The sequence below is a fragment of the Neorhizobium phenanthreniclasticum genome (assembly GCF_040066075.1).
Taxonomy (GTDB): domain Bacteria; phylum Pseudomonadota; class Alphaproteobacteria; order Rhizobiales; family Rhizobiaceae; genus Neorhizobium; species Neorhizobium petrolearium.
Map to the genome: position 1 here is coordinate 111,580 of NZ_JBEAAL010000014.1, position 45,805 is coordinate 157,384.

Genomic DNA, 45,805 nt, shown 5'->3' on the forward strand with positions numbered 1-45,805 from the left:
GCCATCGCCCGAACGGCGGATATCGAAGAAGTTCATTGCCGGCGAACCAATGAAGCCGGCGACGAACTGGTTGGCCGGCGTCTCGTAGACCTCTTCGGGACGGCCATATTGCTGGATCTCGCCGCCCTTCAGGACGACGATGCGGTCTGCCATCGTCATCGCCTCGACCTGGTCGTGGGTAACGAAAATCATCGTTGTCCTGAGTTCCTGCGACAGTGCCTTAATCTCGGCGCGCACCTGGTTTCGCAGTTTCGCGTCAAGGTTCGACAGCGGTTCGTCGAACAGAAAGACTTTCGGATCGCGGACGATGGCGCGGCCCATGGCGACGCGCTGGCGCTGGCCGCCCGAAAGTGCCTTCGGTTTGCGATCGAGGAAGGGCTCGATATGCAGCAGGGCGGCGGCGCGGCGGACACGCAGGTCGATCTCCGACTTGGTCATGCCGCGCAGTTCGAGCGCGAATGCCATGTTGTCATAGACCGTCATGTGCGGATAGAGCGCATAATCCTGGAACACCATGGCGATATCGCGCTTCGAGGCCGGCACGCCATTGACCTTGGTGTCACCGATGAAAATCTCTCCATCGCTCAGGGGCTCAAGGCCCGCAATGATGCGCAGGAGTGTGGACTTGCCGCACCCGGACGGGCCGACGAAAACGACGAATTCCTCATCCGCTATCTCCAGGTCGAGGCCCGGAATGATGGTGAGTTCACCGAATTTCTTGACGAGATTGTTGATGCTGATGGAGGCCATGGATCACCCGAATGACAGGACAGGTTTGATCAGCTTGCCTTCGGCAAAGCGGGCGAAATTTTCCGGCAGCGTGTCGAGTCCGAAAGCGGCATCGACGAAACGGCGGTATTTTTCCATGTTCTTCCTGAGCAGATCGATATTCGGCTCGAAATCCCGGATCGGGAAATAGAAGGTCCGGATCATGTAAAAATCCTTTCGACGGAAGATCTTGCCCTCCTCGATCGTCCAGGGCGCGGCGTTCTCGCCGACCAGCATCAAAGCGCCGCGCGGCAGGACGAGTTCGATGCCGAGATTGCGGGCCGCATGCGCGCCGGAGCATTCGAAGATCAGCTTGAACCGTTTTTCCCGCGAGCCGACCGGGCGGGCCTTGGCGCCGAAGGAGAGCGCGATCTGCAACCGTTCCTCGTTCGGATCGGCGACGTGGATGTCGGTGTAGCCGAGGCTCTGCAAGGCCAGAACGACGCCCAGGCCCACCGGACCAGCGCCCATGACAAGCACAGGCGCGTTTTCCTCCGGCGGCACCAGCGGCATCGCAAAGCGGACCGCATGCGCCGAGGTTCCAATAGTATCTAGCAGAAGCGGCGCCAGATCGTCCTCTATATCGTCGGGGACCGGCAGGAGGCAATTTTCCGGCACCGGCAGATATTCCGCATAACCGCCCGGCCGGTTCCAGCCGATCAGGCTCGACACTTCCAGGCACATCTGCGTGTCGCCGGCCCTGCAGGTTTCGCAGTGATCGCAATGCAGAGGGATATAAACGACATTGCGCTCACCATGGCGCGGATGGCCCGGCTGCTCCACGGTTCCGAAGATCTCATGGCCGGCGGTGAACTCCGCTCCCTTGTACCAGAGCTTGAGATCCGAGCCGCACAGCGCGGTGCGGCTGACCTTTATGAGAACCTCGCCCTCGCTGACGGGGGGAATGTCCTGGCTTTCGATGGTGATGCGCCGGTCTCCATGAAAGACCGAGGCCCGCATGCGTGAATTTAATATTTCCCTCATGATGGTCATCCTTTGACGGCGCCGAGAGTGAGACCGGCGACCAGCCAGCGTTGCACCAGAATGGCGAGCGCCAGGGGCGGCAGCGCGATCAGCGTTGCCGCAGCCATCAGCGATCCCCATTGCGTGGACCCCTCTCCGACGAAATTGAATGCGGCTGCGATCAGTGTCTTCGTGTCGGAATTCGACAGGATCAGCGAGAAGAGGAAGAAGTTCCAGGAGAAGACGAAGGCGAGGATGGAGGAGACAGCAACGCCGGAGCCGACGAGCGGCAGGGCGATCTTCCAGAGCACCCGCGCCACCGAGCAGCCGTCGATCTGCGCCGCCTCGAAGACACTGCGCGGAATATTGTCGAAGAAGGGCAGGAGAACCCAGATGACGATCGGCATGGTGATCACCGCGTGGCTGAGGATCAGCGCCGTATAGGAGCCGATCAGTCCCATCTCGCGGAACATGATGTACCAGGGCAGGAGGAACAGCGTGCCCGGCGCCATACGGGCGGCCAGCGTCAGGATTGCCGGCCAGGTGACGCGCGACCAGGAGACCGCGAAGGCAGCCGGAATACCGAAGATCAGACCGAGCAGGGTCGAGCCGAGGGTGACGACGAAGCTGTTGACCGCATAGGAGAGAAACGGTGTCGTTTGCCAAAGCGTGACGTAATTCTCGAAGGTCGGCTGGAAAATCAGCGTCGGCGGATAGGACGTGACCTCGAAGGACGGCTTAAAGGAGGACAGCACCATCCAGACGGTCGGCGCGAGGATCAGGATGCCGGCAATGGTGAGCTGGATCGTATGCAGCCAGCGGAGCCAGCGATCGGAATTCTGGGATCCGTTCATCGTCTTCTCCTTACCAGGCCACAGCTGAACGCAGGCGACTGAGCATCAACACAGCGACAAGCACGATGGCCGACAGCGTGATCATCAGCGCGCTAGCGTAACCGATGTTGAAGAATTCGAAGCCGACACGGAAACCGTAGATGTTGAGCGTATTCGACGCATTACCCGGCCCGCCCTGGGTGGTGATATAGATGATGTCGAAGAAGCGCAGCAGATCGACGCTGCGCAGCACCGCGGCAGTGACGATTGTCGGCAGCAGCAGCGGCAAGGTGATGCGGCGGAAGATGCGGGCCGGCGACGCGCCGTCGATCTGGGCGGCTTCATAGACGCTTGGTGGCAGCGATTGCAGGCCGCCCAGCACGATCAGAGCCACATAGGGTGCCCATTGCCAGGTATCGATCAGCGCCACGGTAGGGATAACCCAAGTCGGCGAGGCTAGCCATTCGGAAGGCGGCAGGCCGATCGACTGGAGGATATAGTTGGCGGCGCCGAGCGACGGATCGAGGATAACGAGCCACATCATGCCGGCAACGACCGGCGGCATCATGAAGGGCGAGATCAGCAGCGAGCGCAGGAACCCGGACAGCCGCTTGGAATGGAACAGCAGCATGGCGAGATAGATGCCGAAAACGAGCTGCAGGACCATCGACAGAATATAGAGCGCGAAGGTGACGTAGAGCCCGTTCCAGAACTCGCCGTCCTTGATCAGTGCCGCGTAGTTGGCAAGCCCCGCGAAGCTGGACGCGCCGGTGCTGGAAAAGGACTGGAAACCGAGCCAGATCGTGTAGACGACCGGAAAGGCGATCATCGCGACGGTGAAGATCACCGCCGGTGCGGACAAGGCGGCAAGCTGCCGTCCCTGGCTGTCGTTCAAGCCTGGTTTCATGGAGCGATCTCCAATCAGGATCGGGGAACTGGCGACCCCGACTGTCGGGGTCGCGACTGAGCTTGGTTCCGGTCGGATTGCCGACCGCATTATTTGCGGGCGATCAATCCATCGAGCGCGCTGTCGGCTGCGGCACAGGCCTCGGTGACCGGCTTCTGACCGAGAAGAATATCCTGCACGGCCTGGCCGATGTAATCACGCGATTCCGGATTGGCAACGATCGGGTAACCGACCTCAGATGAGCCTTTGGTGGCCAGTTCGCCGAGAGCCAACTGCCAGCTGCCACGCACCGGCGCCTCGGAGATCCACTTCTTGTATTCCGGATCGTCGGCAACCGAGGAACGCGGCGCCGCGACGCCCTGGATGGCCAAACGTTTCTGCATTTCGGGGCTGGACGCCCATTGAACGAAATACCAGGCGGCATCCTTCTTCTTGCTGTGGTTGGACACTGCCAGGCCCCAGCCGATTGCCGTCGGCACGCTGCCCGCGTCACCCGCCGGAAGCGGGATTACGTCGGTGTCCTTAAGGCGCTCGCCGCCTTCCATGATGGTGCGCAGCTCGTTGGAGGATTCGAACGCCATTGCCGCGCGGCCAGCGCGGTAGAGCGCCGAGATCTGGTAGAAGCTGTAGTTCGACGAGCCGGGAGGACCGTAATCCTTCAGCAGCTCGCCATAATAACCGATCGCCTTCTGACCGGCCGGAGCGCAGAGCGCCGACTTGCCATCGACGATATATTTGCCGCCCATATTGTGCAGGACGTTGCTGAACGTATACGCGAGCGCCGCCTTAAGGCCGCGCGAGGTAAACGGCGTGATGCTGCTGTCGCATTCCTTCAGCTTCTTCGCCGCCGCCTGGACGTCGCTCAGCGAAACCGGCTTGGCGATCTTGCATTTCTCGAAGATGTCAGTGCGATAATAGAGGAGCGGGCCTTCGAGATTGAGCGGAATGCTTGTCAGCTTTCCGCCGAACGTCGCAGCCTTGACCAGCGCCGGGCTGATACCGGCGAAATCATAGTCGGGCGCCACGTCCTTCTGCGTATAGGCAGAAAGATCCGCGTACCATCCGGCGGCCGCGAACTGCTCGCCTTCGCGCGACGCAAGCGTCATAAAGACGTCGACCTCGTCGCTCTTGGAATTCATCACGGTCACCAGACGCTGACGCATCTGCTGTTCCTGATAGGAGTCTACCTTCAAGTTGATGCCGGTCAGCTTGGTGAACTCGTCCTTGTGGGAGAGGACCGTTTGGGACCAGGGATTGTTGTTGGCGAGAAACGAAACCGTCTCGCCGTCATGGGCCTTCCAGTCGAACGCGAATGCGGGGCTCGCGGCGCCGGCAAGGACGCAGGATGCGATAAGAATACGGGCTGCGGAGATTCTTGGCATGCTTTCCTCCACTTGGCCGCCTTGAGGCGGTGTTCCAGCGCTCGCTCCTCGAGCGACACGACCTCGCTTCTCCCGAGCCCAGGTCATGTAACCGGTTACATAGACCCGCCCTTCCAGCCCTGTCAACCATGCAGGGCGTTTTTAAATTCTAGTTGCAATGCAGCGCATTATTCGTTTGACAGCAGCTTCAAAAGCGTTGCTAAGGTATGTAACGTTACATATGAGTGCACGAATGAGCGCCGAAAAAGAGAAGACCGGAATAAGAGCCATCGCGCGGTTGGCAGGGGTTTCCACCGCAACGGTGTCACGCGCGCTCAACAGGCCCCAAAGCGTCAGCGAGGAACTTCGACAGCGCATCCAGTCGATTGTCGAAGAGGCGGGTTACGTGCCGCACGGTATGGCACGCGCGCTCTCCAGCAATCGCACCCGAACGATCGGCGCGATCATCCCGACCATCGACAACGCCATGTTTGCGCGGGGCATTGAGTCCCTGCAGAAATTTCTTTCGTCGCGTGGTTACATGCTCATCCTCGCGACCAACGAATACGACATAGACGTGGAACTCGAACAGGCGCGCAATCTGATCGGCCGTGGTATCGACGGGCTTATCCTGCGCGGCGACTGCCATCATCAGGCCCTCCGGGAGTTGCTCGTCGCTCGAGACATGCCCTCAATCAATGTCGGTGTTTACAATCCGAACGGAACCGCAGCCAGCATCGGCGTAGACAACGAGGCAGCCGCTCACCGGGCAATGATGCACCTGATCTCCCTTGGACATAAAAAGATCGGGGTTGTAAGCGCGCTCCAGCGAAACAACGATCGCGCCAGCGCCCGTATTCGAGGCTTCCGGCGCGCCTTGGCCGAAAACGGTCTCGACCTACCGGCCGAACGGCATGTCGAAGTCCGCTATACGCTGGATGATGCACGCGACGCCGCCCGGCAACTCCTGACGGGCAAGACTGCACCGACCGCGATCGCCTGCGGCAACGACGTGCTTGCCTATGGTGTCATGCTGGAAGCCGAGCGACGCGGCCTGCAGCTACCGAAAGACCTTTCCGTCGTCGGCTTCGACGACCTCGATTGGAGTCGCCACTTGAGGCCAGCCCTCACGACCCTGCACGTACCGACCGACGTGACATGGCGCGGCGCGGGAGAATACCTGCTTGCCCGGCTGGATGGACACAGGGTGCCTAATCACTATCAGATTGATTATTCGCTCATTATCCGTGAATCCACATCGGCGCCGTAGTGAGGAGCATGATTTGATCTTGCGCCCTGAAGGGAACCGAACTGCCGGCCCCCAATTTTGGAGAGCGGATGATACCTATGGAATTGGCGCGGGAAGGTTTGTTACTTTTGAAGGCGCTACTCACCGGCGCATTGAAAGTTCGTGTATCACTCGAACGGCGACGCCCCGATCCGTCCAGACTTTCGAGACCAGTGATGTTGAAAGACTTCAGCCCGTCGGCGCCGAGACACGATCCGCCGATGACCCGTGGATTGGGCGATATTGCTATCAAGGAAAAGCATGATTATAAAACTCATGATATTGTGATGTGGGCAGCAGGATTGCGTGAGGCCTTATTGGAAGTATTCGTTGCTCGCTGGCTGCTTCTCGCGATGATTGCCCAATCCAGAATATCATTGCCATAACGAGAGACGGATTTTTGCATTGAATTTTTGGCATTCAATGATCTGGCGGACCGAAGGGATTCGCGTCGTTTCCCCGGTCCGGTGGCGCCAGCTCGATGGTCTCGTCAGCGTGCTCTGGGAAGCAGAGAGCCAGGCCGGGGCGAACGGCTATTATCTCGCGGAGGATCCGCGGATAATGATTTTCTTCAACGACGTGTCTTCGCAGGTCCGCATCTCGAACCGGGGAGACAATTTTTTAGGGGATTCCCGCCCGATGCCCCGCGCTGTCTATATTCCTGCGGGCGTCCCGATGTGGACGAGCAGCAGGTCTATGCATCGGTTCTCGCATCTCAATCTACACATCCATAAGAACAGGCTCTTGAGGTTCCTGGCCCCATCTGTTGGAGCTTCGGCGGCCCAGGCCGCGTTACGACGGCCGGTCGAAATACAGGATATAGCCGCGGTTCAGGCCCTGGCTGACCTGCTGGTTGGCGAAATATCCAGTCCTTCAAAACACCCCCTCTACGCGGAAAACCTGGCGGGCAGCATCATCGCCGGCCTTCTCGATATTTCCGGGGAAGACGAAAAAGCCAGCGGCCGCCTGACCACGGCCCAGATGAACAAGCTCACATCGCGCGTCGAAGCACTGGGCGATTATCGCATGTCGGTCGCCGATATGGCCGCGATCGTCGGCCTCTCGGAAAGCTGGTTCGGCAATGTCTTCAAACAGACCACCGGTCAGACGCCCCTGCAATGGCAGCATGCAAAGCGTGTCGACTTTGCGAAGAGGCTATTGTTGGAAAGCGACGTAACCATTGCCGGGATTGCAGCCCAGCTTGGTTTTTCCGACCAGGCCCATTTCACCAAGGTTTTCCGGCAGATCGTCGGCGAGACGCCAGCCGCCTGGCGGCGGCTGCAGCAGGGCCGCTGATCCCAATGATGTCCCGCCCGGCAGGGCGCGGGCAGGACATGTTTCGTCACCAGGTCTGACGTAGCGTCGCCATGATCGCCCGGCCGGGATTGTAGTAATAGGCGCCGCCATCATCGTTGGCGATATGCTTCTCGTCGAACAAGTTGGTGGCGTTAACCTGGAATGTGGTGTTTTCCTGGATCTTGTAGGTGAAGGCAGCATCGAAGACGATGGCTCCATCCGACTTCCGGCTATTGGCGTTGTCGAAGTAGTAGGAACCGATATAGCGAGCGCCAAGCCCGAAGGTCATGTCACCGCGGTTACCGTCACCTTCCAGGGTATAGCTGCCCCACACAGAGGCCATGTGTTCCGGAACCTGCGCGAAAGCTTTTCCGTTGTAACCATTGATATTACCGGGTTCTTCGATCTTGGAGTCGATATAGGCATAGGCAGCGATCAGGCTGACATTGCTCGTCACTTCGACCTTTGCCTCGAGATCGACGCCACGATGCCGGACCTTGTCGATCGTCGCCGGCAGGTAGGTGGGAGCCTCGTAGGTCGTGATGTTCTCCATCGTCAGATCATAGACGGACGCGCTGAACAGGGCCGGGAACGCATCCGGCCGATATTTGACACCCACTTCATACTGCGTGCCGACGGTGGGCTCGACTCCCGCGCTCGGCGGTGCGACGGATTCGGCGTAGCTTGCAAAGGCCGCAAGTTCGTCCGTGATCTTGTAGCTCAAGCCCAGGCGCTTGCTGAATTTGCTGATATCGGATTCACCGCTGAACGGCCCGGTGAAGGCGTTGTTGCCGACTTCCTTGAGATCGAACCAGTCGTTGCGCAAGCCAACACTGACCGCCAGCCTGTCGAAAAAGGCCATATCCTCCTGAAAATAGATCGCCTGGGTCTTCTGATTGCTTTTCACGGTATTGTAAGGCGCTAGCGCTCCTGGCCCGCCGGAATAGACCGGGTTCTGCCAGTCGATAGCCGGTGCAGCGGCGTAGAAAGTGTCATTATCCGCATCAAACTTGTTGTATTCGACGCCAAGAAGCGTGCGGCTTTCGACATCTTCGAAATTCGTCTCGTAGAGTAGGTGCGCGTCTACGATGAACTGTTTGGTGGACTTGTCACTCCCGAAGAAAGACCGGTCGATCATCGTGTCCGCCGGGTCGCTGGCACCCAGCGCGTCGTAGATGTAAGCATAGCCAAATCCGGTGTCGGTCTTGCTGTAGCGAGCGCTGGCACTGAAAGTCAGGCCGCTTCCGAAATCATGGTCGAAAATGACACTGTAAGTGTTCCTGTTCGCCGTATTGTAATTATAGTCCGGCTCTCCGAAGAACTTCTCCCTGTCGAAATCCGTGAACCGGGGGTGACCGCCGCTGCTCGGCGTGCCGTCTCTGTCCAGGTGATCGAAGACGAAGGAAAGGCTGGTCATATCGGTGGGGCGCCAGGTAACGCCGCCCATGATGAAGTTTTCGTCGTCCTGCGAGTGATCGTACTCGGCGTCCGATCGCTGGAACTTGCCGGTCAGGCGATAGGAAAGCGTGTCGTCATCGGTGATGTTGTCGCCAAAATCGAAACCCGCCTCCTTGTGGGCGAACGAACCGCCGGTACCATAGACCTCGCCGAAGCGCTCCTTTTTCGGCAGCTTCGTCACATAATTTACCGAGCCGCCTGGATCGGAAACCCCGAAGCCCGTGGAATTGGCGCCCTTCAGCACCTCGACGCGCTCATAAGCATAGGGCTCTTCCAGAAGCCCGCCCCAACTCCTGCCAATGGCCAGGCCGTCGCGATAGGTGAAGGGGCTGAAACCGCGGATCTTGAAATAGTCATAGCGGTCGTCCGAACCGTAGTAGTCGGTGACCACCCCGGCGGTGTATTGCAAAACCTGCTCAACGCTGTTTGCGCCGCGCTCCTCGATTTCCTTGGAGGTGATGACAGAGACGGAAGCCGGCGTCGTCAACACATCGCCCGGCATCTTGCCGACGCCGGTAGTTTGCGTGGCGACGATCGACTTCGAGTCGTCGCTCGTATCGAGGACACTCGCCGAACCGCTGCCCTCCAGCACGATCGGCGCCAGCGTGGTGGCGGAACTCGAATTGTCGGCCTCCTGACCAAAGGAGACAGCCGGAGAAAGGGCACAAAGCGCCGTGCAACCCGAAAGGATGGCGCTCCGCCCGAAAAGGCGGGTCCGGTAGGAGCGACGGCTTATTTCAGTTTTCATATTCGCGTTCCAGAAACTGATTTCACCATGGCTGCCGCCGGGCGGGAGATTGCGGAGGCATGCCGGTTAGCGGGAACGTCCAAGCGGCAGCGACCGGCAACCCGAGACGCCCGGGAAATGTCCCGGATCCGGCTGCCGTCATGCTCTCGTCGATGTCCCCGACCGGCTATTAACTTGAGCAAATTTATCCAGTATTGTAGATTTCCCGAGTTTTGTATAATCCCACGGGAATCTCACCGATCCCACCGGTCGCAGCCGACATAAAAGTTGACGCCTGTTTTTTAACCTGAAACTGGAAGTCCACTTAAACGTTTGGCGGAGTCTGCACAATGTTTCGGTTTTTGCTTTCGGCTCTGGCAGTAGCGGTCACCTGCATCTGGATAGCCGCGCCCGGCAGCGCCTCTGCGGATGACGCCACGACCTATCCGATCGTCATAAAGCATGCGCTGGGAACCACGGTCATTCCGAAGAAACCGGAGCGCATCGCGACCGTCGCGTGGGCCAATCATGAAGTTCCGCTGGCGCTCGGAGTGGTACCGGTCGGTTTCGCCAAAGCCAATTTCGGTGACGATGACGGTGACGGGGTACTCCCCTGGATTGCCCAGAGGCTGAAGGAACTGCATGCCGGCAAGCCGGTTCTCTTCGACGAGGGTGACGGAATCGATTTCGAAGCGGTGGCGGCGACAAGACCGGACGTGATACTGGCTTCTTATTCCGGTCTAAGCCAGTCCGACTATGATACGTTGAGCCAGATCGCCCCGGTCGTCGCCTATCCCGAGGCCGCGTGGTCGACCGACTGGCGCCAGATGATCCGTCTCAACAGCACCGGCATGGGCATGGCGGTGGAAGGCGAGACGCTGATCAGGAAAATCGAGGCCGAGATTTCCGAAGCCATTGCGACACATCCAGAAATCCGCGGCAAGAAGGCGATGTTCGTCACGCACCTGAACCCCCTCGACCTGAGCACGATCAACTTCTACACGACCAACGACACCCGGGTAAAATTCTTCAAGGACCTCGGACTGGAGAGCCCGAAGAGCGTCGTGGATGTGTCCGAGCCCGGCAAGTTTTCAGGTTCCATCAGCGCGGAGCGTATCGACCTCTTCGATGACGTGGACATCGTCGTCGCCTACGGCAACACGAAGCTCCTGTCGTCGGTGACGGCAAATCTGCTGATGTCGAAAATGCCGGCCGTCGAAAAGGGAGCGATCGTCATCCTGGGCGCGAATTCAGTCGGCACGGCTGCCAATCCGACGCCGCTTTCGATTTCCTGGGTCCTGAAGGACTATGTCGCACTGCTCGCCGAGGCTGCCGGGAAGTCGACCAGAAAATCGAAATGAGATCATCGAGAAGATCAGCCGTCCCGGCGTCCACAACGGCGCGGTCGAACGGCGCAAGAAGCCTTTGGCTCGCTGGGCTCGTCGCCGTGCTGGCCTCGTTGCTGATGCTGTCCGTCACGGTTGGCACGCGAGAGGTGGCGTGGGCCGACATCACCGCCGCTCTTTTCGGAAAAGTCGACGATATCGGCCAGGCCGCGGTCGCGGTCCGTGTTCCGAGGACCGTGCTGGCGCTGCTGGCCGGCGCGGCACTCGGGCTAGCCGGGGCGATCATGCAGGGCGTGACGCGCAACCCCCTCGCCGATCCGGGCATCCTCGGGGTTAACATGGGCGCGTCACTCGCTGTCGTGATCGGCGTCGCATGGTTCGATATCGCGTCGGCCGAGGCCTATATCTGGGTCGCCGTCCTTGGTGCGGGCTGTTCTGCCGTCTTTGTCTACACGATCGGTTCACTGGGACGCGGTGGCGCAACGCCGCTGAAACTGGCACTTGCCGGCGCCGCAACCTCGGTCGCATTCTCTTCTATGGTAATTGCCGTCGTTCTGCCACGGGCCGATATCGCCGGCGGCATCCGTTCCTGGCAGATCGGTGGCGTCGGCGGCGCGACATTCGAACGTATCCTGCCCGTACTGCCCTTCCTGGCGGTCGGCTTCGCGATCAGCCTTCTGTCGGCACGGAAGTTGAATTCGCTGGCTCTCGGAGACGAAATGGCAGCCGGACTTGGCGAACGGGTTGCCGTCGCCCGCGCGGTGGCTGCACTCGGCGCAATCTTGCTGTGCGGGGCGACGACGGCCATTTGCGGGCCGATCGGCTTTCTGGGCCTGGTCGTGCCGCATCTCTGCCGGCTGCTGGTCGGCGTCGATCATCGCTGGCTGCTGCCCTTCTCGGCAATAGCCGGAGCATGCCTGCTGCTGGCCGCCGATGTCGTCGGGCGCGTCTTGGCCCGGCCGGCCGAACTCGATGTCGGCATCGTCACCGCCCTGATCGGCGCGCCCTTCTTCATCTGGATCGTCCGGCGCCAGCGGGTGCGAGAACTATGATGACAATCTCGCCGACGCTTGATCTCATTGTTGACGGCCGCCGGCGGCGTGGACGCAGGCATCTGCTGATCGTTGGCCTGCTCGGCCTTCTGGTTGCGGTAGCCTTTGCGCTGACCCTGTCGATCGGGCAGTCGATCACGCCGCCGAAAGACGTCCTTCGTATCCTGCTCGGCGAGGACGTGCCGGGCGCAGCCTTCACGGTCGGGCAGTTGCGGCTGCCGCGCGCCGTGCTCGCCGTTCTTGCGGGCCTCAGCTTCGGTCTCGGGGGCGTCGCCTTCCAGATCATGCTTCGCAATCCGCTGGCGAGCCCCGATATCGTCGGCATCAGTTCCGGCGCGAGTGCAGCCGCCGTGTTCGTCATCATCGTGCTGGGAATCAAGGGGTCGGCGGTTTCGATTTTCGCCGTGGCTGCCGGCCTCGGCGTGGCGGTTCTGGTCTATGGGCTCTCGTCCAGGAACGGTGTTGCAGGCACGCGGCTCATCCTGGTCGGGATCGGCGTCTCTGCAATGCTGGAAAGCGGGATCACCTACATACTCTCGCAAGCCCCCACCTGGAGCCTGCAGGAGGCGATGCGCTGGCTGACCGGGAGCGTCAACGGCGCGCAAATCGGCCAGGCGCTGCCGCTTCTGCTTGCGCTCGCAGTCTTCGGCGGATTGCTGCTGAGCCGCTCGAGGGATCTGGAGGCACTGAGGCTTGGAGACGATACGGCCGCCGCACTCGGCGTGCGGGTTGCTGCGACACGCGTGACGATCATCATCTGCGCAGTCGGCATCATCGCATCGGCGACGGCGGTGACCGGGCCGATCGCCTTCGTCGCCTTCCTGTCCGGGCCAATCGCCGCCCGTATCGTCGGCAATAGCGGATCGCTCCTGATCCCATCCGCCCTCGTGGGCGCATTGCTCGTCCTTGGAGGCGACTATGTCGGGCAGTTTCTTTTGCCGGGCCGTTATCCGGTCGGCGTCGTCACCGGTGCACTGGGCGCTCCTTACCTGATTTTTTTGATCGTGCGCGTCAACCGGACCGGAGGCTCGCTATGACCGTTCATACCCTCACCGCCAGCGAACTTTCCGCCGGCTATGGCGAAGCCGATATCCTGCATGATCTCGACCTTGTGGTGCCGCCCGGCAAGATCACCGTCATCGTCGGCGCCAATGCCTGCGGCAAGTCCACGCTTCTGCGCACCATGTCCCGGCTGCTTTCGCCGCGTCGGGGACAGGTCCTGCTGGATGGCAAGTCGATCCATCGAACACCGCCGCGGGAACTGGCGCAAACCCTCGGCCTGCTTCCCCAATCGCCGATCGCGCCGGAAGGCATCACCGTCGCCGATCTCGTCAGCCGCGGCAGGCATCCGCACCAGAACCTCTTTTCCCGCTGGACCCGCAAGGACGACGAAGCCGTGGATAGCGCGCTGACCGCGACCAAGACAGCCGAGCTTGCCGAACGGCCGGTGGACGAACTGTCCGGCGGGCAGCGTCAGCGGGTCTGGATCGCCATGGCGCTGGCGCAGGAGACAAACGTCCTGCTGCTCGACGAGCCGACGACGTTTCTCGATATCAGCCATCAGATGGAGGTTCTCGACCTTCTGACCGACCTCAATCACACACGCGGCACCACCGTCGTCATGGTTCTCCACGACCTTAACCTCGCGGCCCGGTATGCGGACCATCTCGTCGCCATGAGGGAAGGCCGCGTACATGTTTCCGGCCTGCCAGAAGACGTGTTGACCGAGGAGAACGTGCGGCAGGTTTTCGGCCTTGAAAGCCGCATCATCATAGACCCCACATCCGGCCGACCGATCATGCTCCCGATCGGCCGCCATCGCATGGCAAAACAGCAAGATCTCAAAGAGAACCTGGCATGACGCGATCCAGGAATTCAGCTTCTCGGGCATTGCGCTGCCGATTGATGCCGGCACTATGCGAACAAGCCTTGCTGACCAGCAGGCTAGGCTCTGCACGCATTCGCATTGAGGACGGGAGGCTCCTGATCGAATTGAGGTGCCTCTCGGAGCAGGCGCTCCAGATGAGCCGCACCAGCATTGCGGAACACCTGTTCTATTTCGTCGGTGAGGATCCTTTCGTGCCGATCTGATCCGAGCCGGCACCCCGGCGGATGATCGAGAACCTTCATCACGTCACCGTCGTTTCAGCCGAGGATGTTACGTCGCATATGCGTCCTCTATCCTCCCAGAGCAGGTCCGCGCGAGGAAGGCAATCTCGTCGCCGAAACGTCTGACCACGAAGCGGTGCTCTTCGAGTGACGCTTCCGGATCGAATAGCTTCACGTTTACTGCGTGGAGTGGCCGTGCTTTGAAAGAAATCTTCGGGAGAGCTCTTGCCGGCTTTTCTGGTGCTTGCATGTGAGGGTTCTCTTTAATGCTCCTTCAACGAGCGGCCGATATCCTGCGTTCATGAGAATAAGCACGATCACCAACTGGGCCTATGCCATCACAGTCGTTCTCACGGCCCTTTCAGGCGCTGCCTTCATCATGTCGTCGCGGAGCGCCGTCCAGGAACGGCTTGCCGTCGAGGAGCACCTGACCTTTGACACATTGGCGGAGGAGCTTGCGCTCGGAGCCGAAGTCAGAAGCGATGAGGCCAGGCTCTATGTCATGCACGGTGAAGAGCGGCATCTGCAAGCGTTTCGCGCGGAAGAGGAAGGGGAGCGGCGGCACGAGGCCGCCGCAGCCAAGCTCGCTTCTCAAGATCTGTCACCGACGGAGGCCGGGGCGCTGCAGGAGATCGACACGGAAGCGGAGGAGCTGGACAAGATCGAGATCACGGCAATCGAGGCCTTCCAGCGCGGGGACAGGAGCGGCGCGCAAGGTATGCTCTTCGGGCCAGAACACGAAAGACTGCAAGCCGCGCTTCTCGACACCGTTACTCATTTCCGGGATTTGACCGCGACACGCACGGGTATGCAGCTCCAGGCGGCACAGGCACGCAGCGACTGGTGGGGCCTTGTTGCCAAGATCATGCTCGCGATAACAGGGCTGCTTTTCCTCGGCGTTCTCTACTTCATCTTAAGACGACGGGTCGCCGTACCGCTTGTGCGCATGACCGGCATCGTCGGCAGGCTGGCGAAACAGGACTATACAGTCGATGTTCCCGCCGACCCGCGGCGCGATGAAATCGGCGAGATGAACCAGGCCATCCAGATATTCCGCGCCAATGGCATCGAACGGGAGCGGCTCGACGCCGAAAGGAGAGCGGATCAGCGCACCAAGGACCTTATCCTGCAGATGATGCATCGCCTGCAGGCATGTGCAAACGGAGCGGAACTCGCCGATGTCGTCGCTCGCTTCGCTCCTCAGATTTTCCCCGACATCGCCGGTGGCCTCTACGTTCTCGATGGAAGCCAGGTGTCCCTGACACGTGCGAGCGCATGGCTCGACCCTCATCATTCCGAGGTCACCTTCCCGGCGTCAGCGTGCTGGGGTCTACGGCGCGGCCGTCCCCATGCAAGCGGCGGAGACGACGCTGACGTTTCTTGTCTCCATCTCGACGGAGCGGAAGTGACTGCCCTTTGTGTCCCATTGACGGCTCAGGGCGATACGATTGGCCTTCTCTATCTTGAAGAGCGTGGGGGTAAGGCGCTTCGTCTGGAAAGCAGCCGTCTTTATCTGGAGCTGATTGCCGAGAATGTCGGTCTTGCAATCGCCAATCTTCAACTCCGTGAGAAACTTACTGCTCTCGCCGCACGTGACCCGCTTACGGGTCTGTTCAACCGCCGTTTCCTGGACGAGACATTGGAGAGGTACAGCCGAGATCTGGCGGATCAACCGCTTGCATGCCTGATGATTGATATCGATCATTTCAAACGCTTCAACGACGAGTTCGGCCATGACGCGGGTGACATGGTGATGCGATATGTTGGGCGGGTGCTGCGCGACGTGGTCGGACAATCCGGCCATGCGTTCCGCTTTGGCGGCGAAGAGTTCACCATCCTGCTTCCCGGCCTTAGCGAAGCGGAGGGGTTTCAGTTGGCCGAGGAGTTGCGGGAAAAGGTCAGCAGCGGCGTGCTCTCGCATTCAGGCCGGATCATCGGGAGTGTCTCGATCTCCTTGGGAGTAGCAGCCTCTCCGATGGAGGGGTCGGTGGAGACGCTGGTGGCACGCGCTGATGCCGCGTTGCTGAAAGCCAAGTCACAAGGTCGCAATCAGACTGTCGCGGCAAGCCGGGGTGGTCGGTAACGGGCTTCGACACGGCGCGGAAAACCGAACGGAGTTTCCGGTCCGTGGCCTCAAAAGCCGGCAACAATCTGTGGAGAATTTATCCAAAATGGCCCGTTCGGGAATGTTAACAACCCGTTAAGCATATTTGTTGTTTATTGAATTCTAATAGTCCTGCGTCGTTGAATGCAAAATTCCCCGCCCGAATTGCCGAGGTCATCCAGGGAAAACGACATTGCCGATTTCAATTGCGCGCATCCTGTGGATTGTTACCGGGCTGGGCGCCACGGTTACACTTTCAGCATGCAGCACGACCGGAAATGTCGGACACCCGTCGGGACCGCAGCTTGTACCCAGTGAGAAAGCCCTCATAATGCCGCCTCCGGGCGGGCCGGCAATCGTGGGAGTGGTGGAGCGCATCCGGGGTAACGGCATCGAGCAGACCGTGGCGCTTTCGACCTCCTCGAAAATCCCGGGACAGAACTATCTCAGAATTCATTTCTTCGGTGCTCAAGGATCTGCGCCGGACGTCCCCGGCGCGACGTTCAGGACCATCAACGAAAACGACCTCCGGCGCGAGATTGCCCGCGCCGCGCCAGGCGTCCCAATGGTCCGTGCGGCGACCTTTCTCCAGAATACCTACGGCCCATTCGGCTATGCGTCCGGACGAGGCCAAGGCGGCGATACATGCCTGTTTGCCTGGCAGCAGATTCGCTCCCCCAGCACATCCTCTGGCATAGGCCGCGGGTTCGGCATGATCCAGGTAAGGCTCAGGCTCTGCGACAATCAGGCAACTGCGCGGCAGATGCTGAATGCAATGTACGGCTTTACCATCGTCGGAACGTTCAAGGGTAGAATGTGGAATCCTTACGGCGACGTAGCCGAGGCGGACGAAAGACTAGGCCGCACCGGAGAACCGATTTATCCGGAAGGCGCGTTTTCCCGGCGATCCGTCTCCCTCGGCTACGGCATGTCAACGGGCGCCCCCCAACCCCTTCCTGCTCGTCCCAAGGCGGTGGAGCAGGTTTGTCAGCCGGAGACCGAAGCGGCAGCTCCAGCCGGGCCGCGTGTTCCACTGCCGGATCCGGGAGCGGGCGTATCCGGCAGCTCCAGTTCAACCGAGGCGACGGGAACCACTGTTCCTTCACCTGATTGCATAGGCACCGCAGCCATGACAGCGGCGTGCCGGAAATAATGGCGCATCCGGCACGTTTTCGTGCCGACTTTCTGCCAGAGGAATGCCAATGCGTAAGGTGCAAAGCATCATTTTGTGGGCAGTCATTACGGTTTGCGTAATCGGATTGATCACGCTTCCGGTCAATCTTCAGACCCAGCTCATCGCCAGCACCACTGTCGTTTCGCTCATGGCCATCATCAAGATTCTGAAGGCCGGCGGGGTCTGGCGTCTGATAGCCCTCGCGTTCGGCACTGCCATCGTCCTGCGGTATGTCTACTGGCGCACGACCGAAACGCTTCCTCCCGTGAACCAGCCCGAGAACTTCATCCCCGGCCTGCTTCTCTACCTCGCCGAGATGTACAGCGTCATGATGCTGGGGCTGAGCCTTTTCATCGTCGCTATGCCCATGGCGTCCCGCCCGTCCCGCGTCACGGAAAAGAAACTCTATCCGTCCGTCGATGTCTTCGTTCCATCCTATAACGAGGAAGTCACACTGTTGACCAATACGCTCGCCGCGGCAAAAGCCATGGATTATCCGGCTGACAAGCTGACGGTCTGGCTATTGGACGACGGAGGGACCCTGCAAAAGCAGAACTCGCCGGATGTGCGCGAAGCCGAAGCGGCAATAGCCCGAAATCAGATCCTGAACAGTCTCTGCGACGAACTCGGGGTCAACTACCTCACCCGCACCCACAACCAGCACGCCAAAGCGGGCAATCTCAATAACGGCCTGAAACATTCGAAGGGAGAACTGGTTGCCGTTTTCGATTCAGATCACGCTCCCGCGCGCGATTTTCTACTGGAGACGGTGGGTTATTTTGCGGATGACCCGAAGCTTTTCCTGGTTCAGACGCCGCACTTTTTCATCAACCCGGATCCTCTGGAGCGAAATCTCCGCACATTCGACCGGATGCCGAGCGAAAACGAGATGTTCTACGGCATCATCCAGAGGGGGCTTGATAAGTGGAACGCCGCCTTCTTCTGCGGTTCGGCCGCTGTACTCAGTCGCCGTGCGCTGGAAACCACAGAAGGGTTCAGCGGGATCAGCATCACGGAAGACTGCGAGACAGCGCTGGCGCTTCACAGTGCCGGATGGAATAGTGTCTATGTCGACAAACCGTTGATTGCCGGTCTGCAGCCGGCCACATTTGCAAGCTTTATCGGCCAGCGAAGCCGCTGGGCGCAGGGAATGATGCAAATTCTGCGCTTCCGCTTCCCGCTTTTGAAGCGCGGCTTATCCTTTCCTCAGCGGCTCTGTTACATGTCGTCGACATTGTTCTGGCTGTTCCCCTTTCCACGCACGATCTTTCTCTTCGCGCCGCTTTTCTACCTTCTGTTGGATCTGCAGATATTTACGGCTTCCGGAGGCGAGTTTCTGGCCTATACGCTCGCCTATATGCTCGTGAATCTGATGATGCAGAATTACCTTTACGGATCATTCCGCTGGCCGTGGATTTCGGAGCTCTACGAATATGTCCAGACCGTGCATCTGTTGCCCGCCGTTATTTCGGTCATGGTCAATCCGCGCAAACCAACCTTCAAGGTCACCGCCAAGGACGAGTCGGTTGCGGTCAGCCGGCTCTCGGAAATCAGCCGGCCCTTCTTCGTCATCTTTGCCGCCTTGGCCATTGCTCTGGGAATTGCTGTCTATCGTGTCTACACCGAGCCTTACAAGGCGGATGTCACGTTGGTTGTCGGCGGCTGGAATCTGCTCAATCTCATTCTTGCCGGCTGCGCGCTGGGGGTGGTCTCCGAACGCGGAGAACCTTCGTCATCCAGGCGAGTAAAAGTCCGCCGCCGCTGCGAATTCGGCATGGGTGGGACCTGGCATCCCGCGTCCATCGAAGATGTTTCCGTCGGCGGCACCCGCCTCCAGGTCTTTAGCCGTGCCCTGTCCCAGTCAGATCTTTCCGCAGAAGCCGCAATCAGATTTCAACCCCATGGCGGAGGAGAACCTGTCATGCTTCCCCTCGTTATCAGACGGGTCGAGCCTTCAGGGGATGCGACGATGCTCGGCTGCCAGTATCAGCCGAAGGGGCCGCTGGACCATCGTTGGATTGCCGATCTGATTTTTGCCAACTCCGCCCAATGGGCTGAGTTTCAACAGAGCCGACGTCGCAATCCCGGGCTTCTGCGCGGAACGATCTGGTTTCTTGGGTTATCCATCTACCAGACCCATCGGGGATTGCTATATTTCCTCCTTGGGATAACGCGGAGGCGCGATAATAAACCCGGCGGGAGCAACAGCCAATGAACCGCTCCCTTGCATGCCTGACACTCGCTCTGACAGCTCTTCTCGCTGTCGTGCGGATTTCGGACGCCCAGCCCGCGCCCTTCGACATGTCGGGCGAACGACCGCCAGAGCCGCCTGCCCCACCCCGCTTGGTATTTCCCGATCTTTCCCGCCCTCCCGTCCCCCAGGATCGGACATCCGCTCCTCAGAGACATGCGCCAGCGCCTTCCGACGCCGCACCTCGACCCGCCGCAGATGCACGGGAACAGGACAGAAGCCGCCGGTATCTTGTCCCAGCGTCCGATCTCGCCCTGGCAGGAGAGTACGACCGCCGCTCCTGGTCGATCTACCTGACGGAAGAACAGGCCGCATCGCCGGCAAAGCTCAATCTCCAATATCAGAACGCAATCGTCGTTGCTCCGGAAGCCTCGTTGCTGACGGTGTCGATCAACGAACACGAGATCGTACGGCAACGAATCAGCTCACCAAACGGTCCAAATAGGCTTGCGTTTGACGTCCCGCCCAACGTCCTTCATCCCGGCGGAAATCTTGTCGAGTTTCGCGCGACTCAACGTCATCGGACGGATTGCGATATACGATCTACCTATGACCTCTGGACCAATGTCGACCCTTCGCAAACCTATCTTGAATTTACCGGTATCCCCGCTCCCGCGCCGTCGGTGACCGAGGCAGTCCGGGCCGTGGGCGGTGATGCAAACGGCAATACTGAATTCCAGTTTCTCGTACCGGCTGCGGGGCAAGCGGGCCGCACCAAATCATTGCTTCGGCTCGCACAAGGCTTGTCGCTTCTGTCCGGAATGCCAAACCAGCTCTTTTCTTTCAACTCCGACCGTCTCGGAGCACTTGGCCCTGGCAAGTTCGGTGTAATCATTGGTACTGTCGCTGAGCTGCAGCCCGTTTTCCCCGCACTCCCTCCGTCAGCAGGATCCGCGGCGACAGCAGCCCTGGTTAAGGATCCCAACAGCGATGAACAGGTGCTTCTGCTTACGGGGCCTTCCTGGAATGCGATCGATGCAGCTGTCGAGACCATAGTTGCGCCCACGGATCGCCCCCCCGAAATTCGGCGCGATGTCATGGCCACGCAGCGCTGGGCAGCACCCGATGCGCCGCTTCTCTTCGGCGGAGAGAGACTCTCCTTCTCTCAATTGGGGTTAAGGACCACGGAATTTTCGGGCCGCCGGTTCCGCACCAGCTTCAACATAGCGGTTCCGTCTGATTTCTATGCAAGCGCCTACGGCGAAGCAAACTTGCTGATCGATGCAGCGTTTGCAGCGAATGTCCGGCCCGGCAGTCATCTCGACGTATATGTGAACGGAAACGTCGCCACGAACTTGCCGATCACATCCGATAACGGCGGCCTTTTTCGGCATCTCCCCATCCGTATGACGCTCCGCCACTTCAAGCCTGGCCTCAACTCCGTCTCGCTTGAGGCCATTCTCCTTACCGACGAAGATGATGTCTGCATTCCCGGCAGCACGGCTTCCACTGAACCTCGCTTCGCGCTTTTCGACAGTTCCGAATTCAACATGCCGCAATATGCGCGGATCGGCCGGAATCCCAGCCTGGAGGCGCTTTCAGGGACGGCTTTTCCCTACAGCCGCAGGACGGACCCAATCATGCTCTGGATGGATCGCTTCGACGCCAACACGCTGACGGCCACCTCGACATTTCTATCACGTCTTGCATTCGTAGGGGGACACCCGATTACCGTCGAACCCGTTGCCTCCCCGGGTGCCATTGGCAACCGCGATGCTCTTTTTGCAGGATCGATCTCGCAAATACCCTCGACGGTGCTATCTCAAGTCAATATCGCGCCGGAAAGCGTTGCCACGTGGCGTGCCGCCGGAGCGCCTGTCCAGAACGAGGACACGATGGCGACATTTGAAAAGTGGCGCACGCAAGTCCGGGGAAGCATCTGGCGCGACCAGATTGCTCGATTTCAGGAATGGCTGAATCGTAATTTCAACATATCGTTGAGTTCGTTCCAGCTTTTGCCACAGCCAGAGCAGATATTTCATCCTTCAAGCAACGATACCTTTATTCTCGCGCAGGGCCAAAGCACCAACGGAAACGGCTCCTGGACCGTGATCAGCGCCCGAACCCCGGAGGAACTTCGACAGGGCGCAGAGGCGCTCACGCGTCAGCAGAACTGGCAACAGGTTACAGGGCGAATTACGACTTATGAAGGCAAAATACAGAAAGTTGCGTCTCTGTCTGCCTCACGCTTCACCTTTGTGCAGACCGTCAGCCCATCGCTCGGAAACTACCGCCTGATCGCAGCCAACTGGCTTTCGAACAATATACTCTTCTATTCATTGGCGCTCGTGGCTCTGGCTGTCTTCCTGGGGCTATCGACGGCGGCTCTGCTTTCCTCCTTTGGGAGGAGCAGATGAAGGACCGGCCCCGATGGATCATCATAGGCATGTTCGCCCTTGCAGTTTCGGTCAGTTCGGCGGCGGCGCAACAGCCGCATGTCTCAAAGGAATTCTGGTCTCTTTATAAAGCCAGGTTTCTGAACGGGAGCGGCCGGATTGTCGACAATGCCAATGGCGACATCAGCCATAGCGAAGGACAGGGATACGGTCTGCTTCTTTCCTTCCTCGCCGACAATCCTGCCGATTTCGAGCAGATCTGGTCGTTCACCCGCACCGAGCTTCTTATTCGCGATGACGGTCTGGCGGCCTGGAAATGGGATCCTGCCGCGACCCCTCATGTTACTGACAGCAACAACGCGACCGATGGTGACATTCTGATCGCTTATGCCTTGGCGCTCGCGGGCTCTTCATGGCATCGGCTCGACTATGTGGAACAGGCGGTAAGGATCGCAAACAGTCTGCTGTCGCACACTGTCGTGGGAGTCAAAGGGCAAACCGTTCTCTTACCGGCCACAGCAGGGTTCGGCGCAGGTGAGCGAGAAGATGCTCCGGTCATAAATCCTTCCTATTGGATTTTCGAAGCCCTGCCGGTGATGGCGTTGCTCGCGCCTTCCGACGATTGGGCCAAGCTGTCCGAGGATGGGCTGGCATTGCTGCGTGTCTCGCAGTTTGGTCCACGAAGGCTTCCGGCAGAATGGGAGAGCCTTGCCCAAAAGCCAAAGCCCGCCGCCGGTTTTCCGCAGGAATTCGGCTATAACGCCGTGAGGATACCGCTCTATCTCATGAGGGCGAACATATATGACAGGGACCTGCTCACTCGCCTCTCTCAAGGCATGACCAACGAAGGAGGAACCTTATCGACGATCGATCTGGAAACAGGCCGGACCAAGGAACCGCTGAGCGACCCAGGTTATCAAATTATTAACCATGTTATAGGCTGTGTACTTAACGGGACAAAGTTGCCAGCCTCGGTCCAACAGTTCGAGCCAATCCTGTATTATCCGTCCACGCTGCAGCTGTTGGCACTTGCATTCGTCAGGGAAAGGCATCCGGAGTGTCTTTGAAGCTGTCATGGATTCTTTTCTTGACTGCGGCGATATCGGGGGGCCTCCTGACGTCGATCGCCGGCGACGCTTCCGTTGATGACATCTTCACCCAGTCTCAGACCGCGCTTGGCGCTTCCGGAGCGCCCAGGGGAAACCGCCTGGCCCAAAACGAGCAAAATCCCGATGCCGGGACGATTGCAGAGCAGATTCGCGCGACGCAACGGCCTCCGCGATCAAGCCAACAGGGCACCGATTCCTTCCCTGCCCCGATTGTCTCTCAAGTTCAGCCGCCCCCGACCGGAGAAGACGGAACTGGCCAGTCCGCCCCAGAGCAGCCAATCGAACCGGAGGTCGACGAAAGCGCTCTGCGGTATTTTGCGGCACGGGGGGATCGGGCCAGGCTCGAAGCGGAGATCGCCCGCTTGCGTACGCTTTATCCGAACTGGACGCCTCCCCCAGATCCGCTTGCCGTTCCGGAAAATCGCGACCGGCAACTGGAAGACATGTGGCAGCTTTATTCGGAAGGGCATTACGCGGAAGTCCGCAAAGCGATTGCCGAAAGGCTGGCAAGGGAGAGCGGATGGCAGCCGCCCCCCGATCTTCTGGAAAGGCTCCAGGTCGCGGAATCGCGTGTCCGGCTGGTGAACGCGTCGAATCTCAAGCAATATTCAACCGTCATCGAGATTGGAGCTGCCACTTCGAGCCTCCTCAATTGCGGCGACGTGGACGTGCTGTGGCGTATTGCCGAAGCCTTCATCCGGACGGATCGCCGACAAAGAGGCGTTGATGCCTATACCTATATCCTGAAGAACTGCACTAATTCTCAGGAACGATCTGCGACGATCGAGAAGGCAGCCGAGCTCCTGCCCTATGGTTCCGTTCAGGCTCTCCTTGCGCTTGAACAGACCGGTCAATCCGGCAGTCGCGAGTTCGACGGAATTCGCAACGAGCTGGCTCGTCGGTTCGTGGGCGAAGCCGGCGAAAAACCAGAGCTTACAATCGACTCGCAATATTTGGAGCGCATCCGAGGGCTGGCTGCTCGGGAGCAGCGCGCTTCGGACTCTCTACTGCTGGGCTGGTACTATCTTCGCCGCAACAATATGGCGGAAGCCGAGCGATGGTTTCGCGCCTCACGAGAGAAGGAAAATTCTGCCGCAGCGTCGCAAGGGCTTGCCGTTGCGCTGATTGCCCGAAATGCTGCGGCCGAAGCCGAAGAGGTTATGTACGGTTGGAGGAGCGACTCCGAGGAAGCGACGGCGACCTATCTGGCTGCAACCGCCAATCTCCTTTCCGGTGATCCGTTGCCTTCTATCCCGGAGCCTGTCTTACAACGCATGGCTGTGGCGGTACTCCAGGAAAAATATGTGCCGACTGCTCAACAACTGGGCTGGTATGCCCGTGCGCTGGACCAGCCGCAAACGGCCATACGCTGGTTCGAGACGGCTTTACAGTGGAAACCGGATGACGAACCATCGGCCTACGGGCTCGCCATCACGAAACAGCAGATCAATGACAGGGCCGGAGTACAGGCGCTTCAGCGTGCCTGGGCCGGTCGTTCCGAACGCATAGCCAATCTGGCTCTGTTGACGGCCCGCACGCCCTCCTCCGCCCCCACAAGACCGCCCGTTTCCAGCGGAACATCAATACAAGCCCGCCCTTCGGCCAGCCCAGACGGTCCCTCGCCGAAAGCGGTAGTCGCCGGCAGGGAAGCAGGGCCGGCCGAGACGCGCAGGTCGATCGGCTGTTCGACGACCGCGCAGATAACAGGTCTTTCCTCCGATCAGGCGCTTGCGCGCGGATGGTGTCTCATGGACCTCAACCGGCCGATCGAGGCAGCTGCGGCATTTGAGGTCGCACTTCAAAGTCGCACGCAGCGCGTCCGCGAGGACGCCGCCTATGGGCAGAGCCTGGCTTATCTCAGGCTCGGTCTCACAAGCAAAGCTGCAGTGGCTGCCACAAAGGCTCCGCAGAGTTCGCAAAGGGCTGTGGAGCTTCAGGTCGCGATCCTGGCCGATTACGCAATTTCCGCCTTCGATGCCGGACGTTACAGGGAGGCCCTCATCTATCTCGATCAGCGGTCCGAACTGCGGCCGGAATCGGCTGACCTGACGATCCTGCGCGGCTACAGCTACATGAATCTCGACAGGCCTCGGGACGCGTTGAGAATTTTCGAGGCGGTGGCGGCAACCGGCAATCGGGACGCAAGCCGCGGCATGGCGGACGTGCGGGCAATGCTACAGCTGGGAGGTGGCACCTGATGCTGCATCCGCTGCGCCCTGTTGAAGGATGTGCTCGCAGGCAGATATAGGCCGGCTGCCGTTGACGATTTAGCGCGCCACTTCACACTCCTTTGCGGTCAACACCGCCGAACTCGGCGGGCAGTCCCGCAAGTGCTCGAAGGTCCAGACCATCAGATGGAACGGACCGGCGGGCGTCAACGTGCGCCCGCACGCCCGTGTCCAGATGATCGCACTGCATGAAGCGTTCGGGCACCGTCAAGTCATTAAGATCGGGAATTGAAGGTGCGCTGGCCCATCAGCGCCAACGTCCGGTCTATTTCAACCTGCAGCAGACCGACGACGTCTACGACGCCCTTCTCGCCACCGGTGGCAAGGCCGAAAAGAGCCGCCCTGCCGATCATCACCGCACTTGCACCCAGCGACATCGCCTTGACGATATCGCTGCCGCGACGGATGCCGCTGTCGACAACGATCGGCGCCTTGACGGCTGAGAAGCCGGGCAGAACCTCGATCGGCGCAGGAGCGGCATCGAGCTGGCGTCCGCCGTGGTTGGAGACGACAACCGCATCAACGCCGAGGGAAACGGCGCGTTCCGCATCGGCCGGATGCAGCAGTCCCTTGACCAGCAGGCGGCGCGGCCAGCGGTCGCGCAGGCGCTTCAGGTCGTCCCAGTCGAAACTCGCATCCATCTTACGGGAAAGCAGTGCCGCCTGGGTGTTCGGATCGGTGATCGTGGCGGTCGCAAGATTGGCCATGGCCGGCGCACCATGCCGACCAACGTTCCAGAGCCATCGCGGATGGCAAAGCACATCCGCAATCGTCTTCGGCCGGAAGTGGAACGGCATGATGAAGTTGTTGCGCTCGTCCCGCTCCCGTTTGCCGCCCATCGGCACGTCGACCGTCAGAACCAGATGGCTGAAACTGGCCGCCAGTGCCCGGTCCACGAGTTGATCGGCGAAATCGCGGTTCATGACATAGAGCTGGAACCAGAGATCGCCATTCGAGGCATTGGCGACCTGTTCGATGGAATTGTTGGAGGCCGTCGACAGTGCGAATGGTATGCCGAGTCGTGCCGCCGCTCTCGCAAGCAGGATGTCGCCGTCTTTGCGGTAGAGACCGTTCAGCCCGGTCGGCGCGATGACGATCGGGGTCGGCAGGCGCCGACCGAACCAGTCGACGCTCTGGTCGCGCACCGAGACATCGTTGAGCAGCCGGGGCGTCAGTCTGATCTGTTCGAAGGCCGCGCGGTTTTCCTTCACCGCCACCTCGTCTTCCGAACCGCCGTCCAGATAATCGAAGACGAAGCGCGGCAATAGCCGCCGCGCCTCCTGCCGATAATCCTCGACGTTCAGCAAGGCCATCAGGGCGCGATCCGGATTTCGACCAACGCTTGCGTCTTCTTGACCGTGACGTGCTCGATGGCGGCTTCCAGCACCGCGCCGAGATCCTCGGCACGCTCGACCTTGGCCGTCCAGGCGCGGCTTGCGGCCGCGACCTGGGTAAAGTCAGGCGTCGGGACAAGCGAGACGAGCGGCATGGAGTTCGTTTTAGCCGCAAACCCGTCCGGATAGACACCGAGTACGGACTGGCGCACCGCGCCCCATTCGACATTATTCAACACCAGAACGAGAAGCGGGATTTCCATAGCCTCAGCGATCTGGTGGCAGGCGACGGGGTTCGAGAACATGTACGAGCCGTCACCCATCGTCGCGATCACCAGCTTGCCCGGATCGGCAAGCTTCATGCCGAGACCGGTCGGGAAGGACCATCCGAGACCGCCCGAATGCGGTTCCTGATACCAGGATCCGTGATCGCGCAATGTCAGCGGCTCGAGTGGGGCGCCGAGTTCGGACAGGACCGTCGCCTTCCTGCCCTCGATCGCCTTCGAGAGGGTAAAGCTCACAAAGGCTTTGGTCATCAGTTCGCCATTGCCGGCTTTGGCCTGCGCCTGCACCTCGGCACGACGCTTGCTGGACGCCTTCTCCACGCTTGCCCGGCGAGTGCTGCGCTCCTTGGACGTCGCATCAAGATAGACGCCGGCGGCCTTTTCGAGCTGAAGGATTACCTCCGCGGTATCGCCGGTCAGCGCCACGTCGGAGGGAAAATTGCGGACCGGGAAGCGGGAATAAAGCGGATCCTGGCCGATATGCACGACCTTGCAGCCCTCGCCCAGAGGGTGGATGTCCGGCGACCAGGGTGCAAGGCAATCAATCACCAGCACGAGATCCGCTTCCGCCAGCCATTTGGCCGGATCGACCCCGACGGCCATCGGATGGTCGGTCGGCACGCCGAGCTGGATCGCCCAGTACTGGCAGACCGGAATGCCCCAGTCGAGCGCCAGCTTCGACAACGTTTCGAAGCCTTCCTGTGAGCCGGCACCGCGCTGGGAGATGATCAGGGGGCGCTTCGCCTCACTCAGAAGTCTTGCCGCCGCCTCGATATCGGCGGAGCGGGGTGCCGCTATCGCCGGCGCGATGCGGCCCGGATTATCCAGTTCATCGGACGGGCATTGTTCACAGAGCACTTCGCGCGGCAGGCTGAGATAGACGGGCCCGCGAGGTGTCGAATTGGCGATCGCATGGGCGCGATCGATGATATCCACCGCCTGTTCGGGGAACCTAAGTTCGTAGTCCCACTTCACCGTTTCGCGGATCATCGCGGCCTGGTCACGCATTTCCTGACCCCAGCTGATCGGCACGGTGCGGGCACCGAGGCGGCCCTTTTCGACGACGGGCGTGCGGCCGGAGAAGATCAGCATCGGAATATGTTCCGTCGCGGCATTGATCGCCCCGATGGCGCAATTGGCGAGGCCGACATTGGTATGGGCCATAACGGCCTGCGCCTTTCCGGTCGCGAGATAATAGCCGTGGGCCATGCCCATCGCGGCATTTTCATGCGGGATGACGATTGCCTTCGGCAGGGGGATCTGCTTTGCCGAGGCTTCCGCCAGCCCTTCGATGATCGGCGGGAAGTCCGTGCCGGAATTGGCGAAGATATAGTCCACTCCGACCGCCTTCAGGCGCGCCAGGATGGCGCCGCCGGCGGTGATCGTGTCAGCCCTTGAAGTGGCCTTTGCATCGGTCATGGAAAGTCTCTCTTGCATGTAGGGTCAAAGGTGGCTTGGCAGCCAGGTAACGATCACCGGGAATGCGATCAGCAGCGCAAGCCGCACAACATCGGTGACGATGAAGGGAGCGACGCCCTTGAAGATCCTGGCAAAACTCAATTCAGGCACGACGCTCTTGATGACAAAGACATTCATGCCGACGGGCGGAGAAATCAGTCCGAGTTCGACCGTCATCACGACGATCACGGCAAACCAGATCGGGTCGAAACCGAGCGCGAGGATCACTGGATAGACGATCGGAACCGTCAGGATGACCATCGCCATGGCGTCCATGATGCAACCGAGAACGAGATACATCAGGATGATCAGCAGCAGGACACCATAGGACCCGATGCCAAGTCCGCCGAGAAAGGCCGTCACCTTTTGCGGTGTGCCGGTGATCGTCAGGAAATAGCCGAACAGTAGGGCGCCGATGAGGACGGTGAAGACTGCCGCCGCCGTACGGGTTGCCTGCAGAAGCGAGGTCAGGATCTTCAGCCTGTCGAGCTTGCCGCGCAGCAGGCCGATGATGAAGGCCCCACCCGCTCCGACACCGCCGGCTTCCGTCGGCGTGAACAGGCCTCCGTAAAGGCCACCGATGACGAAGAAAAACAGAAGCAGCGGCGCCCAGACATCCTTGAGAGCATGTAGGCGTTCGTTCCAACTGCTCCTCTGACCAGCACTCAGCATGTCGGGGCGCAGGCGTCCGATGATGATGATGGTGATCATGTACATCAGCACGGCGAGAATGCCGGGCACGATTCCTGCCATAAACAGCCGGCTGATGTCCTGTTCGGTAAGGATGCCATAGACGACGAGTACGGTGGACGGCGGGAACATGGCCCCCAGCGTGCCGCCGGCGGCGATCGTCCCGGCAGCGAAGGATTGCGGATAGTTGAAGCGCCGCATTTCGGGATAGGCGACGGTCGAGAAGGTCGCGGCGGTGGCAACCGACGAACCGGAAATTGCGGCGAAGCCAGCGCAGGCAACGATGGTGGCAAGCCCAAGGCCGCCGCGCAAATGCCCGATGAACGTGTTGGCCGCACGGAACAGCTCCCGGCTCATGCCGGAATTGGTGACGAAGGCGCCCATCAGCAGGAACATCGGGATGACGCCGAACGTATAGTCGGTGACAGTGCGCATGGAGGTTTGGCCGATCAGCTTCAGCGCCGGACCGAAACCGGCCAGGAGACCGAAACCGGTGACGCCGACGAGACCCATGGCCATACCAACCGGCACGCGCAGCAGCATCAGGACAAACAGCAGGACGAATCCCGATACGGCAACCAAATTCTGTGTCATGGGATTATTCCACCGGATCTGTGGTGTGTTCTCTGTTCACACTCTGGGGATTGAAGACGAGGCGGAAAGTGCGCACGGCGATCAAGATCACAGCGGCAACATCGCCGAGCCATGCCACGAGAAAAAAGGGCCAGGTGGGAAGCTGCAGGTCGTAGGTCAAGACGTTCTGCGCCCTGGTCTGGACGACCTTGTCGAACAGCATGATGGTCTGGACCGTCACGACGAGCAACAGTACCAGTGTCGCGAAGACGTCGATGTAACGCTTGTATCTCCGGCTGGCGCCTTCCCAGACGAGATCCACGGTGATGTGCGCGCCGCGATAGCTGGTCGCGGCAATTCCCCAGAAGATGAGAATGCCGAGGAACAGGCGGCCGAAATCATAACCGTCGGGGATGGCGTAGGAGAAAAAGTAACGCAGCATCACCGAGATGAAGATATCGGCGGCGACGAGACCCACAAAGCCCGCCGCGATCCACTCGATCCCCTCGATGAAACGGTCCATGGCGTTCTTGGGCGGCTGCGGCCGCACAGGCGGGGCCGCTCCGCCTGCTGTTTCGGGCGTCATGAGCCCCTCCTCTCTTGTCGTGAAGGAACCCGGCCGATGCTGCGATCAGCTTCGGCCGGATCGAGGATCAGAACGCGGCCTTGTTGTCCGCCAGGCTCTTCTTCAGATCGCCCAGAATCTCGGCCGGGTCATAACCCTTGGCCGTGACCTGCTTTTCCCAGTTCGCCTGCAGCGGAGACACGGCCTTGCGCCATTCGGCGACCTGTTCCGGCGTCAGTTCCACAACCTCGTGGCCCGGGGCAGCCTTCATCTTATCTCGGCCGGCATGCTCGAAGTCGGTCCAGGCGGAGGAAAGCTTCACTGCCCATGCGGTGCTGCAATGGTCGTCCAGCACCTTCTTCTGCGCGGCGGAGGCGTTGTCGTAGACGTCCTTGTTCATCGTCCACGTGTAGGCCGTGGTGTAGAGCGGAACGTCGAGCGTGTACTTGGTCACCTTGTCGATGCCGAACAGGAAGATCGAGTTCCAGGGGAAGGTGATCGCATCGGCGATGCCGCGCTCCAGCGCATCCCGCGATTCCGGCGCGGAAGCCTGGACATTGGTACCGCCGAGCGTCGTCACCAGTTCGCCCATCGTCTGCTGCGCCGGACGGACCTTGAGGCCCTTGACGTCGGACGGCAGGGTGATCTTCTTGCGGGAATGCAGCGCGCCCGGATCATGGACGAAGGCGAGGCAGAAATGCGTGTCGGCCATCTCCTTCGGAGCATATTTTCTGTACCAGCTATCGATCGCTGCCGTGCCCCCCTTGGCATCGGCAACGATAAACGGAAGCTGAGCAGCATTGATGACCGGGAAGCGGCCGGGCTGATATCCGGGACTTACATAACCGACGTCGGCGATACCGTCGCGGACCATATCGTAGTGGTCGAACGCCTTGCCGAGCTGTTCGGCCGGGAAAACGGACGCGGTGATCGTGCCACCCGACGCCTTGGCTATGCTGTCGGCCCATTCCTGGGTGGATTTCACCAGCGGATGCACCGGCGGCACCCAGAGGGAAATCTTGAGATTGATCTGCTTGTCCTGTGCGGATGCCGGCAGGGCTCCCGACGCCAATACGGCCATGGCGCCGACAGTCGCGGCGACCAGACCCTTGATTACTTTGTGTTTCGACATGTGCTCCTCCTTGGTTAGCTGCGGCAGGCAAACCGCGTTCGTTTTCGGCATCCTCCACGGAAGCCGAAGTCCGCGGGACGGGTCCCGCCGATTGTCTATGTCTTCAGATGCTTGCCGCCCAGCCTGAACCTGCAGTCAGGCACGAGGCGACAGCCATCGCTCAGCCGTTGCCGAGCGAATTCACAATTCTGGCCAGGATCGCGATCAGCGCGGCCTTGTCCTCGCCGACGATCTCATCTAGCCGCCGGTCATGCTTGCGGGCGATGGCATGCAGGCGCGCCTGCATCTTCCGTCCTTCATCGGTCAGCCGGACGCTGTAGCTGCGCTGGTCGTCCGGGTTCTGCTGCCGCTCGATCATGCCACGGATCGAAAGCCCCTTCAGAGTCGCCGTCAGCGTCGATCGGTCCCGGCCGCAGACCCTACTGAGTTCCGACGGCGTCAGGCCGTCATATTCCGACAGGATGGTCAGAATGGAGTACCAGCCGGGCTTCAGATCCGCCTTGTCAACGGCCGTGCTGAAAGCCTGGAAGGACGCCTCCTGAGCGACCCGGAGGTGATATCCGAGAACGTTCCGGAAGGCCGCCGGAATGAGCACGTCGCTCTCTTCCGGCCGGGAAGCTTCCAGTTTCGGTTTTGCCGATGATTTCGCCATCGCCCTTCCGCCTCGCCGTCAGAACGGGTAGTGCTGATGCGGATCCTCGACGGTGATCCAGCGCAGGTCCGTGAATTCCGCGATCGCCGCACGGCCGCCGAACCGGCCGTAACCGGATGCCTTGACGCCGCCGAAAGGCATCTGCGCCTCGTCATGGACAGTCGGGCCGTTGATATGGCAAATGCCGCTTTCGATGCGGCGCGCAACCGCCATGGCGCGCTGGATATCGCGGCTGAAGACCGCCGAGGAGAGGCCGTATTCGGTATCGTTGGCGATCCTGATCGCTTCATCGTCGCCCTTGACGCGGATGACGCTCTTGGCCGGACCGAAGGACTCTTCCGAATAGATGCGCATGTCCCGCGTCACCTTGTCGACCAGCGTCGCTTCCATGATGGCACCATTGCGATTGCCGCCGGCCACCAGGGCCGCACCCTTGGCAACAGCATCCTGAACCATTTCCTCGACCCGCTCGGCCGCTTGGAGGCTGACCAGAGAGCCCAGGACGACATGCCCGCGCGGATCACCCGATGGAAGGCCCTTTGCCTTGGCGGCGAGCTTTTCGACGAAGGTGTCGGCGACCTTCTCGTCGACGATGATCCGCTCCGTAGACATGCAGATCTGGCCTTGGTTCATATAGGCGCCGAAAGCTGCCGCGTTGACGGCGGCATCGAGGTCCGCATCGTCCAGGACGATCAGCGGGGCCTTGCCGCCGAGCTCGAGCAGGACCGGCTTCAGGTGTTCCGCCGCCAGCTTGGCGATGATCTTGCCGACGCGCGTCGAGCCGGTGAAATTGATGCGCTTGACGGCAGGATGAGCGACCAGAGCCTCGACGACCTCTGCGGCATCGGCGGGTGCGTTGGTGACGACGTTGACGACGCCCTTCGGGAAACCGGCCTCGCGCATTACCTGGCCAATGAGGCGGTGGGTCGCCGGGCACATTTCCGACGCCTTCAGCACGACCGTATTGCCACAAGCGAGCGGCATGGCGATGGCGCGGGTACCGAGAATGACTGGTGCATTCCACGGCGCGATGCCGACGCAGACACCAGCCGGCTGGCGGATGGCCATCGCCATATTGCCGGGCTTGTCGGACGGAATGATCTCGCCGGAGACCTGGGTCGTCATGGAGGCCGCTTCGCGCAGGACATTGGCGGCGAACATCGTGTTGAAGCCGCCCCATGGGCCGGTCGAGCCGGTTTCAGCGGTCATCAGCCGGATAAATTCACCGGCCTTGGAATCCATGATGTCGGCGGCTTTGAGAAGCAGCTTGCGGCGCTCACCCGGGCCGATCGCCGACCATTGCGGAAAAGCGGCGGCAGCGGCGTCGGCTGCGGCACGCGCATCGGCAGGACCGCCCGCCGGCGCCTTGGTGGCGACCTCGCCCGTTACCGGATCGATACGCTCGAAAACGGCACCCGACTGCGCAGCGCGATCGTCGTTATCGATCAGAAACTGAATGCTATCCACGATATCCTCCCTTTCTTGTGAACCCAAATAGCCGCGTGACAGCACACTGTCCGGCTTCTCCGTATTAGGTCGCTTTTTCCTCCGACGGCAAGCGCTGCGGCCTGCCTTGCTCTTGTTGTGAACCGTAGCCAAAAGGCTTTCTCGCTGCAAGATAGTTTGATAACAAAATTTTTGACGTCAAACTATCTTGCGGCAAAAACGGTTTTCCGGGATAATCCGGAGACGATGCGGAGGAGCATCGGGAAGGGACAAAACCATGAGAATTGCCGTCATCGGGGCCGGCGCCATGGGCGGCCTGTTCGCCGCCCGGCTTGCGGGAAGCGGGCAAGATGTTTCGTTGATCGACGTCGCTCCGGCGCAGATCGAAGCCATCAAAGCGAACGGCCTGCGGTTGACCGGCGACGATGGAGAAAAGACCTATTCCCTACCGATCGGAGCGGCGGAACGGTATACGGGTGCCTTCGATCTGCTGATCGTGTTCACCAAGGGCATGCACACCGAAGCGGCGATGGCAGCCGCTCGGCATCTGATCGGGCCGCAAACGCTTGCGCTCACGGTGCAGAACGGCATCGGCAATGTCGAGACGATCGAGGCTTTCATTCCGCGGGAACGCATCGCCATGGGCATGACCAACTGGCCTTCGACGCTCGTCGCACCCGGGCACATTCGCGTGCCGGGCGACGGACAGATCCGGATCTGGGCGGCGAACGGCGTCCCCTCACCCGGGCTGCAGGATCTTTGCAATATGCTGGAAAACGCCGGGCTGAACTGCGAACTGGACCCAGCGGTGGAGGTCGCGATCTGGGAAAAGCTCGCCTTCAACGCGGCCTTGAATTCGCTCGCGGCGGCGACCGACCTGACCGTCGGCGAGATGGCGGACCGGCAGGAAGCAAGGCAGATCGTCTTCGCCATCCTGTCGGAAGCGCTAGCCGTCGCGAAGGCCCGTGGCCTCGATGTCGATGTGGAGCGGACGCGGCAATCGGTGGAACATGCCTTTGCGCACCATCGCCCTCACAAGCCCTCGATGCTCCAGGACCGCCTCGCCGGCCGGCCAATGGAGATCGGCACAATCACCGGTGCGGTTGCCCGGGAAGGTCTCCGGCAGGGCGTATCCACGCCCGTGACGGCAGCATTTGCAAACCTTCTATCGCTCTTCGAGCGGAAGAATGTATAAAGCGGTCTGTCCATCCATATGGCATGGGCGAGGCTGATGATTACTGCTCCGACCACTGCGACGTAGCTGCGTTGACTGCTGGCTGGAAAGCAGTTGTTGCTAAACTCACCATGCGCTGAATACGTCGGCTGGAAAACATTACGGTGCATCGGCGTGGTGAGAGACACATTGGCATCGGTGACCCCAGGGTTCGCGAACAGATCCGAACCTACGGTACCTCACTTCTCACGCTGAAGTTCGTACTTTTGCTTCAGCTCAGCAGATGTATTCATGACCGGACCTACCGGCCCGAATGTCAACGTTTCGGACAGTTCTGGTGCGATAGAAACTTGAATTTGTGCGGTCTGCTCACAACCCTTGAAGCAATTTGAACCGCCGACTCAGAACCATGCGCCAATCTCCTGTCGCACGGTGGAGTATACTTGGAGATCGATACTGCCATAATGGTGGCAAGAGAATTCACTCGAACCGTTTGATGAAGCGGTTTTTTTGAAAATCCTGCCAAGGCGCCGTCCCGGTGTGGGCGAAGGTTTGCAAAGCGTCCGACATCTCGTTGGCAAGCTTCACCGCATGGGGCTTGCCACCGGCAAGCGGCACCCGTTCTGCCTCCACGTTTCCGAATACGAACGGTTCATCGAAGGAGTGCGAGGAACCCAGCCTGCCGCCCTCGAACTCCGGCACCCAGCCGAATTCGTAGGCGAAGGCTTTGCCGTCCGCGTTCCCGTGAGTCTCGGCGGTCCGCTGGGCGGTATCGCGGTAGATGGTTGCCGATAGGAAACGTTCCTCCAATTCGGCCAGGCCGGCTTTTGGGTAAGCCCTTTCAATTTCAGATAATACCGTTTCCGATTTGTCGGGAAAAAAGCGTGCAACAGTTGAAAGTACGCGCTCTCGGCCCTTCGGCGCCGGCATGATGCCCAAGGCATACCACATGCTTGCCTCGTCTCTCGTCCAGCCGACGACCATCTGCTTGTCGCGGAAGGTTCCTGCGGCAAGGCCGTCGAGCGGATGGCGCTTCAGGCTCGCGCCGTCGAGCACGATGCCCATCGTCCTGCCCCCGGGTGAATTGCGTTCGCCAAGGTCGGTGGCGATGATCTCTTCCTGCACGGTGAGAATGCGCTCGACCGGCAGGGCCTGCAGGGCATCGTGATCGCCGGGGCGGATGCCGGTGCGGTCCAGAAAATCGAGGGCCATGGAGCTTGCCGTCCGCGGATCGATGATCCGGCTTGCCGAACCACTCATCATCCAGGCCCGCCGAAAAAGATGGGCAATGCCATCCATACCGAACAACGCACCGATAGTGAAACCGCCAGATGACAGGCCGACAAGCGTGACATTGTCCCGATCGCCGCCGAAGGCTCCGATATTCGCCTGGACCCATTCCAGCGCCAGAACGAGATCGAGCATGCCGCGATTGGCAGGCGATCCATCGCCCATCACCTCGCCAAGATGCAGAAAACCCAGCGCGCCGGTACGGAAATTTGGCCGGACATAAACGAGGTCCCCACGTTCGACGAAACCGAGTTCATCCTGATAACCGCCATTGACGGACCCGGTCTGGAAACCGCCACCGAACACGTGCACTACGACCGGCCGCTTGCCGCCATTGGCTGCCGGCGTGAAGACGTTGAGGTTGAGGCAGTCCTCGCCGGTCAAGAAACCCGTATTGCGCGGCGTCCATACGGGTACCGGTCGACGGATCTGTGGCGGCGCGTTGCCCGGCTGCGTCGCATCGACAAGGCCTTTGGCCACGACCGCTTTCGCCGGCTGAAAGCGCAGGGCGCCGACCGGTGGCTCGCCATAGGGGATGCCGAAAAAGCTAAGGCCACTCTCGGAGACGACGCCGCGATAGATCGCCTCGCAGCTCGAAACATCGATCGTCTTCATGCGCTTGGAGCCTTCTCCAGCAGATGGCAGGCCGCCCGCTGGCCGCAACCGAGCTCACGCATTCCCGGCGCTTCGAGGACACAGCGTTCATGAGCATGCGGACAGCGGGTGCGAAAGGCGCAGCCGCTCGGTGCGGCATGGGCGCTTGGGATTTCACCGGAGAGCCGGGCGCGTTTGCCCGCTCCCCTGCCCGGTGCGGAAGCGAGCAGCGCCTGGGTATAGGGATGCGCCGGAGCGCCGTATATCCGCTCGCGCGGTCCCTGTTCAACGATCTCGCCAAGATACATGACCGCGATCTCATCGCACATGAATTGCACGACCCTGAGATCATGCGAGATGAACAGCATGGTCGTGCCATGCCGCTCCTGCAAATCGCGCAACAGGTTCAACACCTGCGCCTGCACAGAAACGTCCAGCGCGCTGACCGGCTCGTCGGCAACGATCAGGTCCGGATTGGTGGCAAGCGCACGGGCGATCGCGATGCGCTGGCGCTGGCCGCCGGAGAACTCATGTGGAAACCGGTCTAGCGCGGCCGCCGGCAGTCCGACTTCGGCAAGCAGGCTGCGGGCAGCTTCTAGCCGCGAAGCGGGCGTGCCTATACCATGGACCATCTGTGGTTCGGTCAGCGTCTCGCGTACAGTCATGCGGCCGTTCAGCGATCCGAAGGGATCCTGAAAGATCATCTGCATGTGGCGCCGCTCGCGGCGTAACTCTTCCTGCTTCATGGCGGAAAGATCCGTTCCCCGGAAGCGGATGTCGCCGGACGTCGGATCGATGAGCCGCAGCACTAGGCGGGCGGTCGTCGACTTGCCGCTGCCGGATTCGCCGACGATGCCGAAGGTTTTGCCCCTGGTGATGGAAAAGGAGACATTTCGGACGGCCTTGACCGCCTTGAAGGATTTCGAAAGGCCGCGCACTTCGAGCACGGGCGAAACGGTATTCATGATGCCGAGACCTCCTCGACCGGGTGCCAGCAGCGGACCGTGGAACTGCCGACAGCGTCAAGACCGGGATGGGTGCGACATTGTTCATCCGCGTGCTGGCAACGGGGTGCGAACCGACAGCCCTCGGGCCACGCCCCGACCGGCGGTACCGTGCCGGGGATCGGTGTCAGTCGATTGCGGGTTTCGCCATGCGCCGGAATGGCGTCGATCAGGCCGCGTGTATAGGGATGGCGCGGTGTCTCGACGATCTCCCGGCTCGTCGCCCGCTCCACCACGTCGCCGGCATACATGACGACAGCCCGGTCGCAGAAGTCGCCGACCACTTCCAGATCGTGGGTGATGAAGAGCATGGCGAGATCGAGCTCACGGCGCATGTCTTCCAGAAGGTCAAGAACCTGGGCCTGGATCGTCACGTCGAGCGCGGTAGTCGGCTCGTCGGCGATGATCAGCGATGGCCCGCAGGAAATGGCGAGCGCGATCATCACGCGTTGGCGCATGCCGCCGGAAAGTTCGTGGACATACCCTTTGAGGATATCCTTTGCGCGGGGAATTCCGACCTTCACCAGCAGTTCGGCAGCGCGGTCCATCGCCGCCCGCTGGCCGAGCCCGAGATTGTGGCTCAGCGTATCGGTCATCTGCCGGCCGATTGTCAGCGTCGGGTGCAGGGCCGTCATCGGCTCCTGAAAGATAAAGCCCATATGGCGACCGCAGAGCTTGCGGCGCTCTCTCGGGGAAAGATCGGAAATGCGTTGCCCGTTCAGCCGGATTTCACCGGTGACGACCGCATTATCCGGCGCAAGCCCCATGATCGCACTGGCGGTGATCGACTTGCCGCAGCCGGATTCGCCGACCAGCGCCACTGCCTCGCCACGACCGATCGAGAACGAAATGTCGGTAACGATCGGCAGCAAGGCGCCTTCGTCGCGGAATGACAGGGACAGTTCCTCGACCTCCAGAACCGGGACGGTCTTCACGGCCTCCTGCGGTAGGCCAAGCGCTTCCGATGGAATATGCGTGTTCATTGGTAGCGTATCCGGGGATCAAGGAGTGCGTAGACGATGTCGATCGCTAGATTGAGCACGGCAAGGATCAACGAAATGGTCAGAACCCCGCCTTCGACGAGCGGATAATCGCGGCGGGCAACCGCTTCCACCAGCATGCGGCCGAGGCCCGGCAAGGCGAAGATGATCTCGATCGCGACGGCGCCGCCCAGCATATGGCCAGCCGCAAGCCCGACAACGGTGATGACCGGAATGGAGGCCGTCCGCAGCGCGTAGCTGCCGATCACCTTGCGCTCCGGCAGTCCTTGAGCCCGCGCGGTCGTGATATATGGCTCGTTCAGCACGTCAAGCATGGAGGAGCGCATCATCCGTGTCATCAGTGCCGACTGGCGCACGCCAAGCGCCAGCGCCGGAAGAAAGATGGTCGCAGCAAAGGCGACGATGCCGGCTGACGGAGGATTGTAGCCCGCGACGGGAAACCAGCGCAACGTCACTGCAAACAGGAAAATCAGCAGTAACGCGAACCAGAATTCCGGTACCGATATGCCGAGCACTGCGCCGACGATAACCCCCCGGTCGATTGGCTTGTTGCGGTTCATCGCAGAAATCAGGCCAAGCGTCACGCCGATGACGACCGTCAGCGAAAGAGCCACCAGCGCGAGCAGGATGGTGACGCCGGCATATTCAGGGATGATTTTCATCACCGTCTCGCGGAAAAAGATCGACTGGCCGAGATCCAGCGTCACGATGTCCTTGAGCCAGATGAAGAACTGGACGTAGATCGGTTGATCGAGCCCGAGTTCGGTTCTCAGCGCGGCAATCTGGTCGGCAGTCGCCTGATCACCCAGCATCATGCCGGCGGGATCGCCCGGCGACAGACGCAGCAGCAGGAAGACCAGGATCAACGGCACGAAGATCGTTGGAAGAATGAGCAGGAAGCGCCTGCCGAGATAGGTCAGCATCTAGCGTCTCCTTGCAAGCCGGGGATCAAGCACATCGCGCAATGCGTCACCCAGCAGGTTGAGCGAAAGAATGGTCAGCATCAGCGCCAAACCCGGAAACAGCACGATCCAAGGCGCCTGGCTGATGTAATTTCGCGCTTCGGTCAGCGCGTTACCCCAACTCAGATCCCTAGGGCCAATACCGACGCCGATGAAGCTCAGTCCAGCTTCGCCAAGTACGGCTGCGGAGAAGATGAACGAGGTTTGGACGAGGATCGGCGAGCTGACGGCCGGCAGCACGTAGCGGGAGAGGATGCGTAGCGTCGGCACGCCGACGGCGCGCGCCGCCTCGATCATTTGCAGCTCGCGGACGACAAGCACCTGGCCGCGGACAATGCGTAGCGAAGGCGCTATCAGCACGATCGACAACGACGTAATGACTGTCGTGACGCTCGGCCCCATGATGCCGGCGGCTGCCGTTGCCAGCACGATGCCCGGGAAAGCCATCATCCCGTCGACGAAGCGCATCAAGACGACGTCCACCTTGCGATAAAAGCCGGAAATCACCCCCAGCACGATCGCCACGGACATGGAGACCAGCGTGACGATAAGGCCGACGAGCAGTGAGGTACGCGAGCCATGCAGCACCATTTTGAATATGTCGCGACCGAGATTGTCGGTGCCGAAAAGATGTTCGGGGCCCGGCGGGGTAAACCGCAGGGCGGGGCTCACCCGCATGGGATTGCCGGGTGCGATCACCGGCGCCAGGATTGCTCCCAGCGCCATAAGAACGAGCACGGCGATGGAAAAGACGGCCGCGGGGTTGCGGACCAATCTTTGCCATAGCGGCCGGTGGCTAGAAACGAGGGTCGCCTCCTCTCCGGTGGCCGGGCTCTCGGACAGGCTTTGCTCGATCGTGCTCATCCTCAATTCGCCGGCGGCGGCGCCACGTTGTAGAAGTCGTCCGAGCGGGCCGGAATCCTCTGCGGATTACCCACACCCTTGCGCATGCCATACATGTTGGACTCCGTCCCGTATTTGATGAACGGGAACTGATCATAGGCAAGCGCATGGATCTTTTCGAAGATCGCCTTGCGCTCCGTCGGGTCGATCGTCGTCGCGATCTGCTTCATCAGCCCGGTCTTTTCCGGATTATCCCAGAAGCCCGGATAGGTCGGGTTGAGATAAGCGATCGAGGTCGGGTCGACATAAGTCGGCAGGAAGCTGGAGAAGGCGTCCATCTGCGCCGCATTGGCGCGGGTCTGGATATAATTCGCCATAGGGGACTGAATGATATCCACCTTGATGCCGAACTCTTCGAGCTGCTGACTGGCGGTGATCGCCGTCAGATAGTGCTTCTGGTACTGTTCGCTTGCGACCAGCCAGCGAATCGGCTGGCCATTGTAGTTCGACTTGCCGAGATATTCCTTTACCTTGGCCGCATTCGGCTTGCCGAAGCCATCCGGAACGCCGGCCTTGGTGTACCAGAAGGAATTCGGATCGGGGATCCAGCTTGGATCGAGCGTATAGAATTCCTTCTTGCCGACAGACGCCTGCATGATCGGTTCCATCTCCAGCGCGTAATAGATGGCGCGGCGCAGGTTGACGTCAGCCAGAACGCCTTCCTTGGTATTGAACACCACCGTCAGCGACTGGTTGTTCGGCACGACGACCGGTTCGGTGCCGGAGTTGTTCTTCAATGCGTCATAGAAGTCGGACGGCAGCTCGCGGGCGATATCGATCTGCCCCGTGATTAGCGCATCGCGACGCACGGAAGGCTCCGGCATCAGACGTAGATCGATCTCGTCGGCGTAGGCATATTTTGCGCCGGACATTGCCGATGCAGGCTCCTTCCGGCTCTGGTAATCGTCCCACCGGGTGAGTTTGGCGCCCTGGTCGGGCTGGTAGCTGGTCAGCGTATAGGGACCGGTGCAATCCAACCCCTTTGTGCCGACCGTGGCGGATGCTCCTTCAAGAGACTTGGCCGACATGATGGCCGATTGCGCGCCAGCCAGCAGACCTGGCAGGATCGGGCTCGGACTCGCCAGCTCGAATTCGACGGTCTTGTCATCCACCGCCTTGATCGACTTGGTCGTCGCTTTCAGCGATGCGCCGATACCGGCGGATTCGCGGAAGCGGTTAAGCGACGCGACGACGTCGGCCGAGGTCAGCGGCGCGCCGGAATGGAATTTCAGTCCCGAGCGCAGCACAACGGTGAGCTTCAGCCCGTCGTCGCTGTATTTGAATGAATCCGCCAGCATCGGCTGAGGCGTCCATTTTTCATCCAGCCCGAAAAGGCCTTCGCAGACGATATAGGACGTTCCCCAGTTGACGCCGAATGTCGTAACAACCGGGTCGGGCGATGGTGCCATCTGTGAGATGCCGATGCGAAGGTTGCCACCGCGCTTGATTTCCTGCGCGCCCGCTGGCGCGGCGATCATTGCTGCCGCAGAAATGCCGGCCAACAGAGCCGGCAAAAGCGTCAGGGTCCTCTTCTTATTCATTGTCCACTCCTCCCATGACTGGATCAAAATTTGGCGTTCGCGACCGGACGGCCGCAGCAGATGATTGAATGTGCGACGGAAGCTCGACCGGGAGGTCGAGCACCAGGAAAGACAGGGTCTTTCCGTGCGTGTCGAGGCTAAGGCTGGAATTGACCCCGCCTTCCAAAGCGTCGTCGATGACAAAATTGAGCGCCTGCAGCTTCGGCAGTTCATAGCGCACGACACGCGTAACGCCCCGATGCGCGAAGAGCGCTGCGATGCGCGCTTCTGTTACCTGTTCAAGCAGGATCGGCCAGAATTCCGTGCGGTAGGCGATGACGTTGACGTTCAGCCGATTGCCCTTGTCGCCGGCGCGGCCATGGGCGATCGCATGCAGCGGTACGGTGATGCGGTCCCGTGTCATGACGTCTCTCCGATAAAGGAATGCGAGACCGATACGAGCGAACGGGGGACGAGATGTGAAACCGTCCGCACCCGCGGGCGCACGCTCTGGCGCACTCCGCCGCCGCCCGCCGGTCCGCAGCAATAGAGCGCGTTGACCTCCTGCACCGCCGCCTCAACGGCGCCTGCCTCGCCGCCGAAGGCGAAACGGACGCGATAATCGCCATCGTTTTCGCCGCGAAATCCCTCAAACAGCGTGCCGCTGTCGTCATCGAAAACGCTGGTCGTACCGATCACGTCGGCCCGCGATGCCACATCGAGCGCCCGCTTTGCCAGCCGGTCGCGCATGATCGAAACAGCAAGCCGCGCGCGTTGAAGAGCGTTCGGCCCAGCATACGAAATCTCTGCCTCTCCCAGCCAGTCGCCGTAATATCCAACCGTCGCCTTCAACGTTGTCGGCGCTGCATGCCCGCGGGCGCCCGTGACCCGAACCCGATCACGACCCACAGCAACGACCTCAACCTCGGTTAGGTCGAGCGTCACGTCCGGTGTCAGATAGGCTGCAGGATCATGAATTTCGTAAAGAAGCTGTTCTTTGACAGTGCGCGTGTCAACGCAGCCACCGGTACCTTCCGCCTTGGTGAGGACGAAAGTGCCATCGGCCTCCACCTCGGCGATCGGAAAGCCGATATTGGCGGGATCTGGTACATCCTTATAGCCCGGATCGGCAAAGAAGCCGCCCGAGACCTGCGAGCCGCATTCGAGCAGGTGCCCTGCCAGCGTGCCGGCAGCCAGTAGATCGAGATCATTCCAGTCCCAGCCGAAATGAGCCACCAGCGGCCCGAGTGCCAGTGCCGGATCGGCCACGCGCCCTGTTACAACGACCTGCGCGCCAGCACGGATTGCTTCGGCGATCGGACGCGCCCCTATATAGGCATTAACGGCGATCACGTCCCCCGACGGGGCCGGCAGATGGCGATCGCCTTCCCAGCGCTCAGTCGCACTGATATCGACCCGCCCGACCAGATCATCGCCCTCGACCACCGCTATGCGGGCGCCGGCAAAGCCCTGCGCCTCAGCCATCGCACGGATTGTATCGGCCGCAGCGCGAGGGTTGGCGCAGCCGAAATTGCCGACAATAACGATACGGTTTTCCACACAGGTCTTTAGGATCGGCGGCAGGAACTGTTCGAGCAACGGCTCGTAACCGGCTTTCGGATCGCGCCGCTTGGCGATCTGGCCAAGCGCCAGCGTACGCTCGCCAATCGTCTCGAAAATGATCGCGCCACCCTCACCTGTCGCAGCAATCGCCTCGACGACAGGCTGCGCCGCGTCGATGCGATCTCCCGAAAATCCCGCTCCACTGCCGATGCGATACACCCGATTTCCTCCGTCGAAAATTTCATAGGTAATATTATCGATAATGTCAACGATGATTGTTTTGAGCCCCAAGATGAGTTATTGCTTTCGAACATCGGTAGCGTGCGAGAGTCGCAAATAAATGGATGAAACTGCAGAGAAAAGCGGCAGCTGGGAAGCGGTATACAAGGACCTGCAGCGCAAGATCATTTCCGGCGCCTGCCGGCCGCGGGAGCGGTTGATCGAAGATGAAATCATGGTCCGCACCGGCGCGACTCGCCATGGCGTGCGGCGGGCTTTCGACGAGCTGGAAAAGGTCGGCCTCGTCATTCGCCAGCCGAACAAGGGTGTCCAGGTTCGGGATTATTCTATTCGCGAGGTGGAGGAACTTTACGAAATCCGCGAATGCCTCGAAACGCAGGCAGCGCGGCATTTTTCAAGGCCGGCAGAACCGCAGTTCATCACCTTCCTGACAGACATTGCCGAAAAGCATCGCGAGGCTTCGCGCGCCATGCGGTTCTCCGAGGTGTTCACGCTCAACAATACGTTCCATGAAACGCTTTATGAGCACGCCGGCAACAAACGGCTGGCCGAAGCGATCCAACATTATACGTTCTCGACCCATCCAATCCGCACTCGTGCCTTCCCCAACGAGGAGATGCGCGAAGTGGCGATCGAAGAACATTTTGCGATGATTGAGGCGATCCGACAGGGAGATGGGAACCATCTGGCCGACATCATCCGTCGCCATATCGGTAGGCCAAAGGACTTTTATCTACAGGCGACCAACATAGAGGCTTCCTTTGAAGAAGACCTGGGCGCAGCGAGCAAGGACACTGCACTCTAGGCAGCCACGTGTGATAAACCGTATCGCTCTCGACAACCCACGCTCTTGAAAGGATCGAACCGCCGATCCAGCAGGACCTTTATCCAAGCGTCCGATAATACGGTCTTTTCGAGCTTAAATAGTGTCAAAGCTGATTAGAGGTGCGACGTGGTCAGCCGGTTAGACATGCGACACGCGACATCTCCACTGGCGCTGGCGGCAGCCCCCGATCCGACCTGCTGGGCCGGGTCGCAAGGGCGGAGCGGGGGCGGGTGATGAGGCTCACCTTCGGCTTTAGCTTCCTCGGTAGTCAAACAACCGACCACCTTCAGATTCGCGGCCGCTTCGGTTCTGCTTTAGATCTTTGCTATGGCCCTTGCTCGCAAAATAGTCCTTCACAGCCCGATCTCTGCCTCGCTGAAGGCGTATCGCTGCTTGCGATCGTCGGGCCTGGAGCAGCCAAGCTTGAAGATCAGGTAGATTGGATCGTTGTTGGTGACGGCAGCAATCCAAGCCGATTCCTTTGCACCACATCACATCCTGACGAGCCACCCGATGATGTGCTCGACATGGCGAATGCTTGGGACGCTGGTGGCCGTGTGTCTTCGACCCAGACCGCAATCTTGAAGAAGCGGCCCGGAATCTTGATCCCACGGAAACTGCGGTCTCCGTCGGTGAAGATCGGCCCCGTGAACGATCTCACCGCCAGCTGTCGGCTTCCGCGTCCGTTGCAAGTACCTCGAGGCCTGCTGAATCGGGCGTCAGGGGTGTGACGATCTTGTTTTTGCGATCGATGCTCTTGGCATTTGCGCCGTCGATGTTGCAGACATCGAACCCGGTCAGGAAGCCGCGCTTGTAGCCGCTCCGGTCTCGATATTCGTCGGCGACGGCGCGTTCAGCGAATGTCGTCGCTTCGACGATGGCTGCAGCAAGCCCTGGAGGCGCCGACGGCGTGGTGGCGAGCGCAGGGATCTGCACCGAAATCTCAAGAGGGATCGTCCAGGACACGCGGCCGGTTTCGTCGACACGGGCAACCGATCCGGCCGGCTTTCCGGCAAGAACCTCGTCGCTCGGCTCAAGCTTCATCGGATTGGCTTCGGGCTGCTCGCCCATATCAAGCGCCACGGTGATACGCGAACGGACCGCGGTCGGCAATTCCGGCAACCGCCGACCCCCCTGATGGCATCGCGGACAGCCTTGGCCTTGTGCGAGCCGAGATTGTCCATCACGACGATGTCGCCGGGCGTGAGCTCCGGCACCAGCACCTTTTCGACATAGACGAGGAAGCTCGTCGCGTTGATCGGCCGGTCGATGACCCAGGGCGCG

General features: G+C 60.5%; 37 protein-coding genes and 1 pseudogene (1 of these 38 cut by a window edge). 15 read left to right on the forward strand and 23 right to left on the reverse strand.

What is annotated here, in order from left to right; genetic code table 11:
* From ABK249_RS18335 to ABK249_RS18355, 5 genes are all read right to left on the reverse strand, one after another.
* A protein-coding gene (locus ABK249_RS18335) for an ABC transporter ATP-binding protein (protein ID WP_348863587.1) crosses the window boundary here: on the reverse strand, positions 1–750 show its 5' portion. Its footprint begins 327 nt before the window's first position; 750 of the gene's 1,077 nt are visible here — the first part of the coding sequence; its start codon is at positions 748–750; its stop codon lies off the left edge, out of view.
* Between the two features lie 3 nt (positions 751–753).
* Entirely contained in the window at positions 754–1,752 is a 999-nt protein-coding gene (locus tag ABK249_RS18340; RefSeq protein ID WP_348863588.1) for an alcohol dehydrogenase catalytic domain-containing protein, read from the reverse strand.
* A 5-nt stretch (positions 1,753–1,757) separates the two neighbouring features.
* Entirely contained in the window at positions 1,758–2,585 is an 828-nt protein-coding gene (locus tag ABK249_RS18345; protein WP_037145074.1) for a carbohydrate ABC transporter permease, read from the reverse strand.
* A 10-nt stretch (positions 2,586–2,595) separates the two neighbouring features.
* Entirely contained in the window at positions 2,596–3,471 is an 876-nt protein-coding gene (locus ABK249_RS18350) for a carbohydrate ABC transporter permease (protein ID WP_037145072.1), read from the reverse strand.
* 89 nt (positions 3,472–3,560) lie between these two features.
* Positions 3,561–4,853, reverse strand: coding sequence for an ABC transporter substrate-binding protein (locus ABK249_RS18355; RefSeq protein ID WP_348863589.1), 1,293 nt, complete (start codon positions 4,851–4,853; stop codon positions 3,561–3,563).
* A gap of 232 nt (positions 4,854–5,085) precedes the next feature.
* Between ABK249_RS18355 and ABK249_RS18360 the strand changes: the two genes are divergently transcribed.
* The 3 genes from ABK249_RS18360 to ABK249_RS18370 all read left to right on the forward strand — a co-directional run bounded on the left by ABK249_RS18360 (position 5,086) and on the right by ABK249_RS18370 (position 7,416).
* Entirely contained in the window at positions 5,086–6,102 is a 1,017-nt protein-coding gene (locus ABK249_RS18360) for a LacI family DNA-binding transcriptional regulator (RefSeq protein WP_348863590.1), read from the forward strand.
* Between the two features lie 77 nt (positions 6,103–6,179).
* On the forward strand, positions 6,180–6,506 hold the full coding sequence (locus tag ABK249_RS18365) for a hypothetical protein (protein ID WP_348863591.1): 327 nt from the start codon (positions 6,180–6,182) through the stop codon (positions 6,504–6,506).
* A 19-nt stretch (positions 6,507–6,525) separates the two neighbouring features.
* Positions 6,526–7,416 (forward strand): helix-turn-helix domain-containing protein, encoded by an 891-nt coding sequence (locus tag ABK249_RS18370; RefSeq protein ID WP_348863592.1) that lies wholly within the window; start codon positions 6,526–6,528, stop codon positions 7,414–7,416.
* A 46-nt stretch (positions 7,417–7,462) separates the two neighbouring features.
* Here the strand turns inward: ABK249_RS18370 and ABK249_RS18375 are convergent, their stop codons facing one another.
* Entirely contained in the window at positions 7,463–9,622 is a 2,160-nt protein-coding gene (locus ABK249_RS18375; RefSeq protein ID WP_348863593.1) for a TonB-dependent siderophore receptor, read from the reverse strand.
* A 329-nt stretch (positions 9,623–9,951) separates the two neighbouring features.
* On the opposite strand from ABK249_RS18375, the gene ABK249_RS18380 reads away from it, so the two are divergent.
* From ABK249_RS18380 to ABK249_RS18425, 10 genes are all read left to right on the forward strand, one after another.
* Complete coding sequence (locus ABK249_RS18380; RefSeq protein WP_227705670.1) at positions 9,952–10,962, forward strand: iron-siderophore ABC transporter substrate-binding protein; 1,011 nt, start codon at positions 9,952–9,954, stop codon at positions 10,960–10,962.
* Positions 10,959–11,999 carry a FecCD family ABC transporter permease gene (locus ABK249_RS18385; protein WP_227705669.1) on the forward strand — a complete coding sequence of 347 codons (1,041 nt, stop codon included), beginning with the start codon at positions 10,959–10,961 and terminating at the stop codon, positions 11,997–11,999. The genes ABK249_RS18380 and ABK249_RS18385 overlap by 4 nt, the downstream gene beginning before the upstream one ends.
* Entirely contained in the window at positions 11,996–13,036 is a 1,041-nt protein-coding gene (locus ABK249_RS18390) for a FecCD family ABC transporter permease (RefSeq protein WP_227705668.1), read from the forward strand. Before ABK249_RS18385 ends, ABK249_RS18390 begins: the two co-directional genes overlap by 4 nt.
* Positions 13,033–13,860 (forward strand): ABC transporter ATP-binding protein, encoded by an 828-nt coding sequence (locus tag ABK249_RS18395; protein ID WP_227705667.1) that lies wholly within the window; start codon positions 13,033–13,035, stop codon positions 13,858–13,860. Before ABK249_RS18390 ends, ABK249_RS18395 begins: the two co-directional genes overlap by 4 nt.
* Positions 13,861–14,409: 549 nt before the next feature.
* Positions 14,410–16,191 (forward strand): diguanylate cyclase, encoded by a 1,782-nt coding sequence (locus ABK249_RS18400; protein ID WP_227705666.1) that lies wholly within the window; start codon positions 14,410–14,412, stop codon positions 16,189–16,191.
* A 352-nt stretch (positions 16,192–16,543) separates the two neighbouring features.
* Positions 16,544–17,365: a cellulose biosynthesis protein BcsN gene (gene bcsN / locus ABK249_RS18405; RefSeq protein WP_348863594.1), complete on the forward strand. Its 822-nt coding sequence runs from the start codon at positions 16,544–16,546 to the stop codon at positions 17,363–17,365.
* 49 nt (positions 17,366–17,414) lie between these two features.
* The gene (gene bcsA, locus ABK249_RS18410) at positions 17,415–19,601 is read left to right on the forward strand and encodes a UDP-forming cellulose synthase catalytic subunit (protein ID WP_348863596.1); all 2,187 of its coding nucleotides are present in this window, start codon (positions 17,415–17,417) and stop codon (positions 19,599–19,601) included.
* Complete coding sequence (locus ABK249_RS18415) at positions 19,598–21,994, forward strand: cellulose biosynthesis cyclic di-GMP-binding regulatory protein BcsB (protein WP_227705663.1); 2,397 nt, start codon at positions 19,598–19,600, stop codon at positions 21,992–21,994. The genes bcsA and ABK249_RS18415 overlap by 4 nt, the downstream gene beginning before the upstream one ends.
* The gene (locus ABK249_RS18420) at positions 21,991–23,040 is read left to right on the forward strand and encodes a glycosyl hydrolase family 8 (protein ID WP_227705662.1); all 1,050 of its coding nucleotides are present in this window, start codon (positions 21,991–21,993) and stop codon (positions 23,038–23,040) included. Before ABK249_RS18415 ends, ABK249_RS18420 begins: the two co-directional genes overlap by 4 nt.
* A complete protein-coding gene (locus ABK249_RS18425; RefSeq protein WP_407722186.1) occupies positions 23,037–25,280 on the forward strand; it encodes a tetratricopeptide repeat protein in 2,244 nt (747 codons plus the stop codon). Before ABK249_RS18420 ends, ABK249_RS18425 begins: the two co-directional genes overlap by 4 nt.
* Positions 25,281–25,525: 245 nt before the next feature.
* Here the strand turns inward: ABK249_RS18425 and ABK249_RS18430 are convergent, their stop codons facing one another.
* The 7 genes from ABK249_RS18430 to ABK249_RS18460 form a co-directional block, all read right to left on the reverse strand.
* On the reverse strand, positions 25,526–26,623 hold the full coding sequence (locus tag ABK249_RS18430; protein ID WP_227705661.1) for an alpha-hydroxy-acid oxidizing protein: 1,098 nt from the start codon (positions 26,621–26,623) through the stop codon (positions 25,526–25,528).
* Positions 26,623–28,347 carry a thiamine pyrophosphate-requiring protein gene (locus ABK249_RS18435; protein ID WP_227705660.1) on the reverse strand — a complete coding sequence of 575 codons (1,725 nt, stop codon included), beginning with the start codon at positions 28,345–28,347 and terminating at the stop codon, positions 26,623–26,625. The genes ABK249_RS18430 and ABK249_RS18435 overlap by 1 nt, the downstream gene beginning before the upstream one ends.
* 24 nt (positions 28,348–28,371) lie before the next feature.
* Complete coding sequence (locus ABK249_RS18440) at positions 28,372–29,670, reverse strand: TRAP transporter large permease (protein WP_227705659.1); 1,299 nt, start codon at positions 29,668–29,670, stop codon at positions 28,372–28,374.
* A 4-nt stretch (positions 29,671–29,674) separates the two neighbouring features.
* Positions 29,675–30,172 carry a TRAP transporter small permease gene (locus ABK249_RS18445; protein ID WP_227705889.1) on the reverse strand — a complete coding sequence of 166 codons (498 nt, stop codon included), beginning with the start codon at positions 30,170–30,172 and terminating at the stop codon, positions 29,675–29,677.
* 130 nt (positions 30,173–30,302) lie between these two features.
* A complete protein-coding gene (locus tag ABK249_RS18450; protein WP_227705658.1) occupies positions 30,303–31,346 on the reverse strand; it encodes a TRAP transporter substrate-binding protein in 1,044 nt (347 codons plus the stop codon).
* Between the two features lie 160 nt (positions 31,347–31,506).
* Positions 31,507–31,998: a MarR family winged helix-turn-helix transcriptional regulator gene (locus tag ABK249_RS18455; RefSeq protein ID WP_227705657.1), complete on the reverse strand. Its 492-nt coding sequence runs from the start codon at positions 31,996–31,998 to the stop codon at positions 31,507–31,509.
* Between the two features lie 18 nt (positions 31,999–32,016).
* A complete protein-coding gene (locus ABK249_RS18460) occupies positions 32,017–33,465 on the reverse strand; it encodes an aldehyde dehydrogenase (RefSeq protein ID WP_227705656.1) in 1,449 nt (482 codons plus the stop codon).
* A gap of 256 nt (positions 33,466–33,721) precedes the next feature.
* Between ABK249_RS18460 and ABK249_RS18465 the strand changes: the two genes are divergently transcribed.
* Positions 33,722–34,639: a ketopantoate reductase family protein gene (locus ABK249_RS18465; RefSeq protein ID WP_037145033.1), complete on the forward strand. Its 918-nt coding sequence runs from the start codon at positions 33,722–33,724 to the stop codon at positions 34,637–34,639.
* A 459-nt stretch (positions 34,640–35,098) separates the two neighbouring features.
* Here the strand turns inward: ABK249_RS18465 and ABK249_RS18470 are convergent, their stop codons facing one another.
* The 8 genes from ABK249_RS18470 to ABK249_RS18505 are packed head-to-tail and all read right to left on the reverse strand — an operon-like array spanning position 35,099 to position 43,674.
* Positions 35,099–36,523 carry a carboxylesterase/lipase family protein gene (locus ABK249_RS18470; protein WP_348863597.1) on the reverse strand — a complete coding sequence of 475 codons (1,425 nt, stop codon included), beginning with the start codon at positions 36,521–36,523 and terminating at the stop codon, positions 35,099–35,101.
* Entirely contained in the window at positions 36,520–37,467 is a 948-nt protein-coding gene (locus tag ABK249_RS18475) for an ABC transporter ATP-binding protein (protein WP_227705655.1), read from the reverse strand. The genes ABK249_RS18470 and ABK249_RS18475 overlap by 4 nt, the downstream gene beginning before the upstream one ends.
* The gene (locus tag ABK249_RS18480; RefSeq protein ID WP_081952624.1) at positions 37,464–38,489 is read right to left on the reverse strand and encodes an ABC transporter ATP-binding protein; all 1,026 of its coding nucleotides are present in this window, start codon (positions 38,487–38,489) and stop codon (positions 37,464–37,466) included. Before ABK249_RS18480 ends, ABK249_RS18475 begins: the two co-directional genes overlap by 4 nt.
* Entirely contained in the window at positions 38,486–39,430 is a 945-nt protein-coding gene (locus ABK249_RS18485; protein WP_037145022.1) for an ABC transporter permease, read from the reverse strand. Before ABK249_RS18485 ends, ABK249_RS18480 begins: the two co-directional genes overlap by 4 nt.
* The gene (locus ABK249_RS18490; protein ID WP_037145019.1) at positions 39,431–40,333 is read right to left on the reverse strand and encodes an ABC transporter permease; all 903 of its coding nucleotides are present in this window, start codon (positions 40,331–40,333) and stop codon (positions 39,431–39,433) included.
* Between the two features lie 2 nt (positions 40,334–40,335).
* Entirely contained in the window at positions 40,336–41,913 is a 1,578-nt protein-coding gene (locus tag ABK249_RS18495; protein ID WP_037145016.1) for an ABC transporter substrate-binding protein, read from the reverse strand.
* Complete coding sequence (locus ABK249_RS18500; protein WP_227705654.1) at positions 41,906–42,316, reverse strand: AtuA-related protein; 411 nt, start codon at positions 42,314–42,316, stop codon at positions 41,906–41,908. Before ABK249_RS18500 ends, ABK249_RS18495 begins: the two co-directional genes overlap by 8 nt.
* Positions 42,313–43,674: an acyclic terpene utilization AtuA family protein gene (locus ABK249_RS18505; RefSeq protein ID WP_227705653.1), complete on the reverse strand. Its 1,362-nt coding sequence runs from the start codon at positions 43,672–43,674 to the stop codon at positions 42,313–42,315. Before ABK249_RS18505 ends, ABK249_RS18500 begins: the two co-directional genes overlap by 4 nt.
* Before the next feature lie 121 nt (positions 43,675–43,795).
* Here ABK249_RS18505 and ABK249_RS18510 point away from each other — a divergent pair, with 121 nt between their 5' ends.
* Positions 43,796–44,500 (forward strand): GntR family transcriptional regulator, encoded by a 705-nt coding sequence (locus ABK249_RS18510; protein WP_052182553.1) that lies wholly within the window; start codon positions 43,796–43,798, stop codon positions 44,498–44,500.
* Positions 44,501–45,178: 678 nt separating this feature from the next.
* On the opposite strand, the gene ABK249_RS18515 is transcribed toward ABK249_RS18510, so the two are convergent.
* Together ABK249_RS18515 and ABK249_RS18520 are read right to left on the reverse strand one after the other, a co-directional pair.
* Positions 45,179–45,592, reverse strand: a complete 414-nt coding sequence (locus ABK249_RS18515) for a hypothetical protein (protein WP_227705652.1) — start codon at positions 45,590–45,592, stop codon at positions 45,179–45,181.
* A 53-nt stretch (positions 45,593–45,645) separates the two neighbouring features.
* Positions 45,646–45,805, reverse strand: a pseudogene (locus ABK249_RS18520) (transposase); the annotation flags it as partial.

What these genes read in the sequence shown, in the direction of transcription:
- ABK249_RS18340 (WP_348863588.1), bottom strand. Translation starts at nt 1,752, where the DNA reads ATGAGGGAAATATTAAATTCACGCATGCGGGCCTCGGTCTTTCATGGA.
- ABK249_RS18345 (WP_037145074.1), bottom strand. Translation starts at nt 2,585, where the DNA reads ATGAACGGATCCCAGAATTCCGATCGCTGGCTCCGCTGGCTGCATACG.
- ABK249_RS18350 (WP_037145072.1), bottom strand. Translation starts at nt 3,471, where the DNA reads ATGAAACCAGGCTTGAACGACAGCCAGGGACGGCAGCTTGCCGCCTTG.
- ABK249_RS18355 (WP_348863589.1), bottom strand. Translation starts at nt 4,853, where the DNA reads ATGCCAAGAATCTCCGCAGCCCGTATTCTTATCGCATCCTGCGTCCTT.
- ABK249_RS18360 (WP_348863590.1), top strand. Translation starts at nt 5,086, where the DNA reads ATGAGCGCCGAAAAAGAGAAGACCGGAATAAGAGCCATCGCGCGGTTG.
- ABK249_RS18365 (WP_348863591.1), top strand. Translation starts at nt 6,180, where the DNA reads ATGGAATTGGCGCGGGAAGGTTTGTTACTTTTGAAGGCGCTACTCACC.
- ABK249_RS18375 (WP_348863593.1), bottom strand. Translation starts at nt 9,622, where the DNA reads ATGAAAACTGAAATAAGCCGTCGCTCCTACCGGACCCGCCTTTTCGGG.
- ABK249_RS18380 (WP_227705670.1), top strand. Translation starts at nt 9,952, where the DNA reads ATGTTTCGGTTTTTGCTTTCGGCTCTGGCAGTAGCGGTCACCTGCATC.
- ABK249_RS18385 (WP_227705669.1), top strand. Translation starts at nt 10,959, where the DNA reads ATGAGATCATCGAGAAGATCAGCCGTCCCGGCGTCCACAACGGCGCGG.
- ABK249_RS18390 (WP_227705668.1), top strand. Translation starts at nt 11,996, where the DNA reads ATGATGACAATCTCGCCGACGCTTGATCTCATTGTTGACGGCCGCCGG.
- ABK249_RS18395 (WP_227705667.1), top strand. Translation starts at nt 13,033, where the DNA reads ATGACCGTTCATACCCTCACCGCCAGCGAACTTTCCGCCGGCTATGGC.
- ABK249_RS18400 (WP_227705666.1), top strand. Translation starts at nt 14,410, where the DNA reads ATGAGAATAAGCACGATCACCAACTGGGCCTATGCCATCACAGTCGTT.
- bcsN (WP_348863594.1), top strand. Translation starts at nt 16,544, where the DNA reads ATGCCGCCTCCGGGCGGGCCGGCAATCGTGGGAGTGGTGGAGCGCATC.
- bcsA (WP_348863596.1), top strand. Translation starts at nt 17,415, where the DNA reads ATGCGTAAGGTGCAAAGCATCATTTTGTGGGCAGTCATTACGGTTTGC.
- ABK249_RS18415 (WP_227705663.1), top strand. Translation starts at nt 19,598, where the DNA reads ATGAACCGCTCCCTTGCATGCCTGACACTCGCTCTGACAGCTCTTCTC.
- ABK249_RS18420 (WP_227705662.1), top strand. Translation starts at nt 21,991, where the DNA reads ATGAAGGACCGGCCCCGATGGATCATCATAGGCATGTTCGCCCTTGCA.
- ABK249_RS18430 (WP_227705661.1), bottom strand. Translation starts at nt 26,623, where the DNA reads ATGGCCTTGCTGAACGTCGAGGATTATCGGCAGGAGGCGCGGCGGCTA.
- ABK249_RS18435 (WP_227705660.1), bottom strand. Translation starts at nt 28,347, where the DNA reads ATGACCGATGCAAAGGCCACTTCAAGGGCTGACACGATCACCGCCGGC.
- ABK249_RS18440 (WP_227705659.1), bottom strand. Translation starts at nt 29,670, where the DNA reads ATGACACAGAATTTGGTTGCCGTATCGGGATTCGTCCTGCTGTTTGTC.
- ABK249_RS18445 (WP_227705889.1), bottom strand. Translation starts at nt 30,172, where the DNA reads ATGGACCGTTTCATCGAGGGGATCGAGTGGATCGCGGCGGGCTTTGTG.
- ABK249_RS18450 (WP_227705658.1), bottom strand. Translation starts at nt 31,346, where the DNA reads ATGTCGAAACACAAAGTAATCAAGGGTCTGGTCGCCGCGACTGTCGGC.
- ABK249_RS18455 (WP_227705657.1), bottom strand. Translation starts at nt 31,998, where the DNA reads ATGGCGAAATCATCGGCAAAACCGAAACTGGAAGCTTCCCGGCCGGAA.
- ABK249_RS18465 (WP_037145033.1), top strand. Translation starts at nt 33,722, where the DNA reads ATGAGAATTGCCGTCATCGGGGCCGGCGCCATGGGCGGCCTGTTCGCC.
- ABK249_RS18470 (WP_348863597.1), bottom strand. Translation starts at nt 36,523, where the DNA reads ATGAAGACGATCGATGTTTCGAGCTGCGAGGCGATCTATCGCGGCGTC.
- ABK249_RS18475 (WP_227705655.1), bottom strand. Translation starts at nt 37,467, where the DNA reads ATGAATACCGTTTCGCCCGTGCTCGAAGTGCGCGGCCTTTCGAAATCC.
- ABK249_RS18480 (WP_081952624.1), bottom strand. Translation starts at nt 38,489, where the DNA reads ATGAACACGCATATTCCATCGGAAGCGCTTGGCCTACCGCAGGAGGCC.
- ABK249_RS18485 (WP_037145022.1), bottom strand. Translation starts at nt 39,430, where the DNA reads ATGCTGACCTATCTCGGCAGGCGCTTCCTGCTCATTCTTCCAACGATC.
- ABK249_RS18490 (WP_037145019.1), bottom strand. Translation starts at nt 40,333, where the DNA reads ATGAGCACGATCGAGCAAAGCCTGTCCGAGAGCCCGGCCACCGGAGAG.
- ABK249_RS18495 (WP_037145016.1), bottom strand. Translation starts at nt 41,913, where the DNA reads ATGAATAAGAAGAGGACCCTGACGCTTTTGCCGGCTCTGTTGGCCGGC.
- ABK249_RS18500 (WP_227705654.1), bottom strand. Translation starts at nt 42,316, where the DNA reads ATGACACGGGACCGCATCACCGTACCGCTGCATGCGATCGCCCATGGC.
- ABK249_RS18510 (WP_052182553.1), top strand. Translation starts at nt 43,796, where the DNA reads ATGGATGAAACTGCAGAGAAAAGCGGCAGCTGGGAAGCGGTATACAAG.
- ABK249_RS18515 (WP_227705652.1), bottom strand. Translation starts at nt 45,592, where the DNA reads ATGGGCGAGCAGCCCGAAGCCAATCCGATGAAGCTTGAGCCGAGCGAC.